The sequence below is a fragment of the Pseudomonas sp. KH_046_2 genome, from assembly GCF_057838985.1.
Genome location: NZ_CM174480.1, coordinates 5,170,743 through 5,227,250 on the forward strand (window position 1 = coordinate 5,170,743; position 56,508 = coordinate 5,227,250).

Annotated in this window: 54 protein-coding genes, 1 other RNA gene and 1 riboswitch (2 of these 56 running past the window's edge); of the genes, 16 read left to right on the plus strand and 39 right to left on the minus strand. The window is 60.0% G+C overall.

The annotated features are described in order from the left end of the window. From AC3IX1_RS23415 to rsmI, 15 genes are all read right to left on the minus strand, one after another. Positions 1-639 carry the 5' portion of a cell division protein FtsQ/DivIB gene (locus tag AC3IX1_RS23415; RefSeq protein ID WP_489385993.1) on the minus strand. 231 nt of this gene lie to the left of the window's left edge, so only the first 639 of its 870 coding nucleotides appear in the window; the start codon lies at positions 637-639; the stop codon falls past the left edge of the window. Positions 640-643: 4 nt separating this feature from the next. Continuing rightward, positions 644-1,627, minus strand: coding sequence for a D-alanine--D-alanine ligase (locus AC3IX1_RS23420; RefSeq protein ID WP_489385994.1), 984 nt, complete (start codon positions 1,625-1,627; stop codon positions 644-646). Then, positions 1,624-3,084, minus strand: a complete 1,461-nt coding sequence (murC, locus tag AC3IX1_RS23425) for a UDP-N-acetylmuramate--L-alanine ligase (RefSeq protein ID WP_489385995.1) — start codon at positions 3,082-3,084, stop codon at positions 1,624-1,626. The genes AC3IX1_RS23420 and murC overlap by 4 nt, the downstream gene beginning before the upstream one ends. Then, the gene (gene murG / locus AC3IX1_RS23430; RefSeq protein WP_489385996.1) at positions 3,077-4,147 is read right to left on the minus strand and encodes an undecaprenyldiphospho-muramoylpentapeptide beta-N-acetylglucosaminyltransferase; all 1,071 of its coding nucleotides are present in this window, start codon (positions 4,145-4,147) and stop codon (positions 3,077-3,079) included. The genes murC and murG overlap by 8 nt, the downstream gene beginning before the upstream one ends. Then, entirely contained in the window at positions 4,137-5,354 is a 1,218-nt protein-coding gene (gene ftsW / locus AC3IX1_RS23435) for a putative lipid II flippase FtsW (protein WP_489385997.1), read from the minus strand. Before ftsW ends, murG begins: the two co-directional genes overlap by 11 nt. Further along, positions 5,351-6,697 (minus strand): UDP-N-acetylmuramoyl-L-alanine--D-glutamate ligase, encoded by a 1,347-nt coding sequence (gene murD / locus AC3IX1_RS23440; protein WP_489385998.1) that lies wholly within the window; start codon positions 6,695-6,697, stop codon positions 5,351-5,353. The genes ftsW and murD overlap by 4 nt, the downstream gene beginning before the upstream one ends. Positions 6,698-6,703: 6 nt before the next feature. Beyond that, a complete protein-coding gene (mraY, locus tag AC3IX1_RS23445; RefSeq protein WP_008045924.1) occupies positions 6,704-7,786 on the minus strand; it encodes a phospho-N-acetylmuramoyl-pentapeptide-transferase in 1,083 nt (360 codons plus the stop codon). Further along, entirely contained in the window at positions 7,786-9,153 is a 1,368-nt protein-coding gene (locus AC3IX1_RS23450; protein ID WP_489385999.1) for a UDP-N-acetylmuramoyl-tripeptide--D-alanyl-D-alanine ligase, read from the minus strand. The genes mraY and AC3IX1_RS23450 overlap by 1 nt, the downstream gene beginning before the upstream one ends. Continuing rightward, positions 9,146-10,609: a UDP-N-acetylmuramoyl-L-alanyl-D-glutamate--2,6-diaminopimelate ligase gene (locus tag AC3IX1_RS23455; RefSeq protein ID WP_489386000.1), complete on the minus strand. Its 1,464-nt coding sequence runs from the start codon at positions 10,607-10,609 to the stop codon at positions 9,146-9,148. Before AC3IX1_RS23455 ends, AC3IX1_RS23450 begins: the two co-directional genes overlap by 8 nt. Next, entirely contained in the window at positions 10,609-12,348 is a 1,740-nt protein-coding gene (locus AC3IX1_RS23460; RefSeq protein ID WP_489388778.1) for a peptidoglycan D,D-transpeptidase FtsI family protein, read from the minus strand. Before AC3IX1_RS23460 ends, AC3IX1_RS23455 begins: the two co-directional genes overlap by 1 nt. Next, entirely contained in the window at positions 12,348-12,641 is a 294-nt protein-coding gene (gene ftsL / locus AC3IX1_RS23465; RefSeq protein ID WP_056726225.1) for a cell division protein FtsL, read from the minus strand. The genes AC3IX1_RS23460 and ftsL overlap by 1 nt, the downstream gene beginning before the upstream one ends. Next, the gene (rsmH, locus tag AC3IX1_RS23470; protein WP_007972589.1) at positions 12,638-13,585 is read right to left on the minus strand and encodes a 16S rRNA (cytosine(1402)-N(4))-methyltransferase RsmH; all 948 of its coding nucleotides are present in this window, start codon (positions 13,583-13,585) and stop codon (positions 12,638-12,640) included. The genes ftsL and rsmH overlap by 4 nt, the downstream gene beginning before the upstream one ends. Beyond that, on the minus strand, positions 13,582-14,037 hold the full coding sequence (gene mraZ, locus AC3IX1_RS23475) for a division/cell wall cluster transcriptional repressor MraZ (RefSeq protein ID WP_007917012.1): 456 nt from the start codon (positions 14,035-14,037) through the stop codon (positions 13,582-13,584). The genes rsmH and mraZ overlap by 4 nt, the downstream gene beginning before the upstream one ends. A gap of 451 nt (positions 14,038-14,488) precedes the next feature. Then, positions 14,489-14,842, minus strand: an RNA gene (gene rnpB / locus AC3IX1_RS23480) — RNase P RNA component class A. A 75-nt stretch (positions 14,843-14,917) separates the two neighbouring features. Beyond that, positions 14,918-15,823 (minus strand): 16S rRNA (cytidine(1402)-2'-O)-methyltransferase, encoded by a 906-nt coding sequence (gene rsmI, locus AC3IX1_RS23485; protein ID WP_162130270.1) that lies wholly within the window; start codon positions 15,821-15,823, stop codon positions 14,918-14,920. Between the two features lie 177 nt (positions 15,824-16,000). Here rsmI and AC3IX1_RS23490 point away from each other — a divergent pair, with 177 nt between their 5' ends. The 4 genes from AC3IX1_RS23490 (at position 16,001) to AC3IX1_RS23505 (ending at position 19,447) form a co-directional block, all read left to right on the plus strand. Next, the gene (locus AC3IX1_RS23490; RefSeq protein WP_489386001.1) at positions 16,001-17,812 is read left to right on the plus strand and encodes a penicillin-binding protein activator; all 1,812 of its coding nucleotides are present in this window, start codon (positions 16,001-16,003) and stop codon (positions 17,810-17,812) included. After that, a complete protein-coding gene (locus AC3IX1_RS23495) occupies positions 17,812-18,174 on the plus strand; it encodes a YraN family protein (RefSeq protein ID WP_489388779.1) in 363 nt (120 codons plus the stop codon). The genes AC3IX1_RS23490 and AC3IX1_RS23495 overlap by 1 nt, the downstream gene beginning before the upstream one ends. A gap of 104 nt (positions 18,175-18,278) precedes the next feature. Then, positions 18,279-18,872, plus strand: coding sequence for a phosphoheptose isomerase (locus AC3IX1_RS23500; protein WP_007972584.1), 594 nt, complete (start codon positions 18,279-18,281; stop codon positions 18,870-18,872). Then, complete coding sequence (locus AC3IX1_RS23505; protein WP_008045952.1) at positions 18,869-19,447, plus strand: BON domain-containing protein; 579 nt, start codon at positions 18,869-18,871, stop codon at positions 19,445-19,447. Before AC3IX1_RS23500 ends, AC3IX1_RS23505 begins: the two co-directional genes overlap by 4 nt. Positions 19,448-19,609: 162 nt before the next feature. On the opposite strand, the gene AC3IX1_RS23510 is transcribed toward AC3IX1_RS23505, so the two are convergent. The 7 genes from AC3IX1_RS23510 to rplM all read right to left on the minus strand — a co-directional run bounded on the left by AC3IX1_RS23510 (position 19,610) and on the right by rplM (position 24,498). After that, the gene (locus tag AC3IX1_RS23510; protein ID WP_007998247.1) at positions 19,610-20,023 is read right to left on the minus strand and encodes a ClpXP protease specificity-enhancing factor; all 414 of its coding nucleotides are present in this window, start codon (positions 20,021-20,023) and stop codon (positions 19,610-19,612) included. Positions 20,024-20,039: 16 nt separating this feature from the next. Continuing rightward, positions 20,040-20,657 carry a glutathione S-transferase N-terminal domain-containing protein gene (locus AC3IX1_RS23515; RefSeq protein ID WP_007972581.1) on the minus strand — a complete coding sequence of 206 codons (618 nt, stop codon included), beginning with the start codon at positions 20,655-20,657 and terminating at the stop codon, positions 20,040-20,042. A 150-nt stretch (positions 20,658-20,807) separates the two neighbouring features. Continuing rightward, positions 20,808-21,590 (minus strand): cytochrome c1, encoded by a 783-nt coding sequence (locus AC3IX1_RS23520; protein WP_489386002.1) that lies wholly within the window; start codon positions 21,588-21,590, stop codon positions 20,808-20,810. Next, a complete protein-coding gene (locus AC3IX1_RS23525) occupies positions 21,590-22,801 on the minus strand; it encodes a cytochrome b (RefSeq protein ID WP_150727963.1) in 1,212 nt (403 codons plus the stop codon). Before AC3IX1_RS23525 ends, AC3IX1_RS23520 begins: the two co-directional genes overlap by 1 nt. Then, positions 22,801-23,394, minus strand: a complete 594-nt coding sequence (petA, locus tag AC3IX1_RS23530; RefSeq protein ID WP_046041913.1) for a ubiquinol-cytochrome c reductase iron-sulfur subunit — start codon at positions 23,392-23,394, stop codon at positions 22,801-22,803. Before petA ends, AC3IX1_RS23525 begins: the two co-directional genes overlap by 1 nt. Before the next feature lie 268 nt (positions 23,395-23,662). Beyond that, complete coding sequence (gene rpsI / locus AC3IX1_RS23535; protein WP_003228056.1) at positions 23,663-24,055, minus strand: 30S ribosomal protein S9; 393 nt, start codon at positions 24,053-24,055, stop codon at positions 23,663-23,665. Positions 24,056-24,069: 14 nt separating this feature from the next. Beyond that, positions 24,070-24,498 carry a 50S ribosomal protein L13 gene (gene rplM / locus AC3IX1_RS23540; RefSeq protein WP_007917032.1) on the minus strand — a complete coding sequence of 143 codons (429 nt, stop codon included), beginning with the start codon at positions 24,496-24,498 and terminating at the stop codon, positions 24,070-24,072. 245 nt (positions 24,499-24,743) lie between these two features. Here rplM and AC3IX1_RS23545 point away from each other — a divergent pair, with 245 nt between their 5' ends. Next, positions 24,744-25,784 carry an NADP(H)-dependent aldo-keto reductase gene (locus AC3IX1_RS23545; RefSeq protein ID WP_489386003.1) on the plus strand — a complete coding sequence of 347 codons (1,041 nt, stop codon included), beginning with the start codon at positions 24,744-24,746 and terminating at the stop codon, positions 25,782-25,784. Positions 25,785-25,887: 103 nt separating this feature from the next. Here the strand turns inward: AC3IX1_RS23545 and AC3IX1_RS23550 are convergent, their stop codons facing one another. Further along, positions 25,888-27,024: an acyl-CoA dehydrogenase family protein gene (locus AC3IX1_RS23550; RefSeq protein WP_489386004.1), complete on the minus strand. Its 1,137-nt coding sequence runs from the start codon at positions 27,022-27,024 to the stop codon at positions 25,888-25,890. A gap of 221 nt (positions 27,025-27,245) precedes the next feature. Between AC3IX1_RS23550 and AC3IX1_RS23555 the strand changes: the two genes are divergently transcribed. From AC3IX1_RS23555 to AC3IX1_RS23575, 5 genes are all read left to right on the plus strand, one after another. After that, a complete protein-coding gene (locus AC3IX1_RS23555; protein ID WP_347912689.1) occupies positions 27,246-28,166 on the plus strand; it encodes a GlxA family transcriptional regulator in 921 nt (306 codons plus the stop codon). A gap of 198 nt (positions 28,167-28,364) precedes the next feature. Further along, the gene (locus tag AC3IX1_RS23560; protein ID WP_489386005.1) at positions 28,365-30,311 is read left to right on the plus strand and encodes a flavin monoamine oxidase family protein; all 1,947 of its coding nucleotides are present in this window, start codon (positions 28,365-28,367) and stop codon (positions 30,309-30,311) included. 207 nt (positions 30,312-30,518) lie between these two features. Further along, positions 30,519-31,406 carry a nitrilase family protein gene (locus tag AC3IX1_RS23565; protein WP_489386006.1) on the plus strand — a complete coding sequence of 296 codons (888 nt, stop codon included), beginning with the start codon at positions 30,519-30,521 and terminating at the stop codon, positions 31,404-31,406. 16 nt (positions 31,407-31,422) lie between these two features. Beyond that, positions 31,423-32,616 carry a hypothetical protein gene (locus tag AC3IX1_RS23570; RefSeq protein WP_489386007.1) on the plus strand — a complete coding sequence of 398 codons (1,194 nt, stop codon included), beginning with the start codon at positions 31,423-31,425 and terminating at the stop codon, positions 32,614-32,616. 77 nt (positions 32,617-32,693) lie between these two features. Then, on the plus strand, positions 32,694-33,677 hold the full coding sequence (locus AC3IX1_RS23575) for an asparaginase (protein ID WP_489386008.1): 984 nt from the start codon (positions 32,694-32,696) through the stop codon (positions 33,675-33,677). Between the two features lie 90 nt (positions 33,678-33,767). Here the strand turns inward: AC3IX1_RS23575 and zapE are convergent, their stop codons facing one another. The 3 genes from zapE to AC3IX1_RS23590 form a co-directional block, all read right to left on the minus strand. Continuing rightward, positions 33,768-34,862, minus strand: a complete 1,095-nt coding sequence (gene zapE / locus AC3IX1_RS23580) for a cell division protein ZapE (RefSeq protein ID WP_110660698.1) — start codon at positions 34,860-34,862, stop codon at positions 33,768-33,770. Positions 34,863-34,952: 90 nt separating this feature from the next. Continuing rightward, a complete protein-coding gene (locus AC3IX1_RS23585; RefSeq protein WP_489386009.1) occupies positions 34,953-36,308 on the minus strand; it encodes a tryptophan--tRNA ligase in 1,356 nt (451 codons plus the stop codon). Between the two features lie 24 nt (positions 36,309-36,332). Beyond that, positions 36,333-36,977 carry an alpha/beta hydrolase gene (locus AC3IX1_RS23590; RefSeq protein ID WP_489388780.1) on the minus strand — a complete coding sequence of 215 codons (645 nt, stop codon included), beginning with the start codon at positions 36,975-36,977 and terminating at the stop codon, positions 36,333-36,335. Positions 36,978-37,121: 144 nt separating this feature from the next. On the opposite strand from AC3IX1_RS23590, the gene AC3IX1_RS23595 reads away from it, so the two are divergent. Further along, positions 37,122-37,556 carry a Z-ring associated ZapG family protein gene (locus AC3IX1_RS23595; protein ID WP_253558873.1) on the plus strand — a complete coding sequence of 145 codons (435 nt, stop codon included), beginning with the start codon at positions 37,122-37,124 and terminating at the stop codon, positions 37,554-37,556. A 266-nt stretch (positions 37,557-37,822) separates the two neighbouring features. Here the strand turns inward: AC3IX1_RS23595 and AC3IX1_RS23600 are convergent, their stop codons facing one another. The 7 genes from AC3IX1_RS23600 to AC3IX1_RS23630 all read right to left on the minus strand — a co-directional run bounded on the left by AC3IX1_RS23600 (position 37,823) and on the right by AC3IX1_RS23630 (position 48,421). Further along, on the minus strand, positions 37,823-38,563 hold the full coding sequence (locus AC3IX1_RS23600; protein WP_489386010.1) for a YiaD family glycine zipper/OmpA-like lipoprotein: 741 nt from the start codon (positions 38,561-38,563) through the stop codon (positions 37,823-37,825). Positions 38,564-38,666: 103 nt separating this feature from the next. After that, the gene (locus AC3IX1_RS23605; RefSeq protein WP_489386011.1) at positions 38,667-39,308 is read right to left on the minus strand and encodes an MBL fold metallo-hydrolase; all 642 of its coding nucleotides are present in this window, start codon (positions 39,306-39,308) and stop codon (positions 38,667-38,669) included. A gap of 86 nt (positions 39,309-39,394) precedes the next feature. Continuing rightward, the gene (locus AC3IX1_RS23610) at positions 39,395-42,133 is read right to left on the minus strand and encodes a winged helix-turn-helix domain-containing protein (protein ID WP_489386012.1); all 2,739 of its coding nucleotides are present in this window, start codon (positions 42,131-42,133) and stop codon (positions 39,395-39,397) included. 178 nt (positions 42,134-42,311) lie between these two features. After that, complete coding sequence (locus AC3IX1_RS23615) at positions 42,312-43,676, minus strand: DUF1329 domain-containing protein (RefSeq protein WP_489386013.1); 1,365 nt, start codon at positions 43,674-43,676, stop codon at positions 42,312-42,314. A gap of 28 nt (positions 43,677-43,704) precedes the next feature. Next, positions 43,705-45,609: a DUF1302 domain-containing protein gene (locus AC3IX1_RS23620; RefSeq protein WP_489386014.1), complete on the minus strand. Its 1,905-nt coding sequence runs from the start codon at positions 45,607-45,609 to the stop codon at positions 43,705-43,707. A gap of 338 nt (positions 45,610-45,947) precedes the next feature. After that, a complete protein-coding gene (locus tag AC3IX1_RS23625; protein WP_489386015.1) occupies positions 45,948-47,630 on the minus strand; it encodes a fatty acid--CoA ligase in 1,683 nt (560 codons plus the stop codon). A 161-nt stretch (positions 47,631-47,791) separates the two neighbouring features. Next, entirely contained in the window at positions 47,792-48,421 is a 630-nt protein-coding gene (locus tag AC3IX1_RS23630) for a LysE family translocator (RefSeq protein ID WP_046041894.1), read from the minus strand. Positions 48,422-48,512: 91 nt separating this feature from the next. Between AC3IX1_RS23630 and AC3IX1_RS23635 the strand changes: the two genes are divergently transcribed. The 3 genes from AC3IX1_RS23635 (at position 48,513) to AC3IX1_RS23645 (ending at position 51,348) form a co-directional block, all read left to right on the plus strand. Next, a complete protein-coding gene (locus AC3IX1_RS23635) occupies positions 48,513-49,478 on the plus strand; it encodes a 2-hydroxyacid dehydrogenase (RefSeq protein WP_489386016.1) in 966 nt (321 codons plus the stop codon). Positions 49,479-49,511: 33 nt separating this feature from the next. Further along, positions 49,512-50,510, plus strand: coding sequence for a methyltransferase (locus AC3IX1_RS23640; RefSeq protein ID WP_489386017.1), 999 nt, complete (start codon positions 49,512-49,514; stop codon positions 50,508-50,510). Positions 50,511-50,549: 39 nt separating this feature from the next. Next, positions 50,550-50,674, plus strand: a riboswitch (yybP-ykoY riboswitch). A gap of 89 nt (positions 50,675-50,763) precedes the next feature. Beyond that, positions 50,764-51,348, plus strand: a complete 585-nt coding sequence (locus AC3IX1_RS23645; protein ID WP_020799770.1) for a TMEM165/GDT1 family protein — start codon at positions 50,764-50,766, stop codon at positions 51,346-51,348. Between the two features lie 170 nt (positions 51,349-51,518). Here the strand turns inward: AC3IX1_RS23645 and AC3IX1_RS23650 are convergent, their stop codons facing one another. The 4 genes from AC3IX1_RS23650 to AC3IX1_RS23665 form a co-directional block, all read right to left on the minus strand. Then, the gene (locus AC3IX1_RS23650; protein WP_489386018.1) at positions 51,519-52,337 is read right to left on the minus strand and encodes a M48 family metallopeptidase; all 819 of its coding nucleotides are present in this window, start codon (positions 52,335-52,337) and stop codon (positions 51,519-51,521) included. 256 nt (positions 52,338-52,593) lie between these two features. Further along, complete coding sequence (locus tag AC3IX1_RS23655) at positions 52,594-53,217, minus strand: SOS response-associated peptidase (RefSeq protein ID WP_489386019.1); 624 nt, start codon at positions 53,215-53,217, stop codon at positions 52,594-52,596. A 35-nt stretch (positions 53,218-53,252) separates the two neighbouring features. Next, a complete protein-coding gene (locus AC3IX1_RS23660; RefSeq protein ID WP_489386020.1) occupies positions 53,253-53,513 on the minus strand; it encodes a putative signal transducing protein in 261 nt (86 codons plus the stop codon). A gap of 9 nt (positions 53,514-53,522) precedes the next feature. Further along, positions 53,523-53,705, minus strand: a complete 183-nt coding sequence (locus tag AC3IX1_RS23665; RefSeq protein WP_024014273.1) for a CPXCG motif-containing cysteine-rich protein — start codon at positions 53,703-53,705, stop codon at positions 53,523-53,525. Positions 53,706-53,845: 140 nt separating this feature from the next. Between AC3IX1_RS23665 and AC3IX1_RS23670 the strand changes: the two genes are divergently transcribed. Continuing rightward, positions 53,846-55,012 (plus strand): 1-acyl-sn-glycerol-3-phosphate acyltransferase, encoded by a 1,167-nt coding sequence (locus AC3IX1_RS23670; RefSeq protein WP_489386021.1) that lies wholly within the window; start codon positions 53,846-53,848, stop codon positions 55,010-55,012. 185 nt (positions 55,013-55,197) lie between these two features. Here AC3IX1_RS23670 and AC3IX1_RS23675 read toward each other — a convergent pair whose 3' ends face one another. Then, positions 55,198-55,476: a hypothetical protein gene (locus AC3IX1_RS23675; protein WP_489386022.1), complete on the minus strand. Its 279-nt coding sequence runs from the start codon at positions 55,474-55,476 to the stop codon at positions 55,198-55,200. A 190-nt stretch (positions 55,477-55,666) separates the two neighbouring features. Between AC3IX1_RS23675 and AC3IX1_RS23680 the strand changes: the two genes are divergently transcribed. Further along, on the plus strand, positions 55,667-55,873 hold the full coding sequence (locus AC3IX1_RS23680) for a hypothetical protein (RefSeq protein WP_085724026.1): 207 nt from the start codon (positions 55,667-55,669) through the stop codon (positions 55,871-55,873). Between the two features lie 94 nt (positions 55,874-55,967). Here AC3IX1_RS23680 and AC3IX1_RS23685 read toward each other — a convergent pair whose 3' ends face one another. Beyond that, positions 55,968-56,508, minus strand: the 3' portion of a protein-coding gene (locus AC3IX1_RS23685) for a YajG family lipoprotein (RefSeq protein ID WP_007973847.1). The gene runs 44 nt beyond the window's last position; the window shows 541 of its 585 coding nt (coding positions 45-585); its start codon lies beyond the right edge, outside the window; it ends in the stop codon at positions 55,968-55,970.

The window sequence follows — 56,508 nt, forward strand, 5'->3', positions numbered from 1 at the left end:
GCTGCCGCGATCACGCAGTTCCAGGCGTGCAATCGAGAAGCCCAGCGGCCTGAGCATCTGGCTCAGCACCTGGTATTGCTGCATCACTTGCTGCGGGGCCCGCTGTGGGCCGAACAGCTGTGGCAGGTGTTCATAGTTCGCCAGTTCGCGCGGGGTGAAGGCCTGGCCCTGGTTGTTCAACAGCGACTCGTCGCCCCATCGGGCCACCGGCAGTTGTTCTTCCAGGCGGATCACCACTTGATCCGGCCACACCCGGCGCACTTCGGCGTGGGCAATCCATGGCATCGTTTCAAGCTCGGTGCGCATGCTCGCCAGGTCGATGGTGAAGAAGCTCGACGCCACGTACGGGGCGATCCGCTGCTGCACCGCTTGCTGGCTGATGTAGCTCAGGTCGCCCTGCACGTTGATCCTGGTGATCGGCCGGTCGGCATACGGCAACAACCGTGTCGCGCCTTCGTAAGTACCGAACCCCAACGCCACCAGCAGTACCGGCCAGAACAACGCTTTGAGAAAACCGAAGTTGGCTTTCGGCAGGCGCGCGGACATCGGCTCTTTGGCCACCATTCGGCTGGCACCCCGCGGTACCGGCTTGCGGCCGGTCGGTGCGGAAGGCTGATGTCTGAGCTGAGCGCCTTGCATGGCCTTAACCTCTCGTCGACTCTTGGTTACCGGCAGCATTGCCGGCAACGCTCTCGGCCAGAATGGCCAGGACCAGTTGTTGGAAATCCAGACCGGCGGCACGGGCCGCCATCGGCACCAGGCTGTGATCGGTCATGCCCGGTGCGGTGTTGACTTCCAGGAACCAGAACTGCCCTTCGGCGTCCTGCATCACGTCTGCCCTGCCCCAACCGGCGATACCCAGCGCTTCACAGGCTTTCGCCGTGAGGTCCATGAGTTCCTTTTCCTTGGCGCTGTCCAGACCGCACGGAATGCGGTACTGGGTATCGTTGGCGATGTACTTGGCGTCGTAGTCGTAGAAGCTGTGCGTCGTGCCCAGGGCAATCGGTGGCAACACCTGGTCACGCAGGGTGGCGATGGTGAACTCCGGACCGTGAATCCATTGCTCGACCAAGACTTGCGAATCGTAGGTACTGGCCGCTTTCCATGCGTCGATCAATTCGGACGCAGAACTCACTTTGGCCATACCGATACTTGAACCTTCATGGGCCGGTTTGACGATCAAAGGGAAGCCCAGTTCCGTCGCCGCAGAAATACAATCGGCCTCGCTGCTCAGTACCGCGTGACGTGGCGTCGGAATGCCCAGGCTGTGCCAGACCTGCTTGGTGCGCAGTTTGTCCATCGCCAGGGCCGAAGCCAGGATGCCGCTGCCGGTGTACGGAATGCCCAGGCATTCGAGCAGGCCCTGCATGCTGCCGTCTTCACCGCCACGGCCGTGGAGGATGATGAAGGCGCGGTCGATCTTTTCGCTCTGCAGACGCTGCAGCAGGTCATCGCCCACGTCGAGGCCGAACGCGTCCACACCGGCGCTTTGCAGTGCATCCAGAACGGCGTTACCCGACTTCAGGGACACTTCGCGCTCGGCGCTCTTGCCGCCGAACAGCACGGCGACGCGGCCGAAGTCTTTCGGCGCGATCGTGGAGACCAGGTTGGCGTAGGCAGCACTCATTTCAACTTCCCCTTCTCCGGCGCGGCAACGGCACCGGCGAACAACTCGCTTTTCAACAGTTTTGGTGCGAGACCGCCGACATCGCCGGCGCCCTGGCACAGCAGGATGTCGCCGGCGCGCAGCAGCGGCTTGACCACTGGTGCGAGGTCGACACCACGCTCGATGTAGATCGGGTCAAGCTGGCCACGCTGACGGATGCTGTTGCACAGCTTGCGGCTGTCGGCCCCCGGGACCGGCTCTTCGCCGGCCGGATAGACTTCCATCAGCAGCAGTACGTTGGCGTCGGCCAGTACATTGACGAAATCGTCGTACAGGTCGCGGGTGCGGCTGTAACGGTGCGGCTGGTAGACCATCACCAGGCGGCGCTCCGGCCAGCCGCCGCGTACGGCCTTGATCACGGCCGCGACTTCCGTCGGGTGGTGACCGTAGTCATCGACCAGCATCACATTGCCGCCGTCCACCGGCAGTTCGCCGTAGACCTGAAAGCGTCGGCCGACACCCTGGAACCCGGACAGGCCCTGGACGATGGCTTCATCGCTGACGCCTTCGTCGGTGGCGATGCAGATGGTCGCCAGTGCGTTCAATACATTGTGGTTGCCCGGCATGTTGACCGAAACATCCAGCGGCTCGCGGTCAGGACGCAACACGGTGAAGAAGGTCTGCATGCCTTGCTGGCGCACGTTGATGGCACGCACGTCGCAGTCTTCGCCGAAACCATAGGTGACCGTCGGGCGTTTGACCTGCGGGAGGATTTCACGCACCACCGGATCGTCCAGGCACACCACCGCCAGACCGTAGAACGGCAGGTTGTGGAGGAATTCGACGAAGGTTTTCTTCAGCTTGTTGAAGTCACCGTCGTAGGTCGCCATGTGATCGGCGTCGATGTTGGTGACCACGGCCACCAGCGGCTGCAAGTGCAGGAAGCTGGCGTCGCTTTCGTCGGCTTCGGCGATCAGGTAGCGGCTGGTGCCGAGCTGGGCATTGGTGCCCGCGGCATTCAGGCGTCCACCAATGACGAATGTCGGGTCCAGGCCACCGGCGGCGAACACCGAAGCGATCAGGCTGGTGGTGGTGGTTTTGCCGTGGGTACCGGCAACGGCGATGCCGTGGCGATAACGCATCAGCTCAGCCAGCATTTCTGCGCGTGGCACAACCGGGATACGGCGTTCCAGCGCGGTAGCGACTTCCGGGTTGGACGTGTTCACGGCGCTCGACACCACCAGCACGTCAGCAGCGGCGGCGTTCTCGGCGCGATGGCCGATGAAGATCTGCGCCCCGAAGGACTCCAGACGCTCGGTCACCGGCGAAGCCTTCAGGTCAGAGCCGGACACGGCATAACCCAGGTTCAGCAGCACTTCGGCAATCCCGCACATGCCCACGCCGCCGATACCGACGAAGTGGATGCGGCGGATGCGGCGCATTTCCGGTTGCGGCATGGCTTTCTGACTCTCAACCATGGGCCACCTCCAGGCAGCTATCGACCACGTTACGGGTGGCATCGGGTTTGGCCAGGCGGCGTGCCGCGCTAGCCATTTCGTTGAGTCGTTGTGGTTGCATCAGGACCTCTGTCAGGCGAGCGGCAAGATCCGCTGCGCCAGTCGTTCTTTGTGGCATCAGGAAGGCTGCGCCTTCACGGGCCAAATATTCGGCGTTGCGGGTCTGGTGATCGTCGATGGCATGAGGCAAAGGCACCAGCATCGAGGGCAGACCGGCGGCGGCCAGTTCACTGATGGTCAGCGCGCCTGCGCGACATACCACCAGGTCGGCCCAGCTGTAGGCTTGGGCCATGTCTTTGATGAAAGGCTGCACCTGCGCCTCGACGCCAGCCGCGCGATAGCGCTCTGCAGTCACTTCATCGTGGTTTTTGCCGGCCTGATGGAACACTTCCGGACGCAGATCGGCAGCGACTTGCGACAGGGCTTCAGGCAGCAACTTGTTCAACGGCTCTGCGCCCAGGCTTCCGCCCAGGATCAGCAAACGCGCCTTGCGACCGGCCAGGGCAGGTCGCGATGTCTCGAGGAACAGCTCGGTGCGCACCGGATTACCGGTGGTCCGGCGGCTGTCCGACAGGGTAAAGGTGTCGGGGAACGCTTCACAGACTCGGGCGGCCAACGGCACCAGCAACCGATTGGCGGTACCGGCCACGGCGTTCTGTTCGTGAACGATCACCGGCACGCCGGCCAGTTTTGCCGCAACGCCACCAGGACCGGTCACAAAGCCACCAAATCCCACGACACAGACCGGTTGCAGACGGCGAATGATCGCCCGCGCCTGCCAGACCGACTTGAACAGCATGAACGGTGCCTTGAGCAGGGACAATTTGCCCTTGCCCCGCAGACCGCTGGCGTTGATCCGATGCAGCTCGATACCGGCCGCCGGCACCAGATCGTTCTCGATCCCACGCGGAGTGCCGAGCCAGTGCACGGTATAGCCGCGCGCCTGGAATTCGCGGGCACAGGCCAGCGCCGGGAACACGTGGCCACCAGTGCCGCCGGCCATGATCATGACGTTAGCGCCCATGGTTCGGCTCCTCGGCGAAGTCGCTCTCATGGAACTCCATCTCTTCACTGCCCAGGTGGGTTCGACTCTCCCACTCGATGCGCAGCAACAAGCCGAGACAGGCGCAGCAGATCACCAACGAACTACCGCCATAACTGAGGAACGGCAGGGTCAGACCCTTGGTCGGCAGCAGGCCGACGTTCACGCCGATGTTGATCAGGAATTGACCGATCCACAGGAACGACAGACCGTATGCCACGTAAGCCGCGAAAAATTGCTTGGCCTTTTCAGCCCACAAACCGATGTACATGCCACGAATACACACGAAGACGAACAGTGCCACGGTGCACAACGAACCCACCGCACCCAGCTCTTCGGCCAGGACCGAGAACACGAAGTCGGTGTGGGCTTCCGGCAGGTAGAACTGTTTCTGCACGCTGTTGCCCAGGCCGACGCCCAGCCATTCGCCGCGACCGAAGGCGATCAAGGCCTGGGACAGCTGATAGCCGGCGCCGAACTGGTCGGCCCACGGGTCGGCAAAGTTGGTCAGGCGCGCCATTCGATACGGCTGCATCTGAATCAACAGCACCACCGCGCCGACGGCCAGGACCACCATCAGGGAAAAACGGAACAGCCCGACCCCGCCAAGGAACAGCATCGCCGCCGCCGCCCCCATCATCACCACGGTGGCACCGAAGTCCGGCTCCATCAGCAGCAGGCCCGCCATCGGCAGCAGCACGATGAACGGCTTGAAGAAGCCCATCCAGCTTTCGCGCACTTCTTTCTGGCGACGCACCAGATAACCGGCGAGGTAGATCACCACGAACACCTTGGCGATCTCGGAAGGCTGGACGTTGAAGAAACTGAAGCCGATCCAGCGCATCGAGCCGTTAACCTCACGGCCGATCCCCGGAATGATCACCATCACCAGCAAGCCGAACGCCCCCAGCAGCATCAGCCAGCCCAGGCGTTGCCAGGTGGCGATCGGGATCATCATGGTGACGATGCAGGCCCCCAGGCCCAGCACCGCATAAATAAGGTGGCGAATCATGTAATACAGGGCACTGCCCGACTGCACGGCCGCCACTTCGGTCGATGCCGAGGCGATCATGATCAGCCCCAGGCCGAGCAGCGTCAGGCAACCGGCGAGCATCGGGAAGTCGAGGTCGATGCCGCGCCCGGTGATCAGTGGCGATGGATACGGCTTGATGATGTTCATCAGACTCATGCCAGATCCTCCACGGCTTGGACGAACTGGTGACCACGGTCTTCGTAGTTCTTGAACATGTCGAAACTGGCGCAAGCTGGCGACAGCAGCACCACATCACCCGGCTGGGCTGCGGCACGGCATTGCTCGACGGCTTCGACCAGGGAGCCGGCGCGGATCAGCGGTACGGCATCACCGATGGCCTCGCCGATCTTGTCGGAATCGCGGCCCATCAGAACCACGGCGCGGCAGTTGGCCGCCACCGGATCGCGCAGGTCCTTGAACTCGGCACCCTTGCCGTCGCCACCGGCGATCAGCACGACCTTGCCGTCGATGTCCGCGCCCAGGCCTTCGATGGCCGCCAGTGCGGCACCGACGTTGGTGGCCTTGGAATCGTTGTAGTAGCCCACGCCGTCGAGGTCGCGGACCCATTGGCAGCGATGCTCGAGACCGGCGAAGGTGCGCAGGCTCGACAACATGGCATCGAACGGCAGGCCAATCGCATGGCCCAGTGCCAGGGCCGCCAGGGCGTTGGACTGATTGTGGGCGCCACGAATCTTCAATTCGCGCACCGGCATCAGGTTCTGGAATTCGAAGGCCAGGTATTTCTCGCCGCCGTCTTCACGGATACCGAAGGCCTTGAAATCGGGTTTGCTCAGGCCGAAGGTCCAGCACGGCTGGCCCTCGCCCATCAACGGACGACTCAAAGCGTCCTGGCGATTGACCACGAACTGCCTGGCGCCCCGGAAGATCCGGTGCTTGGCCAGGTGATAGGCCGGCAGACCGCTGTAACGGTCCATGTGGTCTTCGCTGATGTTGAGCACGGTCGCCACTTCGGCGTTGAGCTGATCGGTGGTTTCCAGCTGGAAACTCGACAGTTCCATCACGTACAAATCGATGTCGTCGCTGAGCAAGTCCAACGCCGGGGTACCGAGATTGCCACCGACGGCAACTCGTTTGCCGGCCGCCGCCGCCATCTCGCCGACCAGCGTGGTCACGGTACTTTTCGCGTTGGAACCGCTGATGGCCACGATCGGCGCCTTCGCGTTCCGCGCGAACAGCTCGATGTCGCCGGACAGCTTCACGCCACGGGCGGCGGCAGCCTGCAGGGCCGGGGTCGCCAGCGCCAGGCCGGGGCTCACGTAGAGCTCGTCGGCACGGCACAGGAATTCGACGTCCAGCTCGCCACAACGCACTTCCACGTGCGGATAGTCACGCTTGAGCGTGGCCAGTTCCGGTGGATTTTCCCGCGTATCGGCCACGGCAAACGCCACGCCCCGATTCGCCAGGAAGCGAACCAGGGACATGCCGCTCTTGCCGAGGCCGACAACGATGCGGAAGTGGTCAGAAGCGATCAGAGACACGAGTTTCTACCTCAGCTTCAGGGTGGCAAGGCCGACCAGCACGAGAATCACGGTGATGATCCAGAAACGGACGATCACACGCGGCTCGGGCCAGCCCTTGAGTTCAAAGTGGTGGTGAATCGGTGCCATGCGGAATACACGGCGACCGGTCAGTTTAAAAGAGGCGACCTGAATGACGACTGACAGGGTTTCCATCACGAACACGCCGCCCATGATGAACAGGACGATTTCCTGACGGACGATCACCGCAATGGTGCCCAGGGCCGCGCCCAGCGCCAGTGCGCCGACGTCACCCATGAAAACTTGTGCCGGATAGGTGTTGAACCAGAGGAAGCCCAGGCCGGCTCCGATCAGTGCACCACAGAACACGATCAACTCGCCTGCGCCCGGTACGTAAGGAATCAGCAGGTATTCGGCGAACTTCACGTTACCCGACAGGTAGCAGAAAATGCCCAGGCCACCGCCGACCATCACGGTCGGCATGATCGCCAGGCCGTCGAGGCCGTCGGTCAGGTTGACCGCGTTGCTCGAGCCGACGATCACAAAGTAGGTCAGGACGATGAAACCGGCGCCCAGCGGAATGCTGTAGTCCTTGAGCATCGGCAGGATCAGCGTGGTTTCCACCGGCGTGGCGGCAGTCATATAAAGGAAGACCGCCGCGCCCAGACCGAACACCGACTGCCAGAAATACTTCCAGCGGCTTGGCAGCCCGCGGGAGTTTTTCTCGATGACCTTGCGGTAGTCGTCGACCCAGCCGATGGCGCCGAACAGCAGGGTCACCAGCAACACGACCCAGACGTAACGGTTGCTCAGGTCAGCCCACAGCAGGGTGCTGACACCGATGGACGACAGAATCAGCGCGCCGCCCATGGTCGGTGTACCCGACTTGGACAGGTGCGACTGCGGGCCGTCGTTGCGAACGGATTGACCGATCTGACGGTTCTGCAACGTACGGATCATCCATGGGCCATAGCACAGTGACAAGACCAGCGCGGTCAGTACACCGAGAATCCCGCGCAGGGTCAGGTACTGGAAGACCGCGAAGCCTTTGTAGAACTGTTGCAGATACTCCGCTAGCAGCAGCAGCATTAATGTTTCTCCAGACTGGACCCGCACAAGGCGGCGACGACGTTTTCCATCGCAGCGCTGCGCGACCCCTTGATCAAAATGGTGGTGTTTGTATCTTGCTCGGCGCCCAGGGCCTTGATCAGCTCAGCCTGCGTGCTGAAGTGAAAAGCCTGTGGACCGAATGCGTTCACGGCGTGAGCCATCATTGGCCCGACGGCGTACAGCGCAGAAACCTTGCCACAGGCGTACTCGCCCACGTCGCGGTGCCCCTGCTCCGCCCATTCGCCCAACTCGCCGATATCCCCGAGCACCAGGACGGTGCGACCGGAAAAGCCGGCCAGTATATCAACAGCAGCGCACATGGAGGTGGGGTTGGCGTTGTAAGTGTCATCGATCACGCGCATGCCGTTGCTGGCCAGTTGCGCGACGGTGCGCCCCTTGACCGGTTGCACCGCGCCGAGGCCGGTGGCGATGCCGAACAGCGACACACCCAAGGCATGAGCGGCGGCGGCGGCGGCCATGGCATTGGCGACGTTATGGGTGCCGAGCAGGTTCAGTTGAACGCGCTCCACACCTTCAGGGCTGTGCAGGTTGAACGCCGGGCAACCACGAGCATCAGTGGCCAGGTCACTGGCGTAGAAATCGGCGCTGGAATTGCTCAACGCAAACGTCAGCACTTTGCGATCACCGGCGCGGGCCTTCCAGATACCGAATGCCTTGTCGTCGAGATTGAGAACGGCGACGCCATCGGCATCCAGCCCTTCGATGATCTCGCCCTTGGCTTCGACGATTTTTTCCGGACCGCCGAACTCGCCGACATGGGCGGTCCCGGCATTGTTGAGAATGGCCACGTGCGGCCTGGTCAGGCCGACGGTGTAGGCAATTTCGCCCAGACGCGAAGCACCCAGTTCGATCACGGCAGCGCTGTGTTCCGGCGCCAGTTCGAGCAAAGTCAGTGGCACGCCGAGGTCGTTGTTCAGGTTGCCACGGGTGGCCAGCACTGCACCGCGCGTACGCAGGATGCTCGCAAGCATCTCCTTGACCGTGGTCTTGCCGCTGGAACCGGTGATGGCCGCGACCGGATGGGTGTAGGCGGCACGATTCAGCGCGCCCAACTGACCCAGGGCCTGGCGAGTGTCGCTGACCAGCAACTGCGGCAGCGTGCTGCCGGCGACTTCACGCTCGACCAGCGCAGCCACGGCGCCCTTGGCGGCGACTTCATTCAGATAGTCATGACCGTCAAAACGCGGACCGGTCAGGGCAATGAACAGTTGGCCCGGCTTGATCGCGCGGCTGTCGATGCTGACGCCGTCGAAGCTGGCATCGGCGGAAACCAGGCGAGCATTCAGCGCACCGGTCAGTTCACTCAGTTTCAAGGCCTTAAGCATGGGCCACCTCCCACACGGTCAAGGCGTGATCGGCCTCGACCAGATCGGAAAAGGCATGGCGCTCGCCGTTGATTTCCTGATAGTCCTCGTGACCTTTACCGGCCAGGACAATCACGTCATCCACCGAGGCACTGGCGATCAGGCGGGCAATCGCCTGACCACGACCGGCAACGAATTCCACTTTATCCACAGCCGTGAAACCGGCGCGGATGTCATCGAAAATCACTGCAGGGTCTTCAGTACGCGGGTTGTCGTCGGTGACCAGCACGCCATCGGCCAGGCGCTCGACCACTTCGGCCATCAACGGACGCTTGCCGCGATCGCGGTCGCCGCCACAGCCGAACAGGCACAGCAACCGGCCCTTGGCGTGTGGACGCAGGGCCAGCAGTACTTTTTCCAGGGCATCCGGGGTGTGGGCGTAATCGACCACCACCAGCGGCTGCGAACCTCCGCCGAGACGCTGCATGCGACCGGCAGGACCTTCAAGCTTCGGCAACACCTTGAGGATTTCGTCCAGGGCGTAATCCAGACCGAGCAACGCGCCGACCGCCGCCAGGACATTGCTCAGGTTGAAGCGACCGAGCAAGGTGCTGCGCAAGTGGTGCTCGCCCTGTGGCGTGACCAGCGTGGCGCGCACGCCTTCGTCGTCGAATTGCGCCTGGCGGCAGTACAGATAGGCGCTGGAATCTTCCAGGCTATAGGTGATCAGCCGCGACTCGCACTTGTCGGCGGCCAGTTGCCGACCAAACCCGTCGTCGAGGTTGACCACGCGGCATTTCAAATCATTCCAGGCAAACAGCCTGGACTTGGCTTCGCCGTAAGCCTGCATGGTGCCGTGGTAATCCAGGTGATCGCGGGACAGGTTAGTCATCACCGCCACATCGAACGCCAGTGCAGTCACACGGCCCTGATCCAGGCCATGGGAAGAAACTTCCATCGCCACGGCTTTGGCGCCGGCCTTTTTCAGGTCCGCCAGGGTCGCTTGCACGGCAATCGGATTCGGCGTGGTGTGCAGGCCGCTTTCCAGCGCGCCATAGAAACCGGAACCGAGTGTGCCAACCAGGCCGCAGTGCTGGCCGAGCAGGTCCAGTGCCTGGGCGACCAATTGAGTCACGCTGGTCTTGCCGTTGGTACCGGTCACGCCCACCAGGTTCAGGTGATGGCTCGGCTCGCCATAAAAACGCCCGGCGATGTCCGACAGCTGAGCCGCCAGACCTTTGACCGGAATCAGCGGCACTTCAGTGATCGGCAGGACCGTGGCGCCTTCTACTTCATAGGCCACCGCGGCAGCACCGCGCTGCAAGGCGTCGGCAATATGCGCGCGCCCATCGAATTTCCCGCCCGGCACGGCGAGGAACAGATCGCCCGCGCGCACTTTGCGGCTGTCCAGGGCGAGTTCACGAATCAGCAGATCGTGGCCGGCGTGAGGGAAAATCTTGTTCAGGCTCAGAGACATCAGCCGCGCCCTCCATTGGCTTTCAGCGGAACGACCGGTGTTGCGTTCGCTTGTTGAGTAGGTGGCAGGTTGTCCGGCGTAATGTTCATCAGGCGCAGGGTGCCCGACATCACGCGGCTGAACACCGGCGCGGAAACCAGGCCACCGAAGTAACCGGCCTTGGTCGGCTCGTCAATTACGACCACTATGGCGTAACGCGGATCGCTCATCGGGCCGAAACCGGCGAACAGCGAACGGTAGGAGTTCTCGGCGTAACCCTTGGTGCCAACCGAGGTTTTACGCGCAGTACCCGACTTGCCGCCCACGTGATACGCCGGCACCTGCGCACGGAACACACCGCGCGGGGCTTCAATCACTTGTTGCAGCATGCCTTGCATGGTTTTTGCGACCGCCTCCGGCAGCACCTGAGTGGTTTGCGGTGCCTTGTCGGTCTTGATCAGTGTCAGCGGTGCGAGGCGACCGTTGTTGGCCAAGGCCGAGAAGGCGTGGACCAACTGGATCGCGGTCACGGAGATACCGTAGCCATAGGACAGCGTGGCGGTTTCTGCCTTGCGCCATTCGCGGTAGTTCGGCAGGTTGCCGACGCGCTCGCCCGGGAAGCCCAGGCCGGTGTCTTGGCCAAGGCCGACTTTCTGCGCCAGACGGAAAATGGTTTCGCCGCCGATATCGAACGCGACCTTGCTCATGCCGACGTTACTGGAGTTGATCAGGATGCCGGTCAAGTCGAGCACCGGACCTTCGGTCTTCGATACGTCCTTGATGGTGTACTTGCCAATCTGCAAGGAGCCCGGATACACCTCGACGGTGTCGCTCGGTTTCCAGCGGCCGGTTTCGATCGCGGCGCTCATCGAGATCGCTTTCATGGTCGAGCCTGGCTCGAACACGTCGATCATCGCGCGGTTACGCATCATCGCCGGCTGCAGGTTGCGGCGGTTGTTCGGGTTGTAGGTCGGCTGGTTGACCATCGCGAGAATCTCGCCGGTCTTCACGTCCATGATCACCAGGCTGCCGGCCTTGGCGCCGTTCTCGATGATCGCGTTGCGCAATTCGCGGTTGGCCAGGTATTGCAGGCGCAGGTCAATGGACAACGCCAAGGGCTTTCCGGCCTTGGCGTTTTTGGTGACTTGCACATCCTTGATCAGCCGGCCGCGCCGGTCCTTGATCACCTGACGTTTGCCAGGGACCCCGGCCAGCCATTCGTCGTAGGCCAGTTCGACGCCTTCACGACCGTGATCGTCAATGTCGGTAAACCCGACCATATGAGCAGTGACTTCGCCGGCAGGATAAAACCGCCGGAACTCCTCGATGCCATAGACACCCGGCACTTTCAGATCGAGCACAGCCTGGCCCTGCTCCGGGGTCAGCCCGCGCACCAGGTAAATGAACTCTTTGTTGGCCTGGGCTTCGAGACGTTCGGCCAGGGCTTTCGGGTCCTGTCCCAAGGCAGCCGCGAGTGCCGGCCACTTCTCTTTGGCCGTTTGCATTTCCTTGGCATTGGCCCAAAGGGTGGTGACCGGTGTACTCACGGCCAACGGCTCGCCGTTGCGGTCGGTGATCAGACCACGGTGAGCCGGAATTGGAATATGACGAACACTGCGGGCATCGCCCTGGCCTTTAAGGAAGGCACGGTCGACCACTTGCAAATCGATGATGCGCCAGGCAATCGCGGCCACCATGATGCCGAGCAAACCCAGCACCAGACGGAACCGCCACGGGAAGAGCGCGCCTTCGAGTTTCATCATGGCGCCACCATCTTCACGTCAGCGGCACCGGGGATGTGCATTTTCAATTGTTCGGTGGCCAGCACTTCGATACGGCTGTGGGCGGTCCAGGTGCTCTGTTCCAGAATCAACCGGCCCCACTCCGCCTGCGCCTTGTCGCGCACACTCAGTTCGTTGTACAGCGAATTCAATAGCTGACGGTTCCAGTGCGCGCTGTAGGACACGCCGATGGCCGACACGAGCACGCCGACAAACAGCAGCAGCATGAAGAAGCTTCCGCCGGGCAATGGCTTGGCGAAAAGCCTGCTCACCGCAGCTTCTCCGCCACGCGCATGACTGCGCTACGGGAACGTGGGTTGGCTTTGAGTTCGGCGTCGGAGGCCGTCTGCGCTTTGCCATGGACTTTGATTTTCGGTTCGAAGGCGACATGCCGAACCGGCAGGTTGCGCGGCAGGTTGTCGGCTTCGCCTTTGACCAGCTTGCGCATGAACAGTTTGACGATACGGTCTTCCAGCGAATGGAAGCTGATCACCACCAGACGACCGCCCACTTCCAGGCATTCCAGCGCGGCTTCGAGGCCGGTTTCCAGATCACCCAGTTCGTTGTTGACGTGAATACGCAATCCCTGGAACGCGCGGGTTGCAGGGTTCTTGCCCTTTTCCCACGCCGGGTTGGCGACCTTCAGGACTTCCGCCAGGTCACCGGTGCGCTCGAATGGCTTGATGTCGCGGCGCTCGGCCACGGCACGGGCCATGCGGCCGGAGAAACGCTCTTCGCCGTATTCCTTGAACACCCGGGCGATTTCTTCCACGGGAGCGGTATTGACGAATTCGGCGGCGCTGATGCCACGGGACGGATCCATGCGCATGTCCAGCGGACCGTCGTTGAGGAAGCTGAAGCCGCGCTCAGGGTCGTCGAGCTGTGGCGAAGACACGCCCAGATCCAGCAGAACGCCGCTGACCTTGCCGGCCAGACCGCGTTCGGCGACTTCCGAACCGAGCTCGGCAAAGCTGCGCTGCACAACGACAAAGCGGCCGTCTTCGGCCGCTAGCGTCTGCCCGGTGGCAATCGCTTGTGGATCTTTGTCGAATCCGAGCAACCGACCATCGGGACCGAGCTGACTGAGGATCAACCGGCTGTGTCCGCCGCGCCCGAACGTGCCGTCCAGATAGCAGCCATCAGGACGTACGGCGAGAGCCTCGACGGCTTCGTCAAGCAGTACGGTGATGTGGTTAAAGCCGCTATCAATAGTCACAGGATCAAATCACGCAGTTCATCAGGCATCGCGCCCGGTTGTTGAATGGCAGCCAGGTCAGCGGCAGAAACCGCGTTCCAGGCATCCTCGTCCCACAATTGGAACTTGTTCAGTTGGCCTACCAACATCGCGCGCTTATCCAACTTGGCATATTCACGAAGACGCGGCGGAACCAGAAAACGACCACTGCCATCGAGCTCGAGGTCGACGGCATTACCAATCAGTAAACGTTGCAGGCGGCGGTTCTCTTCGCGAAGCGAAGGCAGTGCGCGCAGTTTGGTTTCAATAATTTCCCACTCATCGAGGGGGTAAACACACAAACAAGGATCAACGGCATCAATTGTCACGATCAATTGACCGGAGCTGCGCGAATCGAGCTCGTCACGGTACCGGCTCGGCATTGCGAGACGGCCCTTTGCATCGAGACTGATAGCGTTGGCTCCGCGAAACACGTCGGCGTTTCTCCAAATTCTAGCGTTTTGAGTTCAAAAAACCCACTTCATGCCACTTTCCGCCACTTGTGCACACTATAGGAATGCGCCCACCACACCGTCAAGGCGCGGAGTAAAGGAAAACCCTTACAGAACTGAGATTTAGGAGCATTAACGGAGAGGTAACGAGAATCCGGCAGATGAAACTGACCGATAACTTGAATCAGCACAGAAGGCTGCGTTCGAAAGTTAAAGTAATTTATTAAGAGTAAGATTTTTTTGGTATTACAAAAGAGGTTCTGCGGATGATTGTGTAAGGAGGGAAACCGGTGCTGCGTGGAGTTTATGCGATCACTACAAGCGCGGGCCAATCGATATCACAAAACCACTTCTCCCGACGCTTGTGCAAGGAGGGAAATTGCTATCACCTACCCCCCCCCCGCTCAATGATTCAAGCAGAGGAAAGAAAAAGGTGGAGAGTCGATCTGTAAGCCGGGTTCTGTCTTGAACAGTCATTCGTCTACGATGGCCATCACTGGACATCTTTAGCAACCTACCCGGTCCCAGCGCGGGCCACGCCTTGGGACCCTATTTGGTCTTGCTCCAAGTGGGGTTTACCTAGCCACGAACTGTTGCCAGACGTGCGGTGCGCTCTTACCGCACCTTTTCACCCTTACCGGCGCCGAAGCGCTTAGGCGGTTATTTTCTGTGGCACTTTCCGTAGGCTCACGCCTCCCAGGCATTACCTGGCACTTCGCCCTATGGAGCCCGGACTTTCCTCCCCCCCCTAATTTTCATAGAGGGCAGCGACTGTCCGATCGACTCTCCGCCGCGAAGGTTACCGGCACAGCGCCCGAAGAACAAGCGCCAAGCGCCATTGAGCACGCCTGTGCGTCGGGTTTTACTCGCCCTTCTGCTGATCCAGCGCGATCTGGTACAGCACATTCTTTCGCTCGCCGGTGATTTGCGCTGCCAAAGCCGCCGCACGCTTGAGCGGCATTTCTTCGAGCAACAGGTTGAGGATGCGCATCGCCTCACTGCTGACAGCACCTTCCTCCTCGGGCGCAGACCAGCCCGCCACCAGCACCACGCACTCGCCGCGCTGCTGATTGCTGTCCGACTCGACGAACTCGCGCAGCTCAGCCAGCGGCAGCCCCTTGAGGGTCTCAAAGGTCTTGGTCAGCTCACGGGCTAACAGCGCCGGGCGTTCAGGACCGAACACCAGCTCCATATCCTGCAGGCATTCAAGGATGCGATGCGGGGCCTCATAGAAGATCAATGTGCGAGGCTCTTCCTTTACCTGCTCGAGACGCGCACGCCGCCCCACCGCCTTGGCCGGCAGAAACCCTTCGAAGATGAAACGATCGGAAGGCAGCCCCGCCGCCGACAGCGCTGCAATCAACGCGCAGGCACCCGGAACCGGCACCACATTGATGCCCGCCGCCCGGGCCTGCCGTACCAGGTGATAACCCGGATCGGAAATCAGCGGTGTCCCGGCATCCGAGATCAACGCCACATTGTCACCGGCAAGCAGGCGAGTGATAAAGCGACTACCTTCATCCCGCTCGTTGTGCTCATGGCAGGCCGCCAATGGCGTCGAGATGCCGAAGTGTTGCATCAAGCGCTGGGAATGACGGGTGTCTTCCGCAGCGATCAGGGCCACTTCACGCAGAATCTTCAGCGCCCGCGCACTGATGTCATCCAGGTTGCCGATGGGCGTCGCCACCACATAAAGCGAGCCAGCAGCGGAATTCAAAGCACCTGGAGCAGTCAAAGCGCACACCTCATGATCGGTAAAAGTCGCCATTGTAGCGCGTAGCGAGACTCACGATACCCGCAAGCAAACGAGGTATCGGTGACCGTTTGTGCGCTGGCGCAACATTTACACCAGCTAAATTGATCGATTCACGCCAGTAACATCGCGCCCCGGCCAGTGCTTGGGTACAATTCCACGCTAATTTGATCGAGTATCAGGAACGCTTACATGATCGCTTGCCTGCGGCTGTTATCTGCCCTCTGCCTCGCTGCCTTGCTGGCGGCTTGCGCCAGCTCGCCCTCGTCCAGCCTTGGCGAACTTCCACGGACACCGGACGCCAGTATCGAGCAACTGCTTGAGAAGGCCTCCCAAAGCAAATCACCGGAAGATGCCGCCCTGCTGCGCTTGAGCGCTGCCGACCTGGCCTATCGCCAGGGTAATGCCGGCCAATCCGCGCAAATCCTGCAACAGGTTCCTGTCGAACAGCTCAAGCCGGGCCCACAGGTTTTCGCCAACACCCTGGCGGCTGAACTGGCCATGACCCGCAATCAGCCCAAGGCCGCACTGGCCGCCTTGAGCCACCCAAGCCTGCAATACTTGAGCGAACTGCCCGACGAACAACAGGTCCGCACCGGCACCGTTCACGCCCGCGCACTTGAAGCCGATGGCCAGACCCTCGCCGCCGCTCGCCAGCGCATTTTCATCGCCCCGATGCTCGAAGGTGAAGCCGCGAGCAAAAACCATGAAGCCATCTGGACCCTGATCGCTTCGCTGCCGACCAATCAGTTGCAGCCAAACACCACCGACGATCTCGGCGGCTGGATGGCCCTGGCACTGGCCGTGAAATCCGCCGGCACCCTGGAGCAGCAACAAGCCGCCATCGACAACTGGCGCGCGCAGAATCCGAAGCACCCGGCAGCCGTTCAATTGCCGCAGCCACTGACCCAACTCAAGGAGCTGGCCAGCCAGCCCCTGAGCAAGATCGCCCTGCTGCTGCCTCAGGAAGGCCAACTGGCCTCGGTTGGCAAAGCGCTGCGCGACGGCTTCATGGCCGCTCACTACCAGGCCCAACAGGCCGGGCAGAAACCACCCGCCATCGAGTTCTATGACAGCTCGCGCCTGACCTCCATGGACGAGTTCTACCGCAAGGCCCAGGCCGATGGCGTGCAACTGGTCGTTGGCCCGCTGGAGAAGCCGCTGGTCAAACAGCTGAGCACTCGCCCGCAATTGCCGATCACCACCCTGGCACTGAACTACAGCGAGGGTGATCAAGGCCCAGCGCAGCTGTTCCAGTTCGGTCTTGCCGCTGAAGACGAAGCCCGCGAAGTGTCGCGCCGCGCTCGCGCCGACGGCCTGCATCGCGCAGCCATCATGGTGCCGAAAGGTGAATGGGGCGACCGCGTGCTCAAGGCGTTCAGCCAGGATTGGCAAGCCAATGGCGGCACCATCGTCGCCACCGAACGCGTCGACCAGCCGGTCCAGTTGGCCCAACAGATTGCCGACATGTTCCAGTTGCGCCAGAGCGAAGGTCGCGCCAAGAGCCTGCAAAGCACCGTTGGCTCGCAAGTGGCTGCCCAGCCATCGCGCCGCCAGGACATCGAGTTCATTTTCCTCGCTGCAACACCGCAACAGGCCCAGCAGATCAAACCGACCCTGAACTTCCAGTACGCGGGCGATGTTCCGGTCTACGCCACCTCCCACGTGTTCAGCGCCAGCGGTGACGTCAACCAGTACAACGACATGAATGGCATTCGCTTCTGCGAGACGCCATGGTTGCTGGACGCCAATGATCCACTGCGCCGCCAGGTCACCGCCCAGTGGCCACAAGCCGCCGGCAGCCTGGGGCGCCTGTATGCCATGGGTGTGGACGCCTATCGACTGGCGCCACGCCTGGGCCAGCTCAAGTCACTGCCGGACAGCCGCATCGACGGTGAGTCGGGCAGCCTTGGCATGTCTCAGAGCCAGCGGGTCGTGCGCCAGTTGCCATGGGCCGAGTTCGCCAATGGCCAGGTTCAGCGCCTGCCGGATACCGCTCGCTGATGCCCGAAAGGTCACGCCAGCAAAGCGGCAAGGATGCCGAGCGCCATGCGCTCGAGCATCTTCAACAACAGGGTCTGCGCCTGCTGGCGCAGAACTGGTTGTGTAAACGCGGCGAGCTTGATCTGGTCATGCTAGATGGCGATACAGTAGTATTCGTTGAAGTCCGCTACAGAAAAAACACTCAATGGGGTGGCGCGCTCGATAGCATCGATGAGCGCAAACGGCAAAAACTGATTTTCGCCGCGCAATATTTTCTTCAGCGCGAGCCGCGCTGGGCCAATTCCCCTTGCCGCTTCGACGTGATTGCCATCGACAGCAACCTCGATCAATTGAACTGGCTACAGAATGCCTTCGACGGCTGATCGCCGGCATTGCGAACCGGACACTATCACCCAACACTTTTGCTCTTTGCTTTGCGGGCTGCACATTCATGTGCCGAACAGCCGCGCTACTTAAGGTCACACAGATGGACATGCAATCGCGAATTCGCCAGCTTTTTCAGGCCAGTATCGACACCAAGCAACAGGCGATGGAAGTACTTGCACCGCACATCGAGCAAGCCAGCCAGGTCATGGTCAACGCCCTGCTCAACGAAGGCAAAATGCTTTCCTGCGGCAACGGTGGCTCTGCCGGCGATGCCCAGCACTTCTCGTCCGAGCTGCTCAATCGCTTCGAGCGCGAGCGCCCGAGCCTGCCGGCCATCGCCCTGACGACCGACAGTTCGACGATCACCTCGATCGCCAACGACTACAGCTACAACGAAATCTTCTCCAAACAGATCCGTGCACTCGGCCAACCGGGCGATGTGTTGCTGGCTATCTCCACCAGCGGCAACTCGGCCAACATAATTCAAGCGATCCAGGCCGCACATGATCGCGAAATGATTGTCGTAGCATTGACGGGGCGTGATGGCGGCGGCATGGCGTCGCTGCTGTTGCCCGAGGACGTCGAGATTCGCGTACCGGCCAACGTCACCGCTCGTATTCAAGAAGTCCACCTGCTGGCGATCCACTGCCTTTGCGACTTGATCGACAGCCAATTGTTCGGGAGTGAAGAATGACCCCTAATCGCCTTGGCCTACTGGCCTTGACCCTGTGCCTCGGCATCAGCGGCTGCACCTCGGTGGTGACTGCCAGCCGTGAAGCACCGATTGAAGATGACCGCGGCACTCGCACACTGGGCAGCAAGATCGACGATTCCCTGATCGACACCAAGGTCGGCGTGAACATCGCCAAGGCCGACCCGGCTCTGGACAAGGATTCGCACATCGTCGTCACCAGCTTCAACGGTGTCGTGCTGCTCGCCGGGCAAACGCCACGCGCCGACCTCAAGGCCAAGGCCGAACAGGCTGCCGCCGCTGTCCAGCGCGTGAAACAGGTGCACAACGAACTGCAAGTCCTGCCACCCTCCTCGTTGCTGGCACGCCAGAACGACACCTGGCTGACCACCAAGATCAAGACCCAGATGCTCGCCGATGCGAACATCCCTGGTTCGCGCATCAAGGTCGTCACTGAAAACGGCATCGTCTACTTGCTGGGCCTGCTGACCAAGCAGGAAGCTGCGCAGGCGACCAACCTGGTACAAGGCGTTTCCGGCGTACAGAAGATTGTGAAGTTGTTCGAGTACATCGACTGAACCCCATCCTGTAGGAGCGAGCCTGCTCGCGAAAAACGTCCGGTGAATGCGCTCATTCAGACAGCCCGCGTCATCGTTCACGCCCATCGCGAGCAGGCTCGCTCCTACATCGTTTGAAGGTGGCGGAATAAAAAAGGGTGATCCTTGCGGATCACCCTTTTTTTATTTCACCACCTTCAAACTCGGTCGACCGCTTGGACGCGGCGGCTCGCTGTCGGGTGGCGGAAGATCGTCATCCGGTTCGATCTCGTCGTCCTCGCCCATCGGCGATTCCAGATCAAACACCATGCCCTGGCCATTCTCCCGGGCGTAGATACCCAGGATCGAAGCAATTGGCACGTACAAGGTGTGCGGTACGCCACCAAAGCGCCCTTCGAAACTGACCGCCTCGTTATCCATGTGCAAGTGACGCACGGCTTGTGGCGATACGTTCAGGACGATCTGTCCGTCACTGGCAAACCCCTGAGGCACCTGCACCGACGGGTACTCGGAATTGACCAGCATGTGTGGGGTGCAATCGTTGTCCACAATCCACTCATAGAGCGCGCGGACCAGATAAGGTCGACTGGAGTTCATAACGGCTCCTTAAGCCTTAGCGCATGTCGCGTTCGACACCAGACAGACTCGCCTGGAAAGCCTCACGCGCAAACTGGCGCTCCATATAATCAAGCAGCGGCTTGGCCGGCCGCGGCAGTTCTATACCCAGAATCGGCAATCGCCAGAGTATTGGCAATAGGCAGCAATCCACCAGACTTTGTTCCTCGCTGAGGAAAAACGGTTTGTCGGCAAACAGTGGCGACACACCCGTCAGGCTTTCGCGCAGCTCTTTTCGAGCCACGGCACGGGCCGCTTCCTTGGTCCGCGAATCCAGAATCAGGTCCACCAGACCACACCAGTCGCGCTGAATGCGGTGTATCAGCAGGCGACTGTTGGCACGCGCCACGGGATAAACCGGCAGTAACGGCGGGTGCGGGTAACGCTCATCCAGATATTCCATCACCACAGTCGACTCCCACAACGCCAGGTCGCGATCGACCAGCGTGGGCAAGCTGCCGTAAGGGTTCACTTCAATCAGTTTAGGTGGCTGGCGACCAGCCTCCACATAAATGATCTCGGCGCTGACACCCTTCTCTGCCAGTACGATGCGCACTCGGTGGGAATAGTGGTCGGCGGGGTCGGAGTAACAGGCCAACCGATTGGTCACGCCCATGGCGATCCTCCTCGCTTGTAGAAATTATCGAAAGCTCAAAAACGAGCGCGCCCAGAGGGCGCCTCTCGTAACGACTGGATCACCAGTTTCGCTACATCTTCAGAGGCGCCCTTGGGCGCGCGCGATTAACAGCAATAGCTTGAAGCTTTATCAGTGCACGTCTTTCCAGTATTCGCGCTTGAGCAGGTAAGCGAAGACGAAGAAGAACGCCAGGTACAACAATACGTACGTACCGATGCGCTGATGTTGCAGCTTAACCGGGTTAGCCGAGTAAGCCAGGAAGGTTACCAGATTCTTGACCTTCTCATCGAACTGCTCTGCAGTCAGGGCACCGCTTTTCGGCACGATGGTCAACTGATCGCACGCTTCATGGGTCAGCGCCGTACCGGTCAGAGGATCATATTGCTTCTTGCCGTCTTCGACGATCTGAACCTGTTTGCAACCAACCACCTGGCGACCCTGGAGGCCGGCCAGGACGTTAGGCATGCCCACGTTCGGGAAGACCTTGTTGTTCACGCCCCATGGGCGCGAAGGATCTTCGTAGAACGACTTCAGGTAACCGTAGAGCCAGTCGGTGCCGCGAACACGGGCAACCAGGGTCAGGTCCGGCGGCGCTGCGCCAAACCAGGCCTTGGCGTCCGCCGGCTGCATGCCGATGCTCATGTGGTCGCCGATCTTGGCGCCAGTGAACACCAGATTCTCGAGCATCAACTCATGAGGAATGCCCAGGTCGTCGGCAACACGCTCATAGCGTTGGAACTTGGCACTGTGGCAACCCATGCAGTAGTTGGCGAACGTACGCGCGCCGTCCTGCATGGCCGCTTTATCGGAAACGTCGATGTCGACTTTTTCCAGCTCGGGGCCACCGTGTTCAGCTGCGAAAGCAAACACTGGCAGCGCAGCAAGCATCAATACAGCAAATAGTTTTTTCATCAGCCAGTCACCCTTTCCGGAACCGGTTTGGTCTTCTCGAGCCTGGTGTAGAACGGCATCAGAATGAAGTAGGCGAAGTACAGGAAGGTACATACCTGCGACAGCAGCGTACGGCCCGGAGTCGGAGCCAGGACACCCAGCACGCCCAGGATCACGAACGAAATGCAGAACACCCAGAGCCAGATCTTGCTCAGCCAGCCCTTGTAGCGCATCGACTTGACCGGGCTACGGTCCAGCCATGGCAGGACGAACAGCACAGCAATGGCAGCGCCCATGGCGATCACGCCCAGGAGCTTGTCCGGAATCGCACGCAAGATGGCGTAGAAGGGGGTGAAGTACCAGACCGGAGCGATGTGCTCTGGGGTCTTGAAGGCGTTCGCCACTTCAAAGTTCGGCTTTTCTAGGAAGTAACCGCCCATTTCCGGGAAGAAGAACACGATCGAGCAGAAGATGAACAGGAACACCACCACACCGACGATATCTTTCACGGTGTAGTACGGGTGGAAGGCAATGCCGTCCAGCGGTATGCCGTTTTCGTCCTTGTGCTTCTTGATGTCCACGCCGTCCGGGTTGTTCGAACCGACTTCGTGCAACGCCAGGATGTGCAGCACCACCAGACCCAGGATAACGATCGGCAGGGCAACCACGTGCAGGGCGAAGAAGCGGTTCAGGGTAATACCGGAAATCAGGTAGTCACCACGAATCCACTGGGTCAGGTCGTTGCCGATGACCGGGATCGCACCGAACAGCGAGATGATCACCTGGGCCCCCCAGTAGGACATCTGGCCCCACGGCAGCAGGTAACCCATGAAGGCTTCGGCCATCAGCGCCAGGTAGATCAGCATGCCGAAGACCCACACCAGTTCACGCGGCTTCTGGTACGAACCGTAGAGCAGGCCACGGAACATGTGCAGATAGACCACGATGAAGAACGCCGAAGCGCCAGTGGAGTGCAGCAGACGCAGGATCGAGCCGTACTCGACGTCACGCATGATGTATTCGACGGAAGCGAACGCTTCTTCCGCCGAAGGGTTGTAGCTCATGGTCAGCCAGACACCGGTGACGATCTGGTTGACCAGAACGAGCAGCGCCAGGGAGCCAAAGAAATAGAAGAAGTTGAAGTTTTTCGGAGCGTAGTACTTGCTGAGATGGTCTTCCCACATCTTGGTGGCGGGAAAGCGCGCATCAACCCAATCCATGAACTTGCTCATCACGCTTTCTCCGTATCGACGCCAATGATAATAATTTCATCGGTCTCATAGGAATGCGGGGGAACTGGCAGGTTCAAAGGCGCAGGCTGCGACTTGTAGACGCGGCCAGCCAGATCGTAGTGGGAACCGTGGCAAGGGCAGAAATAGCCGCCTACCCAGTCTTTACCCAGATCCGCAGGTGCCACTTCGGGACGGAAGGTCGGCGAGCAACCCAGGTGCGTGCAGATACCGATCAGCAGCAGGACCTCGGGTTTGATCGAACGGGTTTCCGGATCAACGTAAGTCGGTTGTGTCGAGTTCTTGGAGGTCGGGTCAGCGAGCTGGCCCTCGATCTTCTTCAGATTCCCCAGGATTTCCTGTGTACGGCGGACGATGAACACCGGCTGGCCGCGCCACTCAGCAATCATCTGCTGGCCTGGCTCGATCTTGCTGACATTCACTTTCACCGGTGCACCTGCGGCTTTCGCCTTGGCACTGGGAAACCATGACCCCACGAACGGGACCGCAGCCCCCACCGCTCCTGCAGCACCCACCACGGATGTGGCTGCTACCAAGAAGCGACGCCGGCCTGCATTCACGCCGTCATTGCTCATTCAGTCCTCTCCCATCAGCTTTGTGGCCTGTTAAATCAGGCATCTACTAAGTAAAACTATGTACTTATAAAAATTTTGCCGAATGGTAATGAAAAGCCCCAATTCTGACAAGGTAATTACCGGAACCCATCACCCCCAAGCCTTGTAGTATAGGGCGTCTGCGGATGTGGCAAGTTGTCACAGCGCAATTCTTTGATAAATCGCAGACATAAAAAAACGCCCAGCTCCGTGAGGAAACTGGGCGTTCTTTTTTGAACGTGAAAGCGAATTAACGCTTCGAGTACTGCGGACGCTTACGCGCTTTACGCAGACCGACTTTCTTACGTTCAACTTCACGAGCATCGCGGGTTACGAAGCCGGCTTTACGCAGGGCGCTGCGCAGAGTCTCGTCGTAGTCCATCAGAGCACGAGTGATGCCGTGGCGGATTGCGCCAGCCTGACCACTCACACCACCGCCGATCACGGTGACGTAGATGTCGAACTTCTCGACAGTCTCAGTCAATTCCAGCGGCTGACGAACTACCATGCGGGCAGTTTCGCGGCCGAAGAAATTATCCAGCGAACGGTTGTTGATGGAGATGTTACCAGTACCCGGACGCAGGAAAACGCGTGCGGTTGCGGTCTTGCGACGGCCAGTGCCGTAATTTTGAGTCGCCGACATAATGTACTATTCCGTTAAAACTTCAGTTCTTGGGGCTGCTGAGCAGTATGTGGGTGAGCAGCGCCCGCATAGACTTTCAGCTTACGGTACATGTCGCGACCCAGCGGGTTCTTAGGCAGCATGCCTTTGACCGCGGTCTCGATCACGCGCTCAGGGGCCTTGGCGATCAGCTTTTCAAAGTTGATCGACTTGATGCCGCCCGGGAAACCGGAGTGGGAGTAGTACATTTTGTCAGTGGTTTTAGCACCGGTAACACGGATCTGCTCAGCGTTGATTACGACGATGTAGTCGCCGGTGTCAACGTGAGGAGTGTACTCAGGCTTGTGCTTGCCACGCAGACGGCTCGCGATCTCGGTGGCCAGACGACCCAGGGTCTGACCAGCAGCGTCGACGACAAACCAGTCGCGCTTTACTGTTTCCGGTTTAGCAGTAAAAGTCTTCATTCTTTATAGCCTCAGGGGCCGCCCTGTAAATTAGACGGCGGATCTTACTGAATAGTGCGTACTTTGACAAGTCAAAGGCAGCCGGATACAGACGCTTTCGGGGGCTCGGGTCGGCGCGTCCGTTCAACGGCAAGATTCTTCGGCGGCGGCGCATCACTTCCACTGCAGAAAGAGGTGCGCAATTATGCAGATTGCGAAAAATAATTCAACCTGCTTTTATGATTGTTTTGCCCAAGGAGCGCCCGATGGACTATCGCCAGCTAGGCCGGACCAATCTGAACGTGAGTGCCCTCTGCCTCGGAACCATGACCTGGGGCGAGCAAAACAGCGAAGCAGACGCCTTCGCCCAGATTGAACGAGCCAAGAGTGCCGGGATCAACTTCATCGACACCGCCGAGATGTACCCGGTGCCGCCCAAGGCCGAAACCTACGCCACCACCGAACGCTATATCGGCAATTACTTCAAAAGCCGCGGCGACCGCGCCGACTGGATCCTGGCCAGCAAGATCGCCGGCCCCGGCAACACCATCGACTACATCCGCGATAAAAACCTGCGCCACAACCGCCAGCACATCACCGAAGCGGTGGACGCCAGCCTCCAGCGCCTGCAGACCGATTACATCGACCTGTACCAACTGCACTGGCCGGAGCGCAGCACCAACTTCTTCGGACAGCTGGGCTACAAGCACAAGATCGAAGCCAACCTGACCCCGCTGGAGGACACCCTCGAAGCGCTGGACGAGCAGGTCCGCGCCGGCAAGATCCGCCACATCGGCCTGTCCAACGAGACGCCGTGGGGCACCATGCGCTTCCTGGCCCTGGCCGAAGCCCGAGGCTGGCCGCGCGCCGTGTCGATCCAGAACCCGTACAACCTGCTCAACCGCAGCTTTGAAGTCGGCCTGGCGGAAATCGCCATCCGCGAGCAATGTGGCCTGCTCGCCTATTCGCCGCTGGCGTTCGGTTTCCTGTCAGGCAAGTACGAAGGTGGTGCCCGCCCGCCAAAAGGCCGCCTGAGCCTCTACAGCCGCTTCAGCCGCTATTTCAACCCGCAATCGGAAGCAGCCTGCAGCCGTTACGTGGCACTGGCTCGCGAGCACGACCTGGACCCGGCGCAAATGGCCCTGGCGTTCGTGACACAGCAGCCGTTCGTGACCAGCAACATCATTGGCGCCACGACGATGGAGCAACTGGAGAGCAACATCGCCAGTTTCGAGTTGAAGCTGTCGGAGGAAGTGCTGGAAGGGATCGAGGCGATTCACAAGGATCATCCGAATCCGGCGCCGTAACCCCCACTTGTAGGAGCGAGCTTGCTCGCGAAAAACCTGAGCACACCGTTGGGTGTCAGGTTTTCAACGTTATCGTTGACGACCATCGCGAGCGAGCTCGCTCCTACAATGATCTGGCGATGATCTCCTTCATGATTTCATTGGTCCCGGCATAAATCCGCTGCACCCGCGCATCCGCCCATGCCCGCGCGATCGGGTACTCCCACATGAACCCGTAGCCACCGTGCAACTGCACACACTCGTCGAGCACCTTGCATTGCAGGTCGGTACCCCAGTACTTGGCCATCGCCGCCGTCGGCACGTCGAGCTTGCCTTGCAGGTGCAGCTCCAGGCAGCGGTCGACAAAGACGCGGCCGATCTGGATTTCCGTGGCCATCTCCGCCAGCTTGAACCGGGTATTCTGGAAATCCGCGATCGACTTGCCGAACGCCTTGCGCTCGCGGGTGTAGTCAAGCGTCCATTGCAGCGCCGCTTCCGCTGAAGCCAGCCCGCCAATGGCCACGGTGAGGCGCTCCTGGGGCAACTCCTGCATCAGGTAGGCAAAGCCCATCCCGGCCTGGCCCAGCAGATTTTCCTTGGGCACACGCACATCCTGGAAGAACAGTTCCGAGGTGTCCTGGGCTTTCATCCCGACCTTCTCCAGGCGCTTGCCCTTGTCGAAGCCCGGCGTATCGGCTTCCACCAGAAACAGACTGGTGCCCTTCGCGCCGGCCTTCGGATCGGTCTTGGCGACGACGATCACCAGATCGGCCAGGTAGCCATTGGTGATAAAGGTCTTGGAGCCGTTGATCACGTATTCGTCACCATCGAGCACGGCCGTGGTTTTCACGCCTTGCAGATCGGAACCGGCACCAGGCTCGGTCATGGCGATCGCGGTAACCATCTCGCCAGACACCAGTTTCGGCAGGTATTTGTGCTTCAGCGTCTCACTGCCGTAATGCAGGATGTACGGCGCAACGATGTCCGAATGCAGGGAGAAACCGATACCGGTCAGGCCCAATCGCCCCACTTCTTCGATCACCACCGCGCTGTAGAGAAAGTCCGCCCCCAGGCCGCCGTACTCTTCCGGCAGGTGCGAACACAGCATCCCCGCCTCCCCCGCCTTGTTCCACAGCTTGCGGTCGATATAGCCCTGTTTTTCCCATTGCCCATGGAACGGCACCGCCTCTTTTTCGAGGAACGTCCGCACGCTGTCGCGGAAAAGCTCGTGCTCGGAACTGAACAGGGTTCTGGGGATCATGCGGCACCTTTTCTTTGTTTTTAGAAGGAGTTGACCTTCAGAGACTATGCCTCGCTTCCGATACAGGACACTGGACACATCCGACAAAAAATAAGACGATCCAGCCGTCTGGTGACCACTTCCCCCTATAAAAATAAAGTTGAATTATGTCTAACCAAGCCTCCACGCCCCTGCGGCGCGTCAGCATCCTGGCCATCGACCGGGTTTTCGCTTCCACCCTCATGCAAGCCAAGGATTTCTTCCACCTCGCCAGCCTGCGCTACGGCAAACAGCTGGGCCAGGGCCTGACACCGGCGTTCGAAACCCGCCTGGTCAGCCCCGATGGCAAGCCGGTCAACACCTTCAGTGATGTGGTGATTCCGGTGGATGGCGGGCTGGAAAACGCCGATATCATCATTCTTCCTGCGTTCTGGGACGATTTCGACAGCCTCTGCAAGCGTTACCCGCAAGTCCTGCCCTGGCTGCGCCAGCAACATGCGCGTGGTGCCGTACTGTGCGGCGAGGCCACCGGTGTTTTCTGGCTAGCCGAAGCCGGGCTGCTCAATGGCAAGGAAGCGACCACCTACTGGCGCTTTTTCAATGCCTTCGCCGAACGCTTCCCCCAGGTCCAGCTCAATCAGGACAAACACCTGACCGACGCCGATAACCTGTACTGCGCCGGCGGGACCACCTCGGCATGCGATTTGTACATTTACCTGATCGAGCGTTTCTGCGGCGCCAACGTGTCCCAGGCCGTGGCCCGGGACATCCTCTATGAAGTGCAACGCAGCTACTCACCGGGACGGATTGGATTCGGCGGGCAGAAGCTGCACCAGGACGTGATCATCCTGCAGATCCAGCACTGGCTCGAAGAACACTTCGCCGACAAGTTCCGTTTCGAAGACGTCGCCCGCGAACACGGCATGAGCATCCGCAACTTCATGCGCCGCTTCCAGACCGCCACCGGCGACAAGCCACTGCATTACCTGCAGCGCCTGCGCATCGAAACCGCCAAGGGCTTGCTGTCCGGCAGCCGCAAGAGCATCAAGACCATCAGCTATGAAGTTGGCTATGACGATGCGAGCTTCTTCGCTCGGCTGTTCCGCCAGCACACGGAGTTGTCGCCGAACCAGTATCGGCAGCAGTTTCAGCAGGCTGCGTAGCCGAACACCAACCGAATGTGGGAGCGAGCCGGCTCGCTTCCACATAGAATCCTGCGCCGACCACGCAGTTCTTTCACTGTGCATTTTCCTACGCAAAAAGCGGATTACAGAGCGCCGCAGAACCCAACCCTGCCCACAGACGCAGCCCCTTAAAAACTTCAATATCTTCCCTGTAAGCACCATCAGGGAAGATCAACCATGACTATCGGATCAAGCTACAACTACCCTTCATACATCGCCAAGGAGGCCGCCCGAACAAAGCGCTCGGCTAAAAACAAATGGGCGGCTCGCTTTCCCAATCCGCCGGATTTGTGCTTTGACTATCGTGCACTGGTAGAACAGGAAAACGGCATCGCCAGAGCAACTGACCCGCAACATAAAATCTGCATCATCGGCGCCGGTGTCACAGGCCTGACCGCCGCCAGAGAACTCTATCGCTGCGGCTTTACCCATATCACTCTCATCGAACAATCCACACGCATCGGCGGCAGGCATCTGACCGTTCCCGGTAGCCGAAACTCGGCAACAAGCCATACACCATTTGAAATGGGCGCCATGCGCATGCCCTTCTTCAACCGGGCAGATGAGCCACCGACAGAAGGTCGGTCGCTGATGGCTTATTACGCCAATCAATTTGAATTGGCGTTTTCAGACTTCGCCAACCCCGGTAGCCAATGGGTTAACTCGACCGGCATCTATCTCCGGGAGGGCAGCATGGGCGGCGGATCGGCGCCGCAAATGTTGATATGGAAAAACGAAGACGGCGTCACACCGCCTCCCGGCGATGAATTGCAAAAGGTTTATTCCAAGTGGAAAGCCTTTGCCGATCGCATGACCCGCCACGTTGCTGAGCTCTATGCGAGCCAGGAATGGGAAGCCATATGGGCTTCTATCGTTGAAAAATACGAGAGTGTCTCGTTCCGCGACCTGGTCAGCATGCCAGCACTGGACGCTTGGGATGACCGCTCACCCGGCGATTTCGGCGGAATGGGAATGTCTGCGCAAGAGTCCGCAATTTTTTACGCGATAGGTATAGGTGACGGTAGCTGGGGAGCTTTTTACGACGTCTGCTGCCTCTACCCTCTGCGTACCGCGATTTTCGGTTTCAGCAGCCAATTGCAACTGATCCATGGTCGAGTGGACTCAAACGGCGATCCACTGGATTCGCCCTACCTGAATAGCGAAACCGTTTTTGACTCAATGGGGCAGAGTTTCGACAGGCCCCGCTACATCGGTCTCGCCGCTTTGGACGAATGCCTGCTGTTTGTGAAAACCGACGAAACCGGAAAATCCATCTACGAACATTGCCTCGAAAGAAGCAATGGGCTTCTCACCGACTCATCCGTCACAAAACTGGAAAAGCTGACCAATCAAAAAATACGCGTCCATTACAACTGGAAACACAGTCAACCCGAGCAAATCCAGGAGCAATTTGATGACTTTGACTCGGTCATCATGACACTCCCCTCCAGGCTGATTGAAACTCGAATCAAGCTCGAAAACTTCACCCGGGAGATGTTGCCTTTCGAGACGATTAACGCCTACAAAACCGCACACTGGGAAACCAGCTGCAAAGTGTTTGCACCGCTGAAAAAATCATTTCTCTCGAAAAACAAAAACATCCCGCAAGCCATCGTAACCGACAGTTTTATCCACGATGTCTATACCTACCGCTACAACGACAATTACAGCTATGACTGCATCCTGCTGAGTTACACCTGGGAAGATGACGCAACCAAGCTCGCCTCATTCAGCGATAAGGAGCTGGTATCAAAATGCGCCGAAGAGCTGGATCGCATACTCATGAACTCTGCCAACATCCAGGAAAAAATCTCTCCCTACATCGGCATTGATCAAGCAGTGGTTCAGCGTTGGATCACTGATAAAAATGCTCTGGGCTGTGCCAAGCTTTACCGACCGGGCACCTACTACGATGCCGTCGGCCTGATGAAGTACAACCGGGACTTTGCTCATGTATCAGGCCTGTATTTGTCCGGCGAGTCATTTTCCGTCGATGCCGGTTGGACGGAGCCATGTTTTCGCGGTGCTGTCGATGCAGTGATTCATATCTGCAACAAAACCGCCGCGACCTTCAATGGCGGATTTTCCTTGAGCGACTACCCGCACTACCAACTCAAAATCTGATCACATCCCCGTTCCAGAGCCATGCACGCAATACATGGCTCTACCTCCCGCGCCGACTACCCACTGCCATCAAACATCACGCTGATCCATTTTCGGACAAGGACTACGACCTAAACGGAAGTAGCTGACTTACACCCCATTCCTGATTCCTCTCTTATACACACGCCAGTTAACAGTTTGAAAAACAATAAAAAGAGGAACTACGGAATGAATGAGCCAACAAGCCCTGTTCGTGTAGCAGTCGTGCAATTCGATCCACAAGTAGGCATCGAGAAATGTGTAGGTAATCTGCGTCGCAGCCTGGAATTGGCGCTTGAAGCGGTAAACGGCGGTGCGAATCTCATCGTTCTGCCCGAACTTTCCAATACCGGCTATTTCTTCAGCAACCGACAGGATGCCTTCGCCCATGCCGAAGCGGTTCCCGACGGGCCAAGCGTGCAGTGCTGGATCGACTTCGCCCGCGAACACAACGTTTACCTCGTGGCCGGCCTGGCCGAACGCGACGGAATGCGACTCTTCAACACCGGCGTTCTGGTGGGACCAGACGGTTTTATCGGCAAGTACCGCAAAGCCCATTTGTGGAATCTGGAGAAGCTCTGGTTCACCCCCGGAGACCTGGGTTTCCCGGTTTTCGACACACCGATCGGTCGCATCGGGCTGTTGATCTGCTGGGACATCTGGTTCCCGGAGGTGCCACGGATCCTCGCCCAGCAAGGCGCAGACATCATTTGCAGCCTGAACAACTGGGTCTGGACACCGCCGCCGCTGTTCGACGATGCCGGTAAGTGCATGGCGTCGTATCTGACGATGACCGCCGCTCACGTCAACAACGTGTTTATCGCTGCCGCCAGCCGGATCGGCGAGGAGCGCGGCGCGCGCTACCTGGGTTGCTCGTTGATTGCCGGAACCAACGGCTGGCCGATTGGCACGGTGGCTTCGGCAGACAAGCAGGAAATCCTGTTTGCCGATGTCGACCTGACCAGCTCCCGCAGTGCGCCCATCTGGAACAACCTGAACGACCTGCATCGCGATCGCCGAGCCGATCTTTACGATCAGATGCTCGGCTACACACAACACCCTTGCCTCCCACGTTGATCAGGAGGCCTATCGCATGGAAGTTACAACCGACAAAAACCAACCATCGCGCAAATCACCGATTGATACAGCCGTAGTCCTGCTAATGATCGGCGCGACACTGCTGACCGTCTGGCTTTCTTTCAGCAACCGTACTTTCTGGGGAGCGCATTGGCCCGGGTACGGCGACATGGTATCGATGCTACCCGAACCGAGTGCCTGGTTGCGTTGGGTATTAGGTGACATCAGCGAGGTGGCTTTCTACAAGCACGAGTTCGCCTCGATCGGCCTGCTGGCGGGTGCTTATCTGGCTTACTGGGCGAATCGAACGGGGAAATCCTGGCAAGGGTTTGCCATCTCCTATGGAACGGGACTTTGGCCCTGGCTGGTCACCAGTTCGTTGCTCGGGCTACTGCTGAGCAATCTGCTGTGGGGCTGGACGGTGACAGCCACTACCTGGCAACCCACATTCGTAGCATTCGTCTCGCTGCCAGCGGCGATGGTGCTGATGTTTGGCGGAGGCTGGAAGGTCACGATCAACGGCGCACTCATGGGCGCCGTACTCGTCACACCGATGTGCCTGCTGATCGTCAACTACGTGTGCCAACCGCTGGCCTTGCCTGCGGTGATTGGCAATGTGCTGGGCATGGCGTCTGCCAGCGTCCTGGCGTTTCTGTTCTGCCGCTATTGGCCGAACCTGGTGAAATCCAGGTCGTCGCAAACGCCTCCCGCCTCGATCGCTCCCGCCAAGGCACCCGACTATGGCGTCATCTGGAGCCTGCGCCGGATTCTGGCGGATTTTTCCGAAGCACCGTTCTTCGGCAATGAGCTGGCCAGTCTTGGCCTGATATTGGGTGCATTGCTGGCGTACAGCCTGAACCCTTCAAGCCCCGCGTACGGATCGGGCCTGTTGCTGCACATCATCGGCGCGCAGGCATTGGCCTCGGCCATCGGCGTGCTGATCTGGCGTCGACAATGGATGTTGCGCGGCTGGTATCCCACTTACATCCCGCTGGTTTCAGTGGTGCCCGCGGCGATCCTGGCCTATGGCGGCAGCTGGCAGATTATCGTCTCAAGTGCACTGCTGGGGGCATTGCTCGCACCACCGCTGGCCTGTGTGATTGCCAGGAAATTACCGGCCGACATGCACGCCTACATCGCCAATGTACTGTCGATGGCCATCAGCACACTGCTGATCGTGCCGCTGATCGGTTTCCTGATCGCTGATTAATGCCCCAGCCATTCGGCTGTATCTCGGCCTCAAAAGCGGATACAGCCACTTTTCATTACAAACAAGCGAGGTATCCCATGAACCTGCCAAAACTGTCCATCGCGGCACTTGGCGGCACGGTAAGTATGCAAGCGAGCAATGCCGGTGAAGGTGTCATCCCGACCGTCAGCGGCGAAACCCTGCTGACTTCCATACCGGACCTGACGACGCTGGCCGCAGTCACCGTCAAGACCCTCGGCCTGCTGCCCAGTGCGTCCCTGGATTTCGAGTTTTTGCTGAACGTATTGTCCTGGGCTGAGTTTCAGGTCAAACAGGGCGCCGTTGGGGTCGTGATAACCCAGGGCACCGACACCCTTGAAGAAGCCGCGGTATTTTTGGATTACCTGTGGCCCTACGACACCCCCTTGGTGCTGACCGGTGCCATGCGTTCCGCAGCACATCCAGGTGCCGATGGACCGGCCAATCTGCTGGATGCATGTCGCGTTGCCCTGGCGCAGAACAGCCGGCAGCGCGGTGTCCAGGTCGTGATGAACGGACAGATTCATCAAGCGTGCAGCGTACGCAAAACCGATTCGCTGGCATTGCAGGCGTTTTCCTCTCCGGTCGTGGGGCCCGCGGGCCTGATGTTGGAAGACCGTGTTCGCTACCTGCGCCCGCCGGGGCCGCGCACGGTGTTACCGTTGCCGCAACAGACCACACAGAAGGTTGCGCTGCTTGAGGCCTCACTTTCGGCCGACACCCTGCTACTGGAAAATATTCTCGCACTCGATTACGACGGGCTGGTGATCGGCGGTTTCGGCGCCGGCCACATCTCTCAGCGCTGGGCGACAATGATTGAGCATATTGCCGAACGAATCCCCGTGATCATTGCGACCCGAACCGGCTCCGGCTCCACCGCACGTGCCTCTTACGGTTTTGGCGGTGGTGAAATGGACTTGATCCGCAAGGGGGCATCGATGGCGGGTTTTCTATGTCCGCGAAAAGCCAGAATTCTGCTTTGGCTGCTGCTTGGTTGCCAACGGCAGCACGAGCTTGCGCAGTATCTCAACGAAGACATTTGACTTCAAAACAACGTACAAACCTGTGGGCGGAGGATTTTCGCTGACAAAAAAGGCCTGCATGTCAGGCCTTTTTTTGTTTTCCGAATCGTCCTACGGCTTGTGCGCCCGGGCCAGGAATTCGTGGGATTGCATTTCCAGCAGTCGGCTGAGGGTTCGCTGGAACTCGAAATTCAAGCGACCACCGGTGTACAGATCCTTGAGCTCGACTTCGGCGGAAATGATCAGCTTCACGTTGCGGTCGTAGAACTCGTCGACCATGTTGATGAAGCGTCGGGCGATGTCGTCGGTGGTGACGCTCATCTGCTCGACATCGCTGAGCAGCACGGCGTGGAAGATCTTGCCCAGCTCGATGTAATCGTTCTGGCTGCGCGGGCCGTCGCACAGTTCGCGGAAGTTGAACCAGGCCACGTCATCGCAGGTGCGCAGGGCGCGAATTTCACGGTTTTCGATCATCAGCACGTCATTTTCGACCGCTGCCGTGCATTCCGGCGTCAGCGCACGGAAGCTCTTGCGCAGGCTTTCGTTGGCGGCTTCGTCGAGTGGATAGTGGAACAGCTCGGCTTGTTCCAGGTGACGCAGACGATAGTCGACGCCGCTGTCGACGTTGACGATCTCGGTATTCTGCTTGATCAGCGCAATGGCCGGCAGGAAGCGCGCGCGTTGCAGGCCGTCCTTGTACAGGCCGTCCGGCACGATGTTCGACGTTGCGACCAGGGTCACGCCGTTCTTGAACAGTTCTTCCATCAGGGTGCCAAGGATCATGGCGTCGGTGATGTCGGAAACGAAGAACTCATCGAAGCAGATGACCCGGGCTTCGGTGGCGAAGCGCTTGGCAATGATGGTCAGCGGGTTTTTCTCGCCGCCCAGGGTTTTCATCTCTTCGTGCACACGCTTCATGAAGCGGTGGAAGTGCGTACGGGACTTTTCCTTGAAGGGCAGCGCTTCAAAGAAGGTATCCACCAGGTAAGTCTTGCCGCGACCTACGCCGCCCCAGAAATACAGGCCCTTGACCGGGGTCAGATCCTTCTTGCCAAACAACTTGCCCAGCAGGCCCGGCTTGTTTTGCTCGGCCGCGACCAGGTCGTCGTACAGGCGCTGCAAATGACGCACGGCAGTTTCCTGCGCGGCGTCATGGAAGAATTCCGGGCGTTTCAGATCAGCTTGATATCGTTCTAGGGGCGTCATAATTCGTTAGCAAGGCAACAAAAACGGGCCGACACTGTAGCGACGACCCCGAGGAATGGCAATCGGCCCTTGGTCGGGCCGAACCATTGTTTATTCCTGAACCGGCGTCAGGGCGATGCGCAAGGCTTCTATGGCAGCGTCACGCGCGGCGCTGTCGGCAAAGGACGGGCTGTCGGCAACGCACTCGCCTTCCAGCCAGACGCTGAAGCCCAGGGCTTCACTGCGCACGTCCAGATCCTGGCCCGATTGCAGCTGCTTGCTCACCTGCCCCGCGGTTTTACCGTCGGCGAAGTTGCGCGACAGCAGCAGTTGTTCGCCATCGGCCGCCAGCAGACGGAAGCGGAAACTGCCGTCGTCTTCACGGAAGCTGACAAAACGTGCGGCCTTCACAGCTTTCTTCTTGGTGGCCGCCGCCAGTTGAGTCTGGGCAACGAAGGAGCGCAGGCCCACCGCTTCACGCAGTTCGTTGAGGAAGGGTGTTGCTACCGTACGGGCCTTTTTTGCGCCGTGTTGCAGGATGTCTTCCAGATCCGCCGGGCGCTCGATCAGCTGGTTATAACGCTCGCGGGATTCGCCCAGCTCGCTGTCCAGCAACCGGAACAGACGATTCTTCGCCTCGCCCCAACCCAGCCCCTGCAACAGTTCGCTGCGGAACTCGTCGGCCTGCGCCGGGGTGGCGAACGCCTGGAACAGGGTGAACAGGTGCGAGTTGTCCGGATCCTTGGCTTCGCCCGGCGCCCGGGAGTCGGTGACGATCCGCGAAATCGCGTCCTTCATCTCTTTGGCGCTGCTGAACAGTGGAATGGTGTTGTCGTAGCTTTTCGACATCTTGCGGCCATCCAGGCCCGGCAACGTGGCGACGCTCTCTTCGATCAACGCCTCGGGCATGGTGAAGAACTCTTTGCCCTGGCCAAACAGGTGGTTGAAGCGCTGGCCGATGTCCCGCGCCATTTCCACGTGCTGGATCTGGTCACGACCGACCGGCACCTTGTGCGCATTGAACATCAGGATGTCCGCGGCCATCAGCACCGGGTAGCTGTACAGGCCCATGGTGATGCCGGCGTCCGGGTCTTCACCGGTCTCGACGTTCTTGTCCACCGAAGCCTTGTAGGCGTGGGCGCGATTGAGCAGGCCCTTGGCGGCAACGCAGGTCAGCAGCCAGGTCAGCTCAGGGATTTCCGGGATGTCGGACTGGCGATAGAACGTCACGCGGTCCACATCCAGGCCACCGGCCAGCCAGGTCGCGGCGATTTCCAGACGCGAGCGCTGAATGCGTAGCGGGTCATCGCACTTGATCAGGGCGTGGTAGTCGGCCAGGAAGTAGAACGAATCGGCATTGCTGTCACGGCTGGCGACGATCGCCGGGCGGATGGCGCCGGCGTAGTTGCCCAGGTGCGGCGTGCCGGTGGTGGTGATGCCGGTGAGGATACGGGTACGAGTCGTCATGGGTAATCGCTTGTCAGACTGCAATCAATTCGAGAGACGCGGCAGGATCAGATCCTTGAGATCGGTCAGCTTGCCATGAAAAAAGTGTCCGCATTCTGCCACTTTCAGCAGCTCATGGGGGCGTTCGAGCTTGTCGGACCATTCGTAAACCAGCTGCGGATCGATCACTTCGTCGGTTTCCGGCTGGATCAGGGTCAGCTCGCCCTGTTGCGGCAGCTGATCCTGATCGCCCAGGCGCATGACCGCCGGCGCGACCATGAACAGGTGCTTGAGCTGCTCGCCCTTGGCCTCAAGACGCCCGCCGAGACTTGCTGCAACAAAACCGCCGAAGGAGAAACCGAACAGGGTCAATGGCAAATCCGGATGCTTGGCGCGAAACCATTCGGCCACTGCTTGGGCATCATCGACTTCGCCGGTGCCCATGTCGTGGGTGCCTTCGCTGGCACCCACGCCGCGGTAGTTGAAGCGCAAGGTAATCAAACCGGCATCACGCGCGGTGCGCTGCAGGGTCGAGACCACTTTGTTGAGCATGGTGCCGCCCTGCACCGGGTTCGGATGGCAGATCAGTGCCAGGCCACGCGGCTGCTCGTTGTCCAGACTGTTGTTTTCCAGAAGCAGTGCTTCCAGTTGACCCACCGGGCCATCAATCACTACAGGGGTTTCACGCATAAGCAAGGAAGGAACTCCGTGACCTCGGATCAGGTCGACTCGTCTAGCAAATTGTCTGTGGCTGTCTATTGCGAGTGAATCGCGGTATACAGCGCAGGTTCGAGCCGTTAACGTAAAGCAAAGCCGTTTATAGAGGAAGGACTCGTGGAACACTCGCTCTTAGTTTGGTTGTTACCGACTCTTGCCCTGGTTGTGGGTGTCGCCATTGGGTTCCTGATCGCTCGCCTTGCGCCGAATGCCGCGCCTAGCAGCACTCAACGTCAGCTGGACGATATTCAGGAACGTTTCGATAGTTATCAGAACGAGGTGGTGACCCACTTCAACAGCACTGCGACACTGGTCAAGAAACTGACTGCGAGCTATCAGGAAGTGCAGGACCATCTCGCCGAGGGTGCCAACCGCCTTGCCCTGGACGAGCAGACTCGCCAACGCCTGCTGGCCTCCCTGCACGCTGATGCGGCGCAGGCCCCACGGGAACGCCTGACGCCACCGCGCGATCAGGAACCGCCTCGCGACTATGCACCCAAAGCCCCGAACTCGCCGGGCATGCTCGATGAGCATTATGGCCTGAAGAAGTAAGCAGCTTTCGCGCATGGCAAAAAGCCCCCGGACAATCACTTGTCCGGGGGCTTTTTTGTTTCTGCGTTCTTCGTTGCCTGTACTGGCCCCATCGCGAGCAGGCTCGCTCCCACAATTGATTTTCAGCGGACACAACCTCTACGACCAAAGGAGATCCCCTGTGGGAGCGAGCCTGCTCGCGATGGGGCCGCAACTGACGAAAAAAAAGCCCGCCCAATCTGTAGAGGATCGGGCGGGCTTTTTACGCCAGGGGTTCAATCAGACGATCAAGGGTACTGCTGAACCTGACCTTGCTGCTGACCACCATACTGCTGGCCTGGAATCGCCTTGAGGTTGACCTCGACACGGCGGTTCTGTGCACGGCCATTTACGTCACCGTTGCTGGCCACCGGGTTATCCGGGCCGGCACCACGGGCGCTCAGGTTGGCACCGCTGACACCTTGCGAGGTCAGGTAGGTTGCCACGCTCTGGGCACGACGCTGGGACAGGTCCATGTTGTGCTGGCGGCTGCCGGTGCTGTCGGTATAGCCGACGATCTCGATCTGGTTCTGGTTGAACTCTTTCAGCGAGCCCGCCAGGTTGTTCAGCGGCTGATAGAAACCTGGGGCAATGTTCGCCGAATCGGTCGCGAAAGTGATGTTGCCCGGCATGATCAGCTTGATCTGGTCGCCCTGGCGCTGCACTTCAACACCGGTGTTGGCCATGCTGGCGCGCAGCTTTTTCTCTTGCTGATCGGCGTAGTAGCCGTAACCGGCGGCGGAAGCACCGACCACCGCAGCACCGATCAGTGCGCCCTTGCCACGGTTATCGTGGTTGATCGCAGCACCGGCCAGCGCACCGGCCAGAGCGCCGAGGCCACCGTATTTCGCGGTCTTGCTCATGCCTTCGGAGCCGCTATCCGTCTGGCCCTGAGCCTGGCCCTGACCGCCGTATGGGTTAGGCGAGGCACAACCGGACAAAACGGCCACAGCTGTAGCGAGAATAATCAAACGACGCGTGGTGAACATGTAAAGCTCCTACTTTTTTGCATTCTGTGGTGCAACGGACCAAGGCATCAGCCTTTGCGGGCGTTGGATCATGTTAACGGGTAAAAATTCCGAATGTTACAAATCAGCCCCGAACAAAGGGGTTCTCGCGCATTTCGTCGCCCAGACGGGTATCCGGACCATGCCCGGTCACCACGGTGGCGTCTTCGTCGAGGGTGTACAGCCGCTGCTTGATCGAGCGCACGATGGTCGCCTGGTCGCCGCCCCACAAATCCGTGCGTCCTACCCCGCGCTTGAACAGCGTGTCACCGGCAATCAGCAGCTTTGCATCGGCAAACCAGAAACTCATCGACCCTGGTGTGTGTCCCGGCGTGTGCAGCGCCACGCCACAGCCGCAGTCCAGTTCTTCATCATCGGCCAGCCAGCGGTCCGGGGACGGCACCGGGGTGTAAGGCACACCGAACATCTGGCACTGCATTTCCAGGTTGTCCCACAGAAACTGGTCTTCCTTGTGCAGATGCAGGGTCGCTCCGGTTTTCTCCTTGAGTTGACCGGAAGCCAGGAAATGATCGAGGTGGGCATGGGTGTGAATGATGCTGACCACTTTCAGCCCCAGGGCATCGAGCCGCGCCAGGATCAGCTCATGATTGCCACCCGGATCGACGACGATGGCCTTTTTCGTTACCGGATCGCCGATGATCGTGCAGTTGCACTGCAACGGACCGACGGGGAAAGTTTCGCGGATGAGGGTGGGTTGCTGGGACATCGTGGCCTGCTCGATAAACGGGGACGAGCGATTTTCGCACAATTGAGCAGCGAACCAATGGCCGCGATGGGTAACGTGAAAATTCCTTAACCCAACACCCCCAGCTCCTTGGCCCGTGCCACCGCCTGCGTACGCCGCTCGACCCCGAGCTTGCTGTTGATGTGGCTGGCGTGGGTCTTGACCGTGTGCAGGGAAATAAACAGCTGATCGCTGATTTCCTGGTTCGAACAGCCTTGGGCGATCAATCGCAGGACCGCCATTTCCCGGGTGCTGAGCTGTTCCGCGGTCGCGCAGGACTCCGGCCCGGGACGGGCAGCCAATGCCGGCAGTTTTTCACTGAGGCTCAGGGAAACGGGGGTTGGCGGACAGTTTTGAAGCTGCCCACGCAGCCAGTCCGGGTGCTCGGCCAGCAAGCCCTCAAAGGGTTGCAGCACCCCTCCGCCAGCAGCGTCCAGCGCCTGGGCCAGTGCCTTGCGTGCTTCCGGCTCCCGTCCGTTGCCGAGCAATAACGCCACTTTCTGGGTCAGCGCCATGGCACTGAGCATCTGCCGACCGCTTTGCTGGCCATGTTCGAGCAGCGCATTCAAACGCCCTTCGGCCAGCATCGGTTGGCCCTGGATGACGTCGAGCAAGGCTTGTTGCAATTCGATATGCAGCGGCAGTTGCGGGTGGAATTCCGGCGGTGCGGCCCCGTTTTCGCCGTTATAGGTCTGCTCCAGGCGCGCTAGCCAGGCTTCGGCCAGATCGGTGCGGCCCTGGGCCAGCCAGAGCTCACATTTGACCAGGGTGATCATGGCCAGGTAGTAGATCGGCGGCACGTCCCAGATATGCATGAGCCGTTCGGCTTCGGCAAGTTCGGCAAAGGCTTTGGCAAACTCGCCGCTGCTGCCTTCCAGCCTGGCAATCACGCAGTGGCCGATCAGCACGCTGATGTCACGGCAGGCGCGCGCCTCGCTCAACCCGGCCTGCAACCGCACCCGCGCCGCTTGTGGTTGCATGCGCAAGGCCAGCAAAAAGCCTTCGTACAAGGTCAGCCGGGCGCGAACCGCATACAGCCGTTGCGCAGGCAAGCTCTGCAGGCGCTGCATTCCCTGACGGACCTCTTCCAGCGCCCGAAAGATTTCCCCGCGTGCTTGCAGGACACGGGCTCGGTCGTAGTGCGCCAGCGCTTCGAACAAGGGGTTGCCAACCCGTTGCGCCAGCTCCAGCGATTCGCGGTTAAGCCCTCGTGCCCGCCACAAATCACCGTCGGCAATGGCCAGGTTGGACAGGGTCGAGAGGCACATCAGGCGCTGGCCGTAACGCTTGGGCGGAAGACTTTCCAACGCTTCGCCGCAGTACTGCAGCGTCAGTTCGCGGTTGCCGCGCCCACGGGCAATGATGCCGCTCAACGCCAGCCATTGGGCCAGCATGGACTTCTGGGCGGTGGCCGACGGAGCAGGCAGGAAGCGGCTCAAATGGCTGGCCAACTCCTCAGCGGCATCCAGCTGGCAAGCCATCCCCAGCGCCCAGCTATAGAGCACGATCAGCCGCGGTGTACTGATCAGCAAGCTGTCAGGCAAGTCCATTTTCCAGCGCAGCAACATGCCGACGTTCTGCTCGGCCAGCAGTTGCTCTTCGGAGAGGTTCTGCACCAGGTTCGCCGCGACGTCCAGGTGACCGGCGCGCAAGGCCTGCTCCACGGCCTCATCGAGCAGCCCCTGAGCATTGAACCAGCGGCAGGCACGCAGGTGCAGGCTGGCGGCCGGCACAATCGACTGGGAAGTCGGGCGCGTGCGCAACAGATCGGAAAACAGGTGGTGGTAACGATACCAGTGGCCGTGCTCGTCCAGCGGCACCAGGAACACTTGGTGGGCGAGCAGGAAGCGCAGGATCTCCCCGCTGTCATGGGCATCGCGAACGGCGTCGCACAGTTCACTGCAAAAACGTTCCTGGGGCGCCGTGTCATAGAGGAACGACTGGACCTCGGCGGGCAGGCAATCGATGACCTCTTCAAGCAGGTAATCGCGGATCAGCCCTTCCCCACCGTGCAACGATTGCGGCAGCGCGCCATCGGTGCCCGCCTCCGAGGCGGCCAGCAGCCAAAAACGCAACCCCGCGACCCAACCTTCGCTGCGCTGGATCAGGTTTTCCAGTGCCTCACCGCGCAAGGAGCTGCTGTGCCGGTCGAGCAGGGTCAAGGCCTCGTCGTGGGTCAGGCGCAGATCCTGTTCATGCAACTCAAGCAGTTGCCGCGACAGCCGCAGCCGCGCCAGGTGCCAGTCGGGACGTTGGCGACTGGTGACCATCACCAGCAAACCATCGGGGAGATGATTGAGGAAAAATTGCAGGCAACGGTCCAGCACCGGCCCCTGGGCGAGATGGTAATCATCCAGCACCAGCAGCAATGGCGTTGCCGTGGACAGGTGTTCGGCCAGTTCGTCGAGCAGGCCGTCCAGCCATTCTTCGAACGCGAACGGCTGATGGCGCTGACGCATTTTCAACAGTCCGAGGGATTGCCTGCCCAGGTGCGGGAAGTAGTCCTGGAGGCCTTCCAGCAGGCGCTCGAGAAAACGTCCCGGATCACTGTCTCGCGGGCTCAAGCCCAGCCAGAGACTTTGCCAGTGCGCCGGCAGCCCCTGACAAAACTCCACCGCCAACGAACTCTTGCCGAACCCTGCCGGTGCGCTGACCAGCAGCAACCTGCCACCGAGCCCGGCGCTCAGGCGCTCGCACAAACGTGGCCGCAGCACATGGCCGTCGGGCAACGGCGGGCGGAAGAAGCGCCCGTCGAGTGTCGCGACAGCAACGTTTGCAGAACCTGGGGGTGTAGACAAATCAGTCATAGCCGGCTCTTGTTTGAATTGCGGGTGGCGGCGTTGCAGATGTCCGCAGACTAGCCGTAAACGGATAGGGAATGAAGGTAATTGCTACAAATGGCTACAAAAAGTCTACGAACAAAAAAACGCCCCGAACCAGTCGGGGCGTTTTTCTAGAGAGGATGCGGTCTCTACTCAGCTCACCTTAGCGAACACCTTCCTGACGCAAGGCGGCCGGGGTGAAATCGCTGGTGGTCGCCGTGAAGCCGAAGTCATAAGCCGACTTCTCTTCGTTTTTCATGCCCAGTGCCAGGTAACGGCCCGATTGCAGGTCGTACAGAGCTTCGAGGGCGTACCACGGCACTTGCTTGTCGTAGTAGTTCTCGGCATGGGCCTCACCTACACGCCACAGTTGACCACGACCGTCGTAATGGTCGATGACCGCTGCTTGCCAGGTGTCTTCGTCAATGTAGAAATCACGCTTGGCGTAGATGTGACGCTGACCTTCCTTCAGGGTTGCAACCACATGCCACACACGACGCAACTCGTAACGCGCCAGATCCTGGTTGATGTGACCGGCCTTGATGATGTCGGTGTACTTGAGCTTCGGATCATCGAGCTTGTAGGCATCGGAGCCGATGTACATCTCTTTCTTGCCTTCAAGCTTCCAGTCGTAACGATCCGGTGCACCGTTGAACATGTCCAGGTTGTCGGAAGTACGCAGGCCGTCGGCCGCGGTACCCGGGCCGTCATAGGACACTTGCGGCGCACGTCGCACACGACGCTGGCCGGCGTTGTAGACCCACGCCGAACGTGGCTCCTTCACTTGGTCGAGGGTCTCGTGCACCAGCAGCACACCACCGGCCAGACGTGCCGGGGCAGTCACTTTCTGCTTGAAGTAGAACAGGATGTTGCCCGGGTTTTTCGGGTCGTAATCCTTCATCTTGTCGCGAAACACGAACTGGTCCTGGAAATACACCAGGCTGAACGAACCGTTCGGCTGTGGTGTGGCCTGGGTCACCAGGCGGGTCACGCTACCACCGCGATAACGGGTGATGTGGTTCCAGATGACTTCAACGCCGCTTTTCGGAATCGGGAACGGAATGGCGGTTTCAAAGTTCTCCAGGCCGTTGCCTCCGGACACCAGGTTGGTGTTGGTGGCGTTGCGCTTGATGGCGGCGAACACGTCATCCGGCACGGTGGCACCGCGATGGGACGGATAGACCGGCATCTTGAAGGTTTCCGGGTAGCGCTTGAACATCGCGTACTGGCCCGGGGCGAGCTTGTCCTTGTACTGGTCGACGTTCTGCGCCGTGATGGTGAACAGCGGTTTTTCGCTGGCGAACGGATTGGACAGGAAACCTTTGCTGTCGACCGTACCGGCGTTCTTCGCCATCGGCTTCCAGGCCGGGATCGAGCCATCGGCGTTACCCGCCATTTCGGCGCCCATCGGGGTCAGGCTCTTGCCCAGCTTGTCGGCCTCGGCCTGGGGAACCGCTGCGATGACGCTGGTCGCCAGCAGCGAAAGACCCAGAACACCGGCGTGGAACAGACTCTTTGTTATTTTCATATATGTGTTCGTCCTGAAAATACTGTGCTTAGAAGTTCACGCCGAGGCTGAGCGCAACGAAGTCGCGGTCATCCACGGTGGTGTACTTGCCGTCGAAGAAGTTGGTGTACGCCAGGCTCGCGGTATAGGTGTTCTGGTACTCGGCGTCGACACCCAGGCTCACTGCCTTGCGGCCTTCCTCGAAGTTGCCGCCAGGACCAGGGGAGTAACCGCTCACGTCATGGGACCAGGCAACGTTTGGCTTGAGGTTCACACCGGCAAACACGTCGTTGTATTCCCAGATGGCGCGACCGCGGTAGCCCCACGAAGTGGCAGTGGTGAAGCCTTCGTCGGTGCAGTTGCGGCTGCGGTTGTTGGTCGGCGTACCTGGACCGGCACCATTGATGGTGCTGGTGTTGAGCGCCACGCAGGTATCGAGCGCGCCAGAGGCTGGCAACTCACCCGGGCCGTAGACCGGATCGCGGCCATAACGAACGTCGGAAGTGCTTTCCAGGCCGCCAACGTGGGTCACGCCCACTTCGCCCACCAGGGTCAGACGGCTGGCGCCCATGACTTGGTCGAAGAAGTGCGTCAGGGTGGTCTGGAACTGGGTGATTTCCTTGCGACGATACCCGTGCAGGTCCTGACCCGGCACGCCGGTAAGCAGCGATGCATTGGTCAACGGGTTGTTCGGGTTGTTATTGCCTATAGGACGGACACCGGAGAACAGGATGTCGGTGGAGTTGAGCTGCACCGGAGCGTTCGGACGGTAGCTGATCTCACCGCTCCACGCCGTACCGGTAGGCAGGGTGGTGGAGAAGCTCAGGCCGTAGAGGCGGATGTCTTCCGGGTATTCGACGAAGTACTGCGAATTACCCGCCACCAGCAACGGCGCCAGCGCAGCGAACGGGGTACCCTGGAGTGATGCTGCAGTGTTGTAGACGGACTGCGGCGCACCGGTGGCGCTGAAGATCGGCGCACGGCTGTGGTAGTTCATGAAGTAGGCGCCGAACTCGGTGTCCAGCGGATCGAACATGTACTTGAAGGACGCGCCCCACTGACCGCTGTCACGGGCATCGCGATCCGGACCACGACGCACCAGAACACCCTCATTGTTGACGTCGACGCCGTTAGCGGCCAATGGCCCCAGGGCAATGGCCGGAATTTGCGAACGTTTGGCCAGTACACGCAGGTTGTCGTCGCAGCCGTCGGCAATGATGTCCGGCTGGGAGAAGAACGTGCCGCAGTTATCGACGACGGTCTGGTCCCATTCAATTTGGTAGAACGCTTCGGCCGACAGGTTTTCGGTCAGGCTCTGGGACACATAGAACATGTTGACCGGGATCAGGCCTTCCTTGATCTCGGCACCTGGACGGCGGAATGCCGACACGTCGATCGGGTTGATCGAGTTGATACCGCCGCCGATGAAGGTACTTTCACCCCAGCTCACGACCTGCTTGCCCAGACGCACGGAGCCTGGCTGATCGGCAATGGCGTAGTTGTGGTAGACGAAGGCGTCGAGGATCTGGCCGCCGGCAGACTTGGCGCCTTCCTTGCGGCCCTCGTCGCTGATGTCCTTGAACGGACGGCTTTCGTCCTTCAGTTCAAAGTCGTACCAGTATTTGCCACGGACGAAAACACCGGTATCGCCGTATTTCAGTTCAAGGTCATGGATGCCCTTGAAGATCTTCGAGAAGGTTTCCCCGCTCTTGAAGTTCAGGTGACCGTCATCAGAAGTCTGGGACAGACCCTTGCCGCCGTTGTTGACACCGATGAGGTTCTTGTTGGCACTTTCGGTAGACCAACTGGCACCAACCGACAGGGATGAGTCGAACTGACCTTCGATTTCACCGACGTTGAAACTGACGCCGAATGCTGGCCCGGCGAGCGTAGAGGCAAGACTGACAGCCAGGGGCAGTTTCGCCCGGCGCCAGAACTGGTTTACTGATGTCATCGACGCTACTCCATGTGCATTTTATTTTTATGGCATGAGCACTTCTAAAAACGCTGTGGATAACCGGGCGCCATGGCATCCCAAAGTCATTCCAAAGTTGCATCGCCCCGGTTCGTGCGGTTGCCCCGTTCTTAAAAATCCTTGAGCGGACTATAGCCAGCAGGTAGTTGTGCTTGATCCCTCTAAAGTGTGATTTGCAGCTGCCAGCCACTCTGGAACAGTCCTTTCGCCAGTCCGACACCCGTCGGCACGGCAAGGATGGCTGAAAATTTCGATTTGACAAGCCAAGCGCTTGCTTGGTGGGGCTGGCGTGCCCTTTCGGGCACGCCGGGAGACGCTTAAAGCGTCGAGAGGAAGGTGCTGTTGGTGGCCTGCCATTCGCTGATGTCGACACGAATGCGCTTCTTGTCGAGTTTGCCGACACTGGTCTTGGGAATTTCAGTAACAAGGGCGATCTGGCTCGGAATCGCCCACTTGCTCAGGTGTCCCAGCTCCACAAACGGCTTGAGGTGTTCCTTGAGTTCCCGGGCCCCGATTTCGTGACCCTCGCGGAGCACCAGCAGAGCAAACGGCCGCTCGCCCCACTGCGGATCGGGGATCCCCACCACTGCTACTTCACGTACCGCCGCATGACGGCTGATCAGGTCTTCCAGGTCCAGGGAGGAGATCCACTCGCCACCGGTCTTGATCACGTCCTTGATGCGGTCACGAATGTCGATCACGCCCATGCTGTCCAGGGTCGCCACATCGCCGGTGTGCAGCCAGCCGCCCGCCCAGAGTTCGGCGCCCTTCTGCGGTTCGTTGAAATAGCCCTCGGTCAGCCATGGTGCGCGCAGTACCAGCTCGCCCTGGGTCTCACCGTCGGCGGGCAGGAAGTTGCCCTCGGTGTCGACGATCGCCGCCTCCACCAGTGGCCCCGGCACGCCAGCCTTGATCCGGTAGGTGGTGCGCTCGTCTTCAGTGCCGGCCATCAATTCGTCGTTGAGGTGCGCGCACGAAACCAGCGGCCCGGTTTCCGACATGCCGTACGCCGCGGTCAACTGAATGCCTTTGGCCTTGGCCGCCTCGTACAAGGTGCGGTTCAGGGCGCTGCCGCCGATGACGATTTTCCAGCCGCCGAAGTCGACGTTCTGCGCGGCCTTGGCATTGAGGACCATCTGCAAAATGGTCGGTACGCAATGGGAGAACGTGACCTTCTCCTTGCGCCACAACTCCACCAGATATTCCGGGTCATAGCGACCGGGGTACACCTGCTTGAGCCCGAGCATGGTCGCCACATAGGGTAAGCCCCAGGCGTGGACGTGGAACATCGGGGTGATCGGCATGTACACGTCGTTGGTGCCCAGCAGGCGCACGCTATCGACCGAGCCCATGATGGTCGACACGCCCATGGTGTGCAGCACCAGTTGCCGATGGGTGAAGTACACGCCCTTGGGATTGCCGGTGGTACCGGTGGTATAGAACGTGGTCGCGACCGAGTTTTCGTCGAAATCCTCGAAGTCGTACTGCGGGCTCGCCGCGGCCAGCAGCTGTTCGTATTCACCGACGAGGTTCGGCAGGTCCGCGGTTTTTTCCGGCAGGTCAGTCAGCAGCAGGGTTTTGTCGACCGTGGTCAGTTGCCCTTCGATGGCTTTGTAGAGGCCGACGAACTCGCTGTTGACCAGCACAAAGCGGTCCTCGGCGTGGTTCATGGTGTAGAGGATCTGTTCCGGCGACAGGCGCACGTTGATGGTGTGGATCACCGCGCCGATCATCGGGATGGCGAACATGCACTCCAGGTAACGATGGCTGTCCCAGTCCATCACACCCACGGCATCCCCGGGCTTGACCCCGGCCGCTGTCAGCACGTTGGCCAGGCGGGCCACCCGTTCGATCAGGGTCGGGTAGCTATAGCGCAACTTGTCGCGGTAGATGATCTCGCGGGTTTTTTCATAACGGGCACCGGACATCAGCAGCCGTTTGATCAACAGCGGGTACTGGTAAGCGCCTTCGGCCGGGGGGATAACGCGAGTCTGCAACATAATAATCCCTTTAATCTGACTGCACGGTCGTGACTGAAAGTACGCACTGTAGTGCCCTTGAACGCCAGCCAAATCAGCCAAAGGAATGATTTGCAGAACCCCTCAGATACTAGCGTTACGCCACCACCTACAGGGATTCTCTGTCTGTAGTCACTACGGAATCAATGCATCTCGGTAAAAGCCAGCTTCACGCCAATCGCAATCAGCACCGCGCCCATGGTCCGGTCGAACCAGTGACCCATGCGGGCGAAACCGGCGCGCACGCGCTGCTGGCTGAACAACATCGCCACCAGGCAGAACCAGCCTGCTGTCGCCGCCGCCAGGTAAACCCCGTAACCGGCCTGCACGGCCAGCGGCGTGTGCGGGTTGATCACCACGGTGAACAGCGAGAGGAAAAACAGCGTGGCTTTCGGGTTGAGGCCGTTGGTGACGAAACCCGAGGTGAAGGCACCACGGGCGGTGCGCTCCCCGGCTTCCTTGTGCAGATCATCCGCCACAGGCTTGGCCGGTTGCGCACGCAGCGCCTTGTAACCGATGTACAGCAGGTAAGCGGCCGCCGCCCATTTCAAGGCATTGAACAGCACGATCGACTGGGACACGATCAGGCCGATACCCAACAGCGAGTAACCCACGTGCAGGAAAATCGCCGTCCCCACACCCAGCGCGGTCCAGGTGCCAGCACGGCGACCGTGGGTAACACTTTCGCGCACCACCACGGCAAAGTCCGGGCCGGGGCTGGCCACGGCCAGCAAGTGAATCAGGGCAACGGTCAAGAACTCTGTCCAATACATGGGGGCTCCTTTAGGCCAAGCGTAACTATTTATTTCATCTGGTAGGCTCGGCAGATTACGCCTTCAGTTCATTGCACAAAAGGTACAGTTGATGACGAACACTCGCCGCGCCGTTTTCCTCGACCACCCGTCCCTGGACCTCGGCGACCTTGACCTCGAGCCGCTGCGCAGCTGCTTCAGCGAGTTGCAGCTGTTCGCCCAGACCTTGCCCGATCAAGTCATCGAACACCTCAAGGGCGCCACCGTCGCCATCAGTAACAAGATCCTGATCGATGCCGCCGCCATGGCCGCCAGCCCTGATCTCAAGCTGATCCTGATCACTGCCACCGGCACCAACAATGTCGACCTCGCCGCCGCCCGCGCCCACGGGATCACCGTGTGCAACTGCCAGGGCTACGGCACGCCATCGGTGGCGCAGCACACGATCATGCTGTTGCTCAACCTGGCCACGCGCCTGGCCGATTATCAAAAAGCCGTCGGCGAAGGCCGCTGGCAGCAGGCCAGACAGTTCTGTTTGCTGGATTACCCGATCGTCGAACTCGAAGGCAAAAACCTTGGCCTGTTGGGACATGGCGAATTGGGCGGCGCGGTCGCACGGCTGGCTGAAGCCTTCGGCATGCGCGTTCTGCTGGGGCAGATTCCCGGGCGCCCTGCCCGGCCGGACCGCCTGCCACTGAATGAACTGTTACCGCAAATCGATGCACTGACTCTGCACTGCCCGCTCAATGAACACACCCGCCACTTCATCGGTGCCCGCGAACTGGCCTCGATGAAACCCGGCGCGTTCGTGGTCAACACCGCTCGCGGAGGCCTGATCGACGAACAGGCACTGGCCGACGCACTGCGCAAAGGGCATCTGGGCGGCGCCGCCACTGACGTGCTGAGCGTCGAGCCTCCCGTCAACGGCAATCCGCTGCTGGCCCACGACATCCCGCGCCTGATCGTCACCCCGCACAACGCCTGGGGCAGCCGCGAAGCGCGCCAGCGAATCGTTGGCCAAGTGACCGAAAACGCACTGGGATACTTCAGCGGTAAGGCGCTGCGGACCGTCAGTTGATAAACTGCGGCACTTTTTTCCACGGGAGCAGTTATGGATCCGCGCAGTGAAGTACTGCTTCGTCAGGCCGAGTTATTCCAGGGTTCGGTGTTGTTGGCCGGTTTGCCCGCCGATGATTTGCTCGGTCGCCTGCCCGAAGCTCATGGCTGGTGCTGGCACGCCGGCGATCAGGCCGCACTGGACGCCCGCTTCACCGAGCGCAGCCATTTTGGCGTGAATGCGCCGGAGTGCGAGTTCGATACAGCGGTGGTCTTTCTGCCCAAGGCCAAGGACCTGACCGACTACATCCTCAACGCCCTCGCCTCGCGGCTGGCCGGCCGCGAGCTGTACCTGGTCGGCGAGAAAAAAAGCGGCATCGAAGGTGCCGCCAAACAACTCAACCCGTTCGGCAAGCCACGCAAACTCGACAGCGCGCGACACTGCCAGCTCTGGCTGGTCACGGTGGCCAACGCGCCTGAAGCCAAACCGCTGGAAAGCCTGGCGCAAACCTACGAACTGCCGCTGGCCGAAGGCCCGTTGAAGGTCATCAGCCTGCCCGGGGTGTTCAGCCATGGTCGCCTGGATCGTGGCAGCGCGCTGTTGCTGGAGCATCTGGACAAATTGCCCAGCGGTCACTTGCTCGATTTCGGTTGCGGCGCAGGGGTTCTGGGCGCGGCGGTGAAACGTCGTTACCCGCACAACCAGGTCACATTGCTGGATGTGGATGCCTTTGCCGCTGCCAGCAGTCGTCTGACCCTGGCTGCCAATGGTCTGGAAGCCGAGGTGATTACCGGTGACGGAATCGATGCCGCGCCGATGGGTTTGAGTGCCATTCTGAGCAATCCGCCGTTCCATGTCGGCGTGCACACCGACTATTTCGCCACCGAGAACTTGCTGCGAAAAGCGGCCAAACATCTGAAAAACGGCGGCGAACTTCGCTTGGTAGCGAATAGCTTCCTGAAGTATCAACCGTTGATCGAAGAGCATCTTGGTGTGTGTGCGATCAAGGCCGAAGGACAGGGCTTCCGGATCTACCGGGCCAAACGCGGATAGTAATTTGTACTTGCCGAATGGATTTTGCCTAGGCAGAATCCGCTCCGTCCTAGGGGAGTAGTCTCCCACGAGCGCCACGCTCGTCCGGCATGCGTCAACATACTTGGTCAAAAGACCATGGCGCATGCGACCCAAGCATCCACATCAGATGGATCGCAGGGTTTGACAAGACCTATGACACGAACACCTTACCCGGGGCGGGAAGGCTGTACGTGTCATAGCCGTGTCGACCCGCCCCTTAGGAAAACCCCTGATGCTGGATTCACTACTCGTACCTACCGCAATCGTTGCCTTGGCCGAAATCGGCGACAAGACGCAACTGCTCGCGCTCATTCTCGCTGCCCGTTTCCGCAAGCCCTGGCCGATCATCGCCGGCATCGTTGCCGCGACCCTGGCCAACCACGCGGCCGCCGGTGCAGTCGGTGCCTGGGTCGGCAGTTTCTTCTCGGATACGATGCTGCACTGGATCCTCGCCGCGAGCTTCGCCGCCACGGCACTGTGGACCCTGGTCCCGGACAAGATGGATGACGACGAGGCCAGCACCGCCCGCAAGTTCGGGCCGTTCCTGACCACGCTGATCGCGTTCTTCCTGGCGGAAATCGGCGACAAGACGCAGATCGCGACCGTGATGCTGGCTGCTCAATATCCGGAGTTGTGGCTGGTGATCATCGGCACCACCCTCGGCATGCTGATTGCCAACGTGCCTGTGGTACTGGCCGGTAACTTTGCCGCGGACAAATTGCCATTGACCCTGATTCGTCGACTGGCGGCGTCGGCGTTCTTTGTCCTGGCGATTGTCGCGGTGTACAAGGCGATGCAGAGCAGCGGGTGGGTTTGACCCGGGTACCGAGATCAATCTTTGGCGAGGGGGCTTGCCCCCGTTGGGCCGCGAAGCGGCCCCATTACCTGCAACCGCAATTCATCAGTTACACCGCGGTTGCAGGATTTACGACTGCTGCGCAGCCGAACGGGGGCAAGCCCCCTCGCCACATTTTCAGCGCCTAATCGTCAGGACTTCTTGGCCTGCTCATACAAAGGCATGACCTTCGGAATCGCCGCCTGCAACGCCGCAATACGGCTCGACGACGCCGGGTGAGTGCTCATGAACTCCGGTGGCGCACCTTCCGAAACCTTGCTCATCTTGTTCCACAGGGTGATCGCGGCATTCGGGTTGTAACCGGCGCGGGCGGCCAGTTCCAGGCCGATCAGGTCCGCCTCGTTTTCATTGGCCCGGCTGTTGGGCAAGGTCATGCCGTAGTTGGCCACGGTATCGGCCAGGGCCATGGTGTCCTGCCCCAACCCCAACAAGGCACCGGCGCCCTGCTTGGCCATTTCGATGCCGTAAGCCTTGGACATCGCTTCACGACCGTGCTCGCGCAGGGCGTGGGCGATTTCATGGCCCATGATCGCGGCGATTTCATCGTCGGTCAGCTTCAGGGTGTCGATCAGCCCGGTGTAAAAGATGATCTTGCCGCCTGGGCCGCAGTTGGCGTTGAGCTCATCGCTCTTGATCAGGTTGACTTCCCACTTCCACTGGGCCGCGTCCGGACGGAAGTTCGGCGCCTGGGCAATCAGCCGGTCGGCAATCAGCTGAACCCGCCGGGCTTCATTGCTGGTCTTGTCCAGCACACCTTTGCTGGACGCATCGCCCACAGTCTTCTGATAGGACTGGGCGTACATCTGGTCGACCTCTTGCGCGGACAACATGCTGAACATGTATTGCTTGCGCTCAATGCCTACAGCACCGCCACTGGTGGTATTGACCGACTGGCAACCGCTGAGCAACAGCGCTGCGCCCAGCGCACTGACAACCAAAATCTTGTTCATCAAAAAACCCCCTGAAAACATGCCGCGTATCCTAGGCGTGGAAATGTATCGACGCCAGATACGATGGACGTAAGACGCACAATTCGGACAAAGCTCTCATCGCCGTAGAAAAAATTCACAAACAGCGAGAACCTGCAGCCCATCACGCTGCGCCTTGATTCAATTACGACATCCGGCACGTAAAAACAGTCCTTTCAACTGTCGTGCTCATGCCTGCCCGCTCAAGCAGATGGTCGAGATCGGTACCGGCGCCTGATTAACCGGGAGTGAGACACTCCGGCCCATTGAGCTTGGGATCATTCACCATGTTGGCCAGCACCCGTTCGCGCAATGCGGCAGGCTCACTGGCCAGCAAGGCTTGCAAAGCATGCAGCGGCGTCTCGGGGTCCAGCCACGCGGCCTGCCCCGCCTCATCCAGAATCAACGGCCGACGCTGGCTCGCCGCCGGCTGGGTGATCACGGCGGTACTCAGCCACACCTGCTCCTGTACCGGATAGGCCTCCCAGATCGCCGCAAAAAATAATGACGAGCCCTCCCCCGGTGTCAGCCAGTACGGGCGCTTGCGCGTTGTGCCGCGCCACTCGTAGAAACCATTGGCCGGCAACAGGCAGCGGCGCTCGCGCAAGGCCTGGCGAAACATTGGCTGTTCGGCAACCGTTTCGGCGCGGGCATGGGCCGGGGTGCGGGACAGATCGGTCAGCCAGGGTGGCGTCAGGCCCCAACGGGCGCGGGCCAGCGTGCGCCGGCCATCAGGCTCGGCCCGCAGCATCAACACCGAATCGTTCGGGGAAATGTTCCACTGCGCCTGCTGGTCGGCGGGAAAACCGGGCAGCGCCGCGAAGGCGGGGTTCCAGCGAAACAGGGCATAACGTCCACACATGGGGCAACACGGCTCTTGATCAATCGAATGCCAGCCTAACAGACCAGCGTGCCGGGAAAGCTGTCCGGTTCATCGCCGGACAGCGGCAGCGCGGCATTGTACGCGGTGATCAGCTCGCGGGCGTATTCGGCCTGATCGTTCTCGACCGACAGCCCGAGCAGGCCATAGATCGGCAACTCGCCGCTGCCCCCGACCAAGTCACGGCCCACCAGATGCGCCTCGATACCCTCGCTGGCGAGCATGCCTTGCAGCAACTCGCCCTCCATCAGGTTTTCCGGATCGTAGATGCGCTGCATACACGCCCCTCACTCGTTTTCGCTGAACACTTCGAGATGCCATTCCTCTTCATGGACCTGCAACACGAAGGTTATCGGCCGGCAGCACACCTGACAGTCTTCAATATAGGTCTGATCGCCACCAGACAAATCCAGCGTCGTCTCGACTTCCTCACCACAATACGGACATTCATACAGCGCGTTTTCCAGCATCGCGGTCTCCCAGGTGACTTGTGCGTATAATCGCCGGTCTATTTGCAGGGCTATTTTTGTCTGGCTACTTTTTCAGACCGTGCCCCGCCGGTTTTTCGATCAAAACCTTTACTTACCCTAGCCGTTTCTAACAAGAGAGCATGATGGGCGAATTCGATGCCATCCGACCTTACGACGACAGCGAAGTCCCGGCAGTGCTGGCACGGCTGCTCGGCGACAAGGCGTTTCTAGATATCCTCACCCACTTCCGCTTCCCGCGTTTCGCCGGCGCTTTAGGCTGGGCACTCAAACCTCTTATAGCCCATCGGCTGCGCCGTGAGTTTGCCGACATTACCTCCGTGGCCACGTTACAGGACAAAGTCGAGCATTACGTCGACCATACCATCGAGCGCGCCACCGACGGTGTCACCTATACCGGTGTGGAGCAATTCAAGTCCGGCAGCGCCTACCTGTTCATCGCCAACCACCGCGACATCGTGATGGACCCGGCCTTCGTCAACTATGCCGTGTACCACGCCGGCCTGCCGACGCCACGCATCGCCATTGGCGACAACCTGCTGCAAAAGCCTTTCGTCAGCGACCTGATGCGCCTGAACAAGAGTTTCATCGTGCACCGCTCGATCAGCGGACGCCGGGAGAAAATGGCGGCTTATCAATTGCTGTCGGCGTACATCAATCATTCGATCCGCAACGATTGCGCCTCGATCTGGATCGCCCAGGCCGAAGGCCGCGCCAAGGACGGTGACGACCGTACCGAATCGGCAATCCTCAAGATGTTCCACATGAGCCGCAAGGACGAGCCGTTCGGTGAGGTCATCCAGTCACTGAACCTGACCCCGGTGTCGATCAGCTACGAGTACGACCCGTGCGATCAGGCCAAGGCCCGCGAACTCTACATCCGTGCCACCACCGGCAGCTACACCAAGGTGCCGGGCGAGGATGACGTGAGCATCGCCAAGGGCATCACCGGCTACAAGGGCCGGGTGCACGTGAACTTTGCCGCGCCGATCACCGAACTGTTCGAAGACACCAAGCAATTGGCGGTCGAGATGGACAGGCAAATCCTCAGCGGATACCGCCTGTTCCCGGTGCACTACCTGGCTTATGCGCAGTGGAAGGATGCCGACCCGCAGTTGCAGGTGCCGAAAGCGGCCGAGGTGTTCGCGGCCGAGGAACTGGCCAAGGCCCAGGAAGAATGGCAACGCCGCCTGGACGCCTGCCCTGAAGAGCATCGTCCATTCCTCGTGCTGCAATATGCGACGCCGGTGCGCAATCAGTACCGCGTGAAGGCGGGGCTGCCGCTGTAAGCGGTTTCCGCCAGATACAAAAAAACGGCGCCCTCTTGTGGTGAGGGGGCTTGCCCCCGTTCGGCGGCGAAGCCGTCGTCAACTCGACAGGCAAGCAGTGTCAGGTGGAAAACTGTCGTAGGTTTTAGGGCCGCTTCGCGGCCCAACGGGGGCAAGCCCCCTCGCCACAGTGTTTAACTTCAACCTCAGATTTGCGTGCTGATCCACGACACCAGCAGCGCCATCCCCATGCAGGCAAAACCGAAGATGTAGAAAAACCGGTTCTTGCGCAAGGTCGCCCAGTCCAGCGTGGGCTCTGCGTTGGGGCTGCTCTGGCGCTGCGCCTGCAAACTGGCCATCGCGCGCAGTTCGCGACGACGGGTGGCGTGCAGCAACCAGCCGCCCGGGAAGGCAAAGAGCAAGGCCAGCAGATTGATCAATTTGGCGGGATGGGCGGTAAACAGCGTCATCAAGTGCAGCGACATGACAAACCTCAAGCAAAACAGGTGGCAGGTGCCGGACCGGCGACCGCGGCGCGGATTCTACCGAAAGCCTGCGTGCCTGCCCTCTGTTTCCGACAAATAACGAAGCATTTGATCAATGGCTGTCCTGCGTCACGGCTTCGTCATCTGTATCGGCGAACATGCGCGCCTCGAAACCGACACGGATCACGTCATGCTCCACGCCGAAAACCAGGATCGTCTTTACCTCATCACCCCCAGCGAAGAACAACAAGCCCTCGTCGGCAGCCTCGCCTTCAACGTTCAGGATCGCCATTGGCTGGTGTATTGCGCCTTGGGTGGGCATCAACATGCGGATTTGCCGGAAACGGATTTGCTGACGGGCGTGAGCGTGCTGGACTTTTACTCGCAGGCCGCCTGACTCCGTTGCTCCCACAGTTGATCAGGTAAATTCACCAGCCATGAAAAAGCCCGGGACCATCGCTGGCACCGGGCTTTTTCACATCCAGCGAAGGTTATTCGCCGAGAATCTGACCCACGGTCGGGTCCTTGAACAGGCGGGTCAACGCATCGCTCAGCACATCGCTGACCAGCTTGGTGTTGGTTTCCTGGTTCGGCGCCATACCGAAGCGCTGGTCCAGGGACGAACCATAACGGCCGCTGTAGCGACGGTTGGCGTTCTGTACGTCCGAACGGAACGTCGCGCCGATGGTGGCTTCGGTCACGTACATGCCTTCCTTGGGCGACTGGTACTTCAACTCTGCCAGGGTCACGGTCAGCTGCGGTGCATTCATGGCGTTATTCGTCGGGGTAAAGCCCAACAGACGTACGGCGGCTTCAGCCTGGGCCTGCAGCTTCGGCAGAATCTGCGCGCCCTGCACAGTGATCGCGCTGGTCTCAGGGTACAGGCCACCACGGGTGCCCAGTGTCGGCGACGGACGACCGTCCACTACTCGCACCACGACGGGCTGGCCATGGCCGACCGGGGCCAACTGGGCGGTCAGCTTGGGTTCCGGGCTCAGTTGTTGCGGGCTGTGGGCGCAGCCAACCAGGGTC

Coding starts and splice junctions, on each gene's coding strand:
- AC3IX1_RS23640 (WP_489386017.1), top strand. CDS start 49,512: ATGGATCCGCGCAGTGAAGTACTGCTTCGTCAGGCCGAGTTATTCCAG.
- AC3IX1_RS23630 (WP_046041894.1), bottom strand. CDS start 48,421: ATGTATTGGACAGAGTTCTTGACCGTTGCCCTGATTCACTTGCTGGCC.
- AC3IX1_RS23610 (WP_489386012.1), bottom strand. CDS start 42,133: ATGACTGATTTGTCTACACCCCCAGGTTCTGCAAACGTTGCTGTCGCG.
- AC3IX1_RS23545 (WP_489386003.1), top strand. CDS start 24,744: ATGGACTATCGCCAGCTAGGCCGGACCAATCTGAACGTGAGTGCCCTC.
- AC3IX1_RS23620 (WP_489386014.1), bottom strand. CDS start 45,609: ATGACATCAGTAAACCAGTTCTGGCGCCGGGCGAAACTGCCCCTGGCT.
- murC (WP_489385995.1), bottom strand. CDS start 3,084: ATGGTTGAGAGTCAGAAAGCCATGCCGCAACCGGAAATGCGCCGCATC.
- AC3IX1_RS23625 (WP_489386015.1), bottom strand. CDS start 47,630: ATGTTGCAGACTCGCGTTATCCCCCCGGCCGAAGGCGCTTACCAGTAC.
- AC3IX1_RS23450 (WP_489385999.1), bottom strand. CDS start 9,153: ATGCTTAAGGCCTTGAAACTGAGTGAACTGACCGGTGCGCTGAATGCT.
- AC3IX1_RS23460 (WP_489388778.1), bottom strand. CDS start 12,348: ATGAAACTCGAAGGCGCGCTCTTCCCGTGGCGGTTCCGTCTGGTGCTG.
- AC3IX1_RS23420 (WP_489385994.1), bottom strand. CDS start 1,627: ATGAGTGCTGCCTACGCCAACCTGGTCTCCACGATCGCGCCGAAAGAC.
- AC3IX1_RS23555 (WP_347912689.1), top strand. CDS start 27,246: ATGCAAGCCAAGGATTTCTTCCACCTCGCCAGCCTGCGCTACGGCAAA.
- AC3IX1_RS23495 (WP_489388779.1), top strand. CDS start 17,812: ATGCCCGAAAGGTCACGCCAGCAAAGCGGCAAGGATGCCGAGCGCCAT.
- AC3IX1_RS23505 (WP_008045952.1), top strand. CDS start 18,869: ATGACCCCTAATCGCCTTGGCCTACTGGCCTTGACCCTGTGCCTCGGC.
- AC3IX1_RS23675 (WP_489386022.1), bottom strand. CDS start 55,476: ATGTCGCTGCACTTGATGACGCTGTTTACCGCCCATCCCGCCAAATTG.
- AC3IX1_RS23575 (WP_489386008.1), top strand. CDS start 32,694: ATGAACCTGCCAAAACTGTCCATCGCGGCACTTGGCGGCACGGTAAGT.
- AC3IX1_RS23600 (WP_489386010.1), bottom strand. CDS start 38,563: ATGTTCACCACGCGTCGTTTGATTATTCTCGCTACAGCTGTGGCCGTT.
- murG (WP_489385996.1), bottom strand. CDS start 4,147: ATGGGCGCTAACGTCATGATCATGGCCGGCGGCACTGGTGGCCACGTG.
- AC3IX1_RS23650 (WP_489386018.1), bottom strand. CDS start 52,337: ATGAACAAGATTTTGGTTGTCAGTGCGCTGGGCGCAGCGCTGTTGCTC.
- AC3IX1_RS23635 (WP_489386016.1), top strand. CDS start 48,513: ATGACGAACACTCGCCGCGCCGTTTTCCTCGACCACCCGTCCCTGGAC.
- AC3IX1_RS23510 (WP_007998247.1), bottom strand. CDS start 20,023: ATGAACTCCAGTCGACCTTATCTGGTCCGCGCGCTCTATGAGTGGATT.
- AC3IX1_RS23560 (WP_489386005.1), top strand. CDS start 28,365: ATGACTATCGGATCAAGCTACAACTACCCTTCATACATCGCCAAGGAG.
- AC3IX1_RS23645 (WP_020799770.1), top strand. CDS start 50,764: ATGCTGGATTCACTACTCGTACCTACCGCAATCGTTGCCTTGGCCGAA.
- petA (WP_046041913.1), bottom strand. CDS start 23,394: ATGAGCAATGACGGCGTGAATGCAGGCCGGCGTCGCTTCTTGGTAGCA.
- AC3IX1_RS23670 (WP_489386021.1), top strand. CDS start 53,846: ATGATGGGCGAATTCGATGCCATCCGACCTTACGACGACAGCGAAGTC.
- AC3IX1_RS23605 (WP_489386011.1), bottom strand. CDS start 39,308: ATGTCCCAGCAACCCACCCTCATCCGCGAAACTTTCCCCGTCGGTCCG.
- AC3IX1_RS23655 (WP_489386019.1), bottom strand. CDS start 53,217: ATGTGTGGACGTTATGCCCTGTTTCGCTGGAACCCCGCCTTCGCGGCG.
- AC3IX1_RS23525 (WP_150727963.1), bottom strand. CDS start 22,801: ATGAGCAAGTTCATGGATTGGGTTGATGCGCGCTTTCCCGCCACCAAG.
- AC3IX1_RS23585 (WP_489386009.1), bottom strand. CDS start 36,308: ATGACGACTCGTACCCGTATCCTCACCGGCATCACCACCACCGGCACG.
- AC3IX1_RS23490 (WP_489386001.1), top strand. CDS start 16,001: ATGATCGCTTGCCTGCGGCTGTTATCTGCCCTCTGCCTCGCTGCCTTG.
- mraY (WP_008045924.1), bottom strand. CDS start 7,786: ATGCTGCTGCTGCTAGCGGAGTATCTGCAACAGTTCTACAAAGGCTTC.
- AC3IX1_RS23520 (WP_489386002.1), bottom strand. CDS start 21,590: ATGAAAAAACTATTTGCTGTATTGATGCTTGCTGCGCTGCCAGTGTTT.
- AC3IX1_RS23590 (WP_489388780.1), bottom strand. CDS start 36,977: ATGCGTGAAACCCCTGTAGTGATTGATGGCCCGGTGGGTCAACTGGAA.
- rplM (WP_007917032.1), bottom strand. CDS start 24,498: ATGAAGACTTTTACTGCTAAACCGGAAACAGTAAAGCGCGACTGGTTT.
- rpsI (WP_003228056.1), bottom strand. CDS start 24,055: ATGTCGGCGACTCAAAATTACGGCACTGGCCGTCGCAAGACCGCAACC.
- AC3IX1_RS23660 (WP_489386020.1), bottom strand. CDS start 53,513: ATGCAGCGCATCTACGATCCGGAAAACCTGATGGAGGGCGAGTTGCTG.
- zapE (WP_110660698.1), bottom strand. CDS start 34,862: ATGACGCCCCTAGAACGATATCAAGCTGATCTGAAACGCCCGGAATTC.
- AC3IX1_RS23615 (WP_489386013.1), bottom strand. CDS start 43,676: ATGAAAATAACAAAGAGTCTGTTCCACGCCGGTGTTCTGGGTCTTTCG.
- AC3IX1_RS23500 (WP_007972584.1), top strand. CDS start 18,279: ATGGACATGCAATCGCGAATTCGCCAGCTTTTTCAGGCCAGTATCGAC.
- AC3IX1_RS23565 (WP_489386006.1), top strand. CDS start 30,519: ATGAATGAGCCAACAAGCCCTGTTCGTGTAGCAGTCGTGCAATTCGAT.
- AC3IX1_RS23570 (WP_489386007.1), top strand. CDS start 31,423: ATGGAAGTTACAACCGACAAAAACCAACCATCGCGCAAATCACCGATT.
- ftsW (WP_489385997.1), bottom strand. CDS start 5,354: ATGAGTCTGATGAACATCATCAAGCCGTATCCATCGCCACTGATCACC.
- AC3IX1_RS23665 (WP_024014273.1), bottom strand. CDS start 53,705: ATGCTGGAAAACGCGCTGTATGAATGTCCGTATTGTGGTGAGGAAGTC.
- AC3IX1_RS23680 (WP_085724026.1), top strand. CDS start 55,667: ATGCTCCACGCCGAAAACCAGGATCGTCTTTACCTCATCACCCCCAGC.
- AC3IX1_RS23515 (WP_007972581.1), bottom strand. CDS start 20,657: ATGGGCGTGACCAATCGGTTGGCCTGTTACTCCGACCCCGCCGACCAC.
- AC3IX1_RS23455 (WP_489386000.1), bottom strand. CDS start 10,609: ATGTCTCTGAGCCTGAACAAGATTTTCCCTCACGCCGGCCACGATCTG.
- rsmI (WP_162130270.1), bottom strand. CDS start 15,823: ATGGCGACTTTTACCGATCATGAGGTGTGCGCTTTGACTGCTCCAGGT.
- AC3IX1_RS23550 (WP_489386004.1), bottom strand. CDS start 27,024: ATGATCCCCAGAACCCTGTTCAGTTCCGAGCACGAGCTTTTCCGCGAC.